The following is a 52,828-nucleotide window of genomic DNA, read 5'->3' as shown; positions in this document are numbered from 1 at the left end:
TTAAAACTGCCACGGTAAGTTATTTTGTTTCCAGCCTTTATTTTGATTGTTTCCTTCAAAACCGTCACTAATATTATAACAATTTTTATAACCTATATTAGCTATAAAATTTGCTGCCGTAAATGACCTATATCCGGAACGACACAGAAAAAATATCATTGCATGAATTTTATCGTTAACGATAGATAAAAAATTATCTTCAAAATCTTTATTCAATTGCCAACTTAGAAAGATCACCTTATTTTTATTATCTAAATGAGGTATTCCTACTTGTTTCCATTCTTCTCTAGTCCTAACATCTATAAGAAAAGCATTATCGTTTGAAACCAGTATATCATAAGCTTTTGTAGAACAGATATTTTGAACCGACATATTTACACTTTTTTGCTGTTATTGATAATAAAAATTAATAGGATTACCCATGTAGAATATGGATTTAGAGTACTTATGGCATGGTCAATCAAGTTATTTTAATTATTAATTAAAATAACTTGATTGACCATGTTTAAAGCATTTTTAAAATGACCTTGGTATCTGATAGTTTTAATAATATTATTATAAAAATTTTTTGCAAGGCTTTATATCATGAATAAATTAAATAAAAACTCTTTACACAAAAAACTTCTTTATCGTAGTAAAAATCGCGGCTGTAAAGAAATGGATTATATACTTGGTAGCTTTGCCGAAAAGTACCTATCTTTGATGGATAAAAAAAAACTTGAAAGTTATGCTTTAATACTTGATCAAAATGATAATGATCTTTATAATTGGCTTAATAATAAATCTTCTGCTCCTTCTTATCTAGATATTGAAATAATTGATAAATTACGCAAAATAGCTAAAATATAAATTCCTACCATAATGTTACAACAAAAATTTCCGGCGACTGCCAAATCTTTTTTTGCAATTGATAATTTTACTAAGAATCTTAAGCAAGATTTTATCTTGAGTGTAAGCAATGAAGAAGATGCGTTGCAATTATACAAGCAAGCTTTATTTTTTTCTTCTAATGAAAATATTTATTATTTTCCGAGTTATGATACTATACCATACGATCATGCATCTCCAAGTCCTAGTATTTTATCTAAACGTGCAGAAACATTAACTAAGCTAACAACAAATAATAGTAACAGCAAACTACTTATCACTCATGCGGCGAACTTATTAAACACATTACCCCCGAAAGATTTTTTTTCTAAGTACTTTTTGAAATTATCCCCTAAAATGAAATTTACTACGGATGAACTTGCTATGTTGCTAGTAGAAAATAGTTTTACGAGAAATACGAGTAGTATTGATGTCGGGGAATTTGCGGTTAGAGGCGAAATCATTGATATAATATTGCCCGGTCCTAAAGCTTATAGAATTAATTTTAGCTGGGATTATATTGAATCGATTAAAGAATTTGATATTAATACGCAAATTTCGACTAAATCCTGCACGGAGTTAGTTATTAGTCCTGCAAATGAGATAGTTTTAAACAGCGAAACTATAGGTAATTTTAAGAATAATTACTTACGAAATTTTGGAGTTAACCATACTGATAATCCTTTATATGAGGCGGTAATATCGGGAAGAAAATTTTCGGGATATGAACAATTACTCCCGTTATTTTATAATTCCTGCTCTAACTTAGTAGATTACCTAAACGATCCTATTATCATATTCGATAATTTATCAAAACAAGCTATTTTAGAGTTTGAACATAGTTATAACGATTTCTATTCGGCAAGATCAGAGGCGAATAAATTTAAATTTAATAGTTTCTATCCTACTCTTTCACCGACTAGGTTATATTTTACCGTCTCCGAAATCACGGAATTACTTGAACAAAAACATAATATATTAATTAGTTATGAAAATTCCGAGCAAGCAACTCTAATTGAAAATATTAGCTCTACAAGTTTTATAGAAAAGAAAACGGTTTTCGATAAATTATTTGAGATTATTAAAGCTCATTCTTCTACAAAAATCGTGATAGGTGCAGCTTCTTTAAGCGGTCTTGAGAGAGTGAAAAGCATTATCCAAAATTATGAATATACATATAATGAAATAAATAAATTAGATGAGGCTAAAATAGACATAATAAATATTACCCTACTACCTTTAAATCAAAGTTTTTATACTAAAGAATATTTATTTATTACGGTAAGCGAACTATTAGAAGAAAAACCTAGCTCTACAAACACTAACAAAAAACTTAAAAATATTTTGCTAGAGCTTGATAATTTAGCTGAAGGGGAGTTTGTTGTTCACAAAGATCATGGGATAGGGCAGTTTTTAAAGCTGGAAGCTTTAGAAATCAAAGGCAAACTGCATGATTTCTTAAAGATTTTATATGCCGGCAATGATAAATTATATATACCCGTTGAAAATATAGAGGTAATAAAGAAATACGGCAATGATAATGCAGAGCTTGATAAGCTTGGCAGCGTCTCATGGCAAAGAAGTAAGGCAAAACTTAAAAACCGTATAAAAGAGATAGCACTGCATTTAATACAAATAACAGCTAAAAGAAAACTTAATGCTAATGCTTCCGTTGAATTTGATCTTGAAGAATATGATAAATTTTGTGCTAATTTTCCTTTCAGCGAAACAGAAGACCAATTAACCGCTATAAACGATATTAGAGAAGATCTAAGAAGCGGTATGTTAATGGATAGGTTAATATGCGGTGATGTAGGTTTTGGTAAAACAGAGGTAGCAATGCGTGCCGTCTTTATGGTAGCAAAATCTCTAAATGAACATTTACCTCAAGTAGCCGTAGTTGTACCGACAACTATTTTATGTAGTCAACATTTTTCAAGGTTTATAGAAAGGTTCAAGGGTTTTGGTTTAAATATCAAACAATTATCCAGCGTTATTAGTTCTAAAGAAGCAAAGATTATAAGATCAGAACTTGAAAGCGGTAAAATAAATATAATAATAGGTACTCATTCTTTATTACATAAAAATACAAAATTCTTTAATTTGAAATTGTTAATAATCGATGAAGAACAGCATTTCGGCGTCGGTCAAAAAGAATTCTTAAAACAATTAAAATCTTCCTCTCACGTACTTGCAATGTCGGCAACACCGATTCCTCGAACACTGCAAATGTCAATGACCGGTCTAAAAGAACTAAGCATTATTGCAACGCCGCCTTTAAACAGGTTAGAAGTTCGTACATCCGTTATGCCTTTTGATCCCGTTATTATCAGAGATGCATTATTACGTGAACATTTTAGAGGTGGAAGAAGCTTTTATGTGGTTCCAAGAATTAACGATATCCTTAATATTGAGAAACAGCTTAAACAAATTGTGCCGGAATTAAGCTATAAAGTAGCTCACGGAAAAATGCCGCCTAATAAAATTGATGAGGTTATGAGCGAGTTTTACGCCGGCAAATTTGATATACTAGTCTCAACTACTATTATAGAATCAGGAATTGATATACAAGGTGCAAATACCATGATTATACATAAAGCCGATATGCTTGGTCTTAGTCAGCTATATCAGTTGCGTGGTCGAATAGGTCGAGGTAAAATGCGAGGCTATGCTTATCTAACAGTAGAAAGTCATAAAAAAATGACCTCGCACTCCTTAAGACGCTTAGAGATAATACAAAATAGTTGTGCTTTAGGTTCAGGTTTTACTATTGCAAGCCATGATATGGATTTACGAGGTTTCGGTAATTTGATCGGTGAAGAACAATCAGGACAAATTAGAGAAGTAGGTACGGAACTCTATCAAGAAATGCTGGAAGAACAAATAGCTCTTTTTAAAGATGAACCGGTTGTCTCAGAACAACCGTTTATCCCGACTATTAATTTGGGATTATCCGTCTTTATTCCGGATAACTATGTATCCGATGCAGCTCTCAAAATCGGGCTATATAGAAGAATAGGTAATTTAAGTAATGAGATAGAAGTAGAGAAATTTAAAGATGAGATGATTGATAGATTCGGCTCACTACCGACTGAATTTAATAATTTATTTGATATTGTAAAAATAAAGCTATTATGCTTTAAGTTAAATATTGAAAATCTAGATTCAGGAGATAATGGGTTTGTGATTAAATTTTATAAAAATGCTGATATGGCTGATAAAATTTTAAAATTCGTTAGCACTTATCATTCTCAAGCTAAAATAAAACCTGATAATAGGTTAGTATTTATCAAGAAATTAGTAGATAAAAATATAATCGTTGAGGCAAATCAATTACTTTGGAATTTAGCGGAGATTTGAAGACATTATCATCCCGTGGCTTGCCCCTCTACTGTATGAACATTCAGGATGTCATTCCCGCTTTCGCAAAATGGCATCTATTAAATTGAAACTATATGCTCTGCGATCTAAAACAATTATTCCAACAACATAACGTAAAAGGTTTGTCGACTAACTCCAAAAACATTAAGGAAGGGGAGGTCTTTTTTACTGTTAAAGGACAAAGTGTTGATGGAAATGATTTTATAAATGATGCTTTAAATAAAGGTGCAGTATTAGTAATTACAGATAATGAAAAAAATACTGCTATAAATAAAGTAATTTTTGTAGAAGATTTACAAAAAGCTTTATATGAAGCTATAGAAATCTTTTACCCTAAGAAACCAAAGAATCTGATAGCCGTAACAGGTACTAATGGCAAAAGCTCGGTAGTATCTTATATAGCTCAATTATATTCATTACTTGGAAAGAAAGCTGCATCTATAGGCACGATAGGCGTAGAAATTTTTGGCTGTGATAACTTTATAAATGATGTACCGGAATTAACCACATTCGATTATTTAAGCTTTAGAAAAATTGCACATAATTTAGCTGAAGTAGGTATAGAATATTTAGCTTTTGAAGCTTCTAGTCATGGTCTTGATCAAGCAAGACTTGGGGAAACAAAAGTAAATATCGCATGTTTTACTAGCTTTAGTCAGGATCATCTAGATTATCACCATACAAAAGAAAATTATTTACTTGCTAAACTAAAATTATTTACCGATCATTTATTACCGAACACTATTTCCATATTAAATTCCGATATAGCAGAAATAGAGTTTATTAAAGCTTATTTAAATAAGCTTAATATTAAATTTATAACCGTTGGAATAAAGGGAGATTTACAAATAACTAGAATTAATAGCTCTTTAAAAGGACAAAATATTGATTTTACATTTAATAATAGAAAATATAGTTTTAATACGCCAATAATCGGTAGTTTTCAGGCTAGCAATTTATTAATTGCTGCTCTTAGTGCGCATTATACCGGTGTTGCTTTTGATGAAGTTATAGGGTCTTTAGTAGAGGTTAAACCGGTAAAAGGCAGAATGCAGCGAATAGAAAACACTAATATTTTTGTTGATTATTCCCATACTCCCGATGCTCTTGAAAAAGCTTTACTAGAGCTGAAAAATATTCAAGTACTAGGCAGTAAGTTAAATGTAATTTTTGGCTGTGGCGGCAATCGTGATAAAACAAAGAGAAGTCTTATGGGGCAAATAGCCGCAAAACTTGCCGATAACGTCATAATTACAGATGATAATCCACGTCTTGAAGATCCAAAACTTATTAGAGCTGAAATCATAAGCGGTATAGATAAAGCAAATTATATAGAAATAGAAAATAGAGAAGAAGCTATTAAATATGGTATAAATAATTTAAAACAAGACGGTATCTTATTAATTGCCGGCAAAGGTCATGAAAATTACCAAATTATAGGTGATAAGACAATGCCTTTTGATGATGCTGAAATTGTGAAGAAGTATATAAAGTGTCATGCCGTGGCTATGATCACGGAATGACAGAGTAAAACCAATAATGCCGAAATATAATAATATAAACTAACATATGATTTGGAACTCTGAAACACTAAGTAAAGCACTAGGTATAACAATATCTAATTCTATCAATTGCAATGAAGTACAATTTAACTCCAAAGACGTTAAAAAAGGTGATTTATTCATAGTACTTAAAGGTAATGGCGACGGTCATGATTATGTTCTAGATGCAATAGATAAAGGAGCAAATGCCGTTATCGTTAGCAAGCACATAGATATAGTAGACAAAAACAAAATTATCTTAGTCGATAATTGTTTTGAAGCTCTACAAAAAATGGCTTTGTATAAACGCGGCTCTTCAAAAGCTAAATTCATAGCTATCACCGGTAGCGTCGGCAAAACCTCCACTAAAGAAGCTTTAAAAACCTTACTAACTGAGACTAGCGATAAATCATTAGACCTCTTATATAACGAAGCTAATAAAGAGGAATTTGAAGGCAACACGGAACGCAGCACCGCAGCGTACAAAAAAGTACGTGAGGATGCGAGTACTGGATTGACGTACAAATTACCTTTAGAAGTAAGTTATATAAGAGGTCTAGTTTTTGCTAGCCGAGGTAACTTCAATAACCATTTGGGGGTACTCATTAATCTTGCTTCAATGCCTGATGATACGGAATATGCTATTTTTGAGCTTGGCATGAACCATAAAGGCGAAATAAGGGAGCTGGTTCAAATATTAAAGCCGAATATTGCTATGATTACCAATATTTCGGAAGCTCATTTAGAGTTTTTTAACTCGCTGGAGGATATAGCTGAAGCTAAATGTGAGATTTTTGAAAATTTTAGTAAAAATGATATTGCTGTTATTAATGCCGATACTAATTGCTATAACAAAATATTATCAATATTAAAAAATCTATCTATTGATAAAATATATAATTTCGGTGCATCGCATAATACATCTGCAGAATTAACCTTATATGCAAAAGGAAAGCAAGTTCATTTAAAATATAAGATAAATAATAAGCCCCTAGAGATAACCATACCGTTCATTCCTCGGCATTTTGCCGAAAATTATATAGGTGTACTTTTAATTATCGATATACTAGGTAAAAATTTAGATATAGCTGCAAATCACTTAGCAAATATTTCTCCTACTAAAGGAAGAGGGGAAATTATCAATATACAAAATTGTCGTGTAATTTGTGATTACTATAACGCAAGTCCGCAGTCAATGAAAGCTGCATTAGAATATTTAAAACAAGTACCCGCCGAAAATAAAACCGCTATAATAGGTGATATGCTAGAGCTTGGACAAAATTCAGAAGCATTACATAAAGAGCTAGTACCTTATATACTAGATGCAGATTGCTCTAAAGTTTTTTTAGTAGGAGAAAATACTAAATATATTTATGATTTACTACCTTTCAAAATAGCTAAAAAATATTTTAAAAATGTTGATGAATTAATTATACATATCACGGATTTATTTAAGAATAACGAACTTATCTTAATAAAAGGTTCAAGAGGTATAAAACTTGATAAGATTGTTGATTATTATAAATAAATACACTAGGATATTTCTAATATTGCAGGGCTTGGTGAAATGGTTGTCACCCCGTGACTTGATCACGGGGTCCAGAAAAAAATAGACATAATTACTATTAAAGTTGTATTCATGGATACCGTGGTCAAGCCACGGTATGACACCGAGTGCGTTTTTCGAGCCACGCAACAATACCTTTGCGAGAATGACATCAAAATATACTTTTAAATTTAAATCTACAAATGTTATACAATCTTTTACTTCCTCATATTCATAATTCACATATAGCTAATTTATTTCACTATATTACTTTTCGTAGCGGTCTTGCTATTATTATAACTCTAAGCCTTAGCTTTATCACAGGTCCGATATTGATAAAATTTTTACGGACTCTTCAAAAAAACGGTCAGCCTATACGTTCAGACGGACCTGAATCACATCAAACAAAAGCAGGTACTCCGACTATGGGGGGCATTATGATTATTTTGTCTAGTTGTCTTTCTACTTTATTACTTGCTGATTTAACTAATAAATATATTTGGATTACGTTATTTGGTTTTATTAGTTTCGGTATTATAGGATTTATGGATGATTATGCTAAGGTAACTAAAAACAACCATTATGGGGTAAGAGGAAAAAGTAAACTTTTACTGCAAGGAATTATGAGTTTAATCATATGTATTTTACTAGAATATACCGATAAAAATCCAAGTCATTTGCTTAATATACCGTTTTTTAAAAATTTAAGCTTGGATCTTGGTTATTTTTATATAGTTTTTGCTATATTTGTTATAGTCGGCTCTTCTAATGCCGTGAATCTAACGGATGGGCTTGACGGGCTCGCTACCGTTCCTATTGCCTTTACTGCCGGTTCTTTTGCTTTAATAAGTTATTTAGTAGGAAATCTAATTTACTCGAACTACTTGCAGCTAACTTATATACCGAATACCGGAGAATTAACGGTGTTATGTGCGGGTTTAGTCGGTAGCTGCCTTGGATTTTTATGGTTTAATGCACAGCCCGCAGAAGTTTTTATGGGCGATACCGGTAGTTTAAGTCTTGGCGGTATACTTGGCATTATTAGTGTTATTACTAAGCATGAAGTAGTTTTAAGCATAGTCGGTGGCTTATTCGTTGTGGAAACGGTATCCGTAATTTTACAGGTATATTATTTTAAAGCTACTAAAGGAACAAGAATATTTAAAATGGCTCCGTTGCATCATCATTTTGAAAAGCACGGTTGGACAGAATCAAAAGTCGTAATAAGATTTTGGATTATTTCAGTTATATTTGCTCTTATCGGCTTATCATCTCTAAAATTACGTTAACGATACTCGTTTAATTTGAAACGTCTTGCTCTGTTCTAAATTAAACTTCGTCTATCTACTTTTCATTTATCAAGAATACATTAACATACATTAACTTTCTCGTTGCTTTTGTACAAGAAATGTACTATAATGCCAGAATTAATTTATAGTAGGTGTAGATAATGGCTAAAGAAATAGATATAAATAAATTATTAACTCAAGAAAATAATGCTTTAAATACGATACTAAGACAAGTAAACGAATTATGCGAACAAAATAAGAAGTTGCAAGGTTTAATCGAAATACAAAATGAAACTAAAGAGCTAGAAAAAGAACATAACAGATCGCTGCCTTGGTTTAAAAGATTGGTAAAAACAGTTTCTAATGTAAAGTATATTTTTATAAAAAGTGAAGAGCAATTAACAAACGAAGCAATAAAGCATAATGACAAGATATTAAAAGATATTGATAATAAGATATATAATATAGCAGAAAAATCTACACCTTTAAAGCAAGCATTACAAGAAGAAATCAAAAAAAATTTTGAGGATTTAACAAAGAAAGATTTATCTAAAGATCAAAGAGAAAGATTAGCGGAAGTATTCTTTAGTTATAAGAGTAAACCTGAAAGATTCTCAGCTCTACATATGACAAATCCCTTACAATTTATTAATGCTGAAGAACTAGAGAAGCAATATAATTCTTTAAATGCTACAAAACAAAACATCCGAAATTTAATATCCGAAAATTCCAATATTAAAGAACTTAAAGAAATACAAAAACAAGTTGCTGAAATTAGGGAAGAAATACCTTATACATTTTTTGAAAAATTAAATAATATTTGGCAAAATGTTAAAAATGTTTTTGTAAATAATAGTGAACAGGTTTTGGCAAAAAACAAAGAAAGTAATACTAGAACAATTAGAAAGATTAATGAACAATTATATAAAACGAAGCATAAATTTGAGGAATTAATTGAAAATAAAGAAAGAAATATTAATGATATAATTGCGAAGTTACCTGACAACGAGGAGTTACAAAAGATAGTAAGTAACCTTGCAAATTATATGACTTCAAAAAAGGAACCAATATTAACAACCTCGTCCCTAGCTAAACCTTTGGAGAATAATATACCACCACCGCCTCCTTCTTTACTGGAAAATAACATTCCACCACCACCACCGCCTCCTTCTTTACTGGAAAATAACATTCCGCCACCACCACCGCCTCCTTCTTTACTGGAAAATAACATTCCGCCACCACCACCGCCTCCTATGGCTCCAGCTCAGACTGAGACATTATCTAAGCCTATAGAAGCTACTACGGTTAAAAAACCGGAAAATCAACCACGTCCTTCTATAGATACTTCTGATTTAATGAAAGAAATAGTAGGACCAAAAAACCTAAGAAAAGTTGAAAAAACGGATGCTAAGGCACAAGACTCTAGAGATTTACTACTGCAGTCCATAAGAGGTGAACAAAAACTAAAAAAAGTTGAATTGGACCCTAATACAGGGAAACCGGTTGCACATTCTCGTAGTAAGCCTGCTCAGAATGTTAACAAACCTAATGACGTTGCATCAATTTTAGCACGAAGAGTCGCTATGGAGATGAGTGATAGCAGTAGTGGCAGTGAAAGCGATAGCGATAGCGGTAACTGGAGTGATGTTAGTACTAAATCAAAGGTTCTAAAAACTAAAGGAGAACGAGATGCTAGAAAGCATGCTCAAACAGTTGTAAGCGGTAGAAGTTCACAAAAACCATCATTTGTTAGAAGTTAATTAAGATACTTCTTAAGTGTGCTTTGTTGCATGACTTCTATGTCATTCCTGCGAAAGCAGGAATGACATAGAATACCATACTGACTTACCCTTTAAACTTCTTAGTAACTTCAACTATTCTTTTACCACATAAATTAGCAGTTTTTAGATCACCTTGGGTAGGAGTAATATCAGGGGAGGATTTGTGGTTAGATTGAGTCATAAGTCCTGACCAGCTACCTAAACGGTTAATTTTATCGGGATCAGGCATCTCATGATCGGCAAAATTGGGAGCAGCTTCAGCTTGTCCGACCCAAATCATACAATGATACAATGCTGCATTGCAAAATGAAATAATTGTTGAATGCTGCATAACTTATCGCCTGAATAAGAAGCAGAATTAGTAAAAGCTGCAGCTATTTTGTTTTTCCATTTCTGCTCAGCCCATTTTGTTGAAGTAAAATCCATAAATGTTTTAAATGGTCCTGCTAAACTCCCCATATAAGTTGGGACTCCAAAAATGATAGCATCTGCATTGTCCAATAAATCCCAATCGATATTGTCAGGTTTACCTTTATTTATTTGTATAATAGAAACATTTGCTCCTGTTTCTTTTACGCTCTTATTTATTTCTTCAGCTACTTTTGCAGTATGACCGTATCCACTATAATATATGATAGCTACTGTAACCATTTTATTCTCCATATTATAAATTAACTATAAACTCGGCTTCGGTTTTAGATCTTATTTCTTCAACGGTAACATCGTCGGCTTTTCTAACTAATACCATTTCATCTTTATCAATATCAAAAATTCCAAGATCGGTAATTATTCTATTAACTACTTTTTTGCCTGTTAACGGAAAGCTGCACTCTTTTAATAATTTAGCTCCGCCGTCCTTTGCGTTATGTTCCATTATTACTACTACTCTTTTGGTGTTAGCGACCAAATCCATAGCTCCTCCCATACCCTTAACCATTTTGCCTGGGATAGTCCAGTTGGCAAGATCGCCTTTTTGTGAGACTTGCATAGCCCCTAAAATGGTTAAATCAATATGCGAACCTCTGATCATGCCGAATGAAAAGCTACTGTCGAAATAGCTACTTTCAGGTAATGCAGTGATAGTTTGCTTACCGGCGTTAATTAAATCAGGATCTTCTTCGCCTTTATACGGAAACGGTCCCATACCAAGCATACCGTTCTCGCTTTGAAATATTACATTCATTCCTTTAGGAATATAGTTTGCAACATGAGTAGGCATACCTATACCAAGATTGACATATAACCCGTCTTTAAGTTCCTCTGCGGTTATTCGGTAAATTTCTTCTTTGCTCCAAGCCATAGTTTATTGTTCTCTTATGGTTAACTGCTCAATACGTTTCTCATATTTTTCACCTACTATTAATCGCTGTATGAAAATATTAGGTGTGTGAATATTATTAGGGTCAAGCTCTCCTACCTCAACTATTTCCTCTACTTCGCAAACCGTGACTTTAGCGGCACCTGCCATTACTGCATTAAAATTTCTTGCTGTTTTATTATAAATTACATTGCCGCTTTTATCGGCTTTAAAGCCTTTAATAATAGCAAGGTCAGCTTGAAGTGCCGTTTCCATTATATATTTCTCGCCGTTAAATTCCTTTGTTTCTTTACCTTCCTCTACAATTGTACCTATACCGGTTTTAGTATAAAAAGCCGGAATTCCCATGCAAGCTGCTCTAATTCGCTCAGCTAAAGTTCCTTGCGGGTTTAGCTCAAGTTCTAAGATTTTATCAAGATATTGTTGTTCAAAAATCTTATTTTCTCCGACATACGAAGAAATCATTTTTTTTATTTGTTTAGTTTGAAGAAGTAGTCCGAGTCCGAAATTGTCAACACCGCAATTATTGCTAATAATTGTTAAATTTTGAACATTGCTTTTAAGAAGTGCATTTATTAAATTGTCAGGAGTACCGCATAAACCAAAACCACCGGACATTATAGTCATGCCGTCATAGAGCAGTCCTTCAAGAGCAGCTTCAGCCGAAGGATAGATTTTATTCATAAATTTTAAATTATCTAATATCTATTATTTAAGAAATTAGGGGGATTTTCAAAAGAAGTCAAGGACATACACAAGTTTAGTATATTAAAAAAATACTTTACAAATTTTAAGTACTATATATTATGGCTACTTGTGATTAACAAAAATTAATGATTCTATGAAATTAAATCAATTAAATTTAACCATTGCTGCTTGTCTTTTATATTCATCATCAGTATTAGCAACTGCATCAAATATTGATGATGATATAACAATGCACGAAAATTCTAAAAAAGGTTATAGCTATGTAGTTACTTATGATACAGATATGTCCTCAAGAGCAAGTAGTGATGTTGCTATGTCATTGATTGAAGGTTACCGTCAATTGGATGATGCTATATTTGCCGATTCAGATAATATAGCTATGAATATCTTAAGTTATATTACAAGATTTACTGCTACATCTTGGATTATGGTAGGTAATCATGAAATAGGAGGTCATGGCGGGCGAGCAAGAGAATTTGACTTAAAAGTAATAAAATATAAGGTAGATCCTTTTGAGGGTACAACACATTTTAAAGATAAAGATTTTAATTCTTTGCAAGTTCATAAACAAATTGCTATAGATACAGGGGGGATTCAAGCAAGCTATTTGCTATCTGAAAATATTAAAAATAGATATATGGTAAGTAACAAAATTAATCCTACTTATGGCATAGGTTATTTATGGACAAGACTAGATCAAGCGGGATATATTTTTAGTACTAAATTTAATGATAAAGATAAAAGCGGCAATGATATAAATGCATATGTAAAAGTGATTAACTCCATATACGGTAAAAATTATATTACTAAAAATAAAATTCGTTCATATGCTTATTTAGATTTATTTGATCCGTTTTTATTCTATTCAGGATATTCATTTATAATGAATACTAACCTTAATAATATTCCAATGTTTGAGTTGGGAGAAGTAAAATATTTACCGGCTACTAGAGCGATACTTGCTCCATATGGTTTAGAGCGTGGTTTAGTTAACCATTTTGTTGTTGATAACAAATATATTCAAGTTAATATTAATTACGGCAAAAATCAGAAATTTAAGTCTTACGGTGTTGGAATTAAAGCAAATAAATTAATCGAATTCGATTTTATCGGTTTAGGTTTAGAAGCGGCATTTTGGAATCAGCCTAAAATGTTAACCGCTACTCCTTTAAAGGAGAGTTGTAAACAAGGTGGACGTGGGGCAGTTAATTTTGAGCTTAGCTTAAATGAAACATTTAAAATAGTTGGCTCAGGCGGTTATAAAACAGCCGGATTTATAGAAGGTATGCCTTTAAAATCTTCAGCTATTCTTAGAGCAGGGTTAAAATTAGATTTATAATTTTAGTCTATTGCTTTTAATAATATATAGTCATATATATAAGATAATGATATATGACTATATATGTTAACTATTCTAGAAAAATTCCTATTCTCTTCTGTAAAAACGTTCATCAATATACGTGAAGATACCGTATCTGCTCTTAAAAGGCTTGGTATTAATAATATTCGTGATTTATTATTTTATCTACCTGTTTCATATCAAAATAAAACATTATCGCCTAATTTAACCGAAGTTAGAGACGGTGAAATAATCCAAACGGAAATTGTAATTGAGAGCATTAGTTTACCAACAAAAAGTAATCAGCCTTTTAAAATTACGGCTAGCAATAATACCGGTTCTTTGTTATTAGTATTTTTTCATAGACCACCTCCATTTATTTTTAATAAGTTAAAGGTTGGTACTTCTCATATTATCAGCGGTAAAGTACAATTTTTTGATCATCATTTACAGATTTCGCATCCTGAATTTATTGTGAATCCTAAACTCGCAAAAGAAATAGAGCCTATTTATTCTTTAACATATCTACTTAGTAATAAACAGCTATATTCATATATCATAAAAGCAATAGATATATTTGAAGGGCAATGCAAGGGGCTAGAAGATAAAGAGGTAAAGGATTATTTAGATGTTATATTGCAGAATTTGAAGGTGTTGCATTCTTTATGTCATTCCCGCGAAAGCGGGAATCCAGAAAAAATGGATCCCGCGGTCAAGCCGCGGGATGACACGAGAGTGTGTTTAAATAATGCCAAAAAACACCTAGCAGCTAAAGAACTAATCGCCAATCAAATATCTCTTTTTAATGTACGTACGCAAATAAGTAGAAGACAAGGTAATATTTTCCCTAAAGCTGCAGGTACTCAAGTAAATATATTAAATGAGCTAGGATTTGAATTAACACCGTACCAAAAGCAAGTTATAGAAGAAATAGAACTTGATCAAAGCGATAAAGTAGAAATGATGAGATTGTTGCAAGGCGATGTCGGTTCAGGTAAAACTTTAGTAGCTCTGCTTACTATGGTAAATGTGGCAGCCGCTGGATTTCAAGCAACACTTATGGCTCCAACCGATTTGCTTGCCAATCAGCATTACGAGTTTTTTGTTAAAGCTTTAAAAAATACTAATATAAGAGTCGGATTACTTACAGGTAAGATACTAGGGCTAGCACGTAAAAATATTATGATTCAGCTTGAAAACGGTGAAATTGAAATATTGGTTGGTACTCATGCTTTATTTCAAGAAAAAGTAAGTTTTAAAAAACTAGGTTATATAGTTATCGATGAGCAGCATAGATTTGGAGTGCAGCAGCGTTTGAATCTAATAAATAAAGGGGTAAATCCCGATGTTTTAGTTATGACCGCAACGCCGATTCCAAGAAGTTTAGCACTTACCATGTTTGGAGATATGACTATTTCTAAACTTCAAGGAAAACCGAAAAATCGCCTGCCTATTGCAACGAATATTATGTCGACTAATAAAATAGAACATATTATAGAAGCGATAAATAAGAAGCTTATTGTAGGCGAGAGGATATATTGGATATGTCCATTGATAGAGAGGGGAGAGAAAGAGGAGCAAGAAGAGGATAGTTTATTAATGGATGTGATGAATCGTTTTAACTCTATCGAAAATATCTATCAAGGTTATACCGGTATTATTCACGGTAAGATGAAGAACGAGCAGAAAGATATAATAATGAAGCAATTTAAGGAAGGTGAAATTAAGATATTGGTTGCAACAACTGTCATTGAAGTCGGAATAGACGTACCGGAAGCAACTTTGATCATTATTGAAAATGCTGAGCAATTTGGCCTTGCTCAACTTCATCAGCTTAGAGGTAGAGTAGGGCGAGGTAATTTACAGTCATATTGTATATTGTTATATAATCCTAAGCGACTCGGAAAAGTTGCACGAGGCAGGTTTGAGATAATGAAACAAACTAATGATGGGTTTTATATCGCTGAACAGGATTTAAAACTGCGAGGTAGCGGTGAGATTTTAGGAGTAAAACAAAGCGGCGAAATCGAATTTTTCTTCGCCGATTTAGCAGAGCATTATGACTTGCTTCTTAAAGCTAATAAATTTGCGGAAATAGGCTCAAAAGATAATGCGGATTTTGTTGACTTTCAGATAGAACTCTTTGCTAAATCGCAAGTAAGCGAGTTGGTTTAGTTTAAATATGTCATTCCCGTTTGTTATTGGTGTTGTTGCATGGATACCAAATCGTCATTGCGAGCGACTAAAAGGAGCGTGGCAATCCATAAAAAATAATAAAAAAATTCTGATTTACAAAATTTTTTACTGGATTGCTTCGTCAATTGCCATGCAATTTCCTTGCAATGACGGAAAAACTGATCCATGCAACAATGCCTCCGCGGGAATGACATAAAATGAAAATCTAGAATACTATAAGATAAAGCTAATCCTGTGTGATTTCAGCAAGTCTAGTAAACAGAGCTTCAATCATATCCCAGCTTTTTTTTGAATAGCGAGTAAAGAAGAATCATTAATATTTATTTGTTTTAATAAATCTATACCGATTTGTTCATGTTCCGGATCAAGATGCATATGTGTTTTGAAATGTTTTTCTGCTTTATGATTAAAAAATATTGAGCCTAGTTTTTCATAAAATATAGTAGCACAAGACTCTATTACTAAATGGACAAGGACGGTCCGCTCACTATCTCCAAGAGTCATCATTTTTAGCGTAAACCAAGAACCTAAGGCCTCACAAATAGAGCCTGGGGCTTTTCTTCATCATTTTCTAGATTTTGTGATAATGCTACATTATGTCCAAATTCATCGGTGAGATGCTCCCATGCAAGTTGTTTAAATTCTTTTGTTTCCGAAAATACTACTCTTGCTAATACCATTTTCTGAAATGCGTCTGACCAAATCCGAAAATGTTTAAGAAATTTATTTTTTTGCAGGGTACTATCTAACTTAATTTCAAAGAGTTTGTTTTGTCTAAATTGCTCTTTATATTGTTCATTATCTGAAATTAGACGATCTATCAAATCCATATAAGTAATATCAATATTATCTAAATATATTAATCTAGAACCACTGTCACTAATTATTAACGGTTACTTACCAATTTTTAAAACTATATGTGTATTTATATATGAATATAAATTGTAAGATCATAATTTGTATGCAGTAAATATATAAAACATTTCGACTTATCCATTTTAAATTTATAGCTATTTTTTGTGAATAATCGCTTATGATCATTAATATATAGGTAACTGTTAAGAAAGTGAGGTTTAAAATTAAATCAGTATTTGAAAAATTAAAATTACTAAAGGGAATTGCAAGAGTAAAAAGAGTCGAATGCACGAAAGAAGTAAAAATTGCTATAAAACAACAAAGTTTTAAATTTGCCTGTTCATGTTTTGCAATAAATCCAAGGATCATTATAGCAATTACAAGAGTACCGTAGTCAACCAAAGGCCAACTAATATAAAATAATATCGCCATTATAATTACATGACAATAACCGCTATAGAAAAAGCGAATTAAAGACTTACGAAAATAGTAAATATAACATTGTCCTAAATAGATCGGTATTAGAATATTTGTAGTAATAAACTGTTTAAACAACACAGTAGTATATATTTGTAGCAAAACGCCGGCTATTATTATTTTAGTTTTTGGTTTATCATGAAAATTATAACCGGCAAAAAAGCAAAACACCGGCATTACAGTACGACCGATAACCCGCATAATCGTTAATTCAGGATATAGATATAAACCCATATGATCAATGATCATGGCTATAATAGCTAAGGTTTTTAGCAAATCCTGATAATTTGATTGGTGCTTATTTCTTGTTATTATCATAATTAACCACTTTTAATAAATATGCCGTGCCGAAAAATGCTCCCATTCCAACTGCAATTGTACTGCCTAGCATGCAGACTTTAATCAGTAAATATTCCGAATAAAAATATTCTAAACAATAATGTTTTATTAAAGCAATTATAACGGACATTATTATGCAGCATAATAAAATTTTACCGCAAAAAAGTTTTATATCGGCTTCTATATGTAGCTTATTTTGTTTTGTAGTATAGCTATATAATAAACCTAGATTATACCAAGCTGCGATAGATGTGCCGACGGCAATACCGATATGTTTCAAAGAATCCATTAGTAGCAAATTCATACCGGTATTAATTATTATTGAAAATAAGGTTATTTTGAGCGGTGTTTTAGTATCTCCGTTAGCATAAAAAATAGGGGTTAAAATTTTTGCCAAAATAAAAGCAGGAAGTCCAAGGGCAAATGCAGAAATAGCCTCGGCGGTATTTGTAGTATCTTGGTTCGTGAAAACTCCTCTTTCATATATTATGTTAATGATAGGATGAGATAGAATTATAATACCGAATGTAGCAGGCAATGATAATAATAATCCCATTCTAATAGCATTATTCTGTATTTTTTTTGCAGATACTAGATCATCATTTGATTTATAGATTTTTGACAGCTCAGGTAGCAATATAGTAGAGAAGCTAGTACCTATTATTGATAAAGGAAATTGATAAATCCGGTCGGCATAAGATAATATTGAAATAGTACCTTCAATAAAGCTAGCAATAGATTGCGATATAAAAAGGTTCAATTGTTGAACGCCGGAGCTAATGGTCGCCGGTCCCATATTAATTAGAAGCTTTTTTACATCGGGGTCGCTTGGGTTAAAAATTATCGGAAAGTTTAAATCCGCTCTTTTCACACAGATAAACATAAAAGAAACTTGTAATATTCCGGCAATTATTAAAGATAGACTGATTGAAATGGTAGATTCCATGTAATCATCTAACATTAAAGTACAGATTATTACGCATACGCTTAAAATAACCGGTGAGAAAGCAAACGCGGCAAATTTCTTTACGGAATTTAATATTCCGCCCAGTAAAGCCGTTAATGAAACAAATATTAAATAAGGTATAGTAATTCGGCATAAAAATACCGTAAGCTCAAACTTTTCCTTTTTACCGTGAAAACCAGGGGCAATAAACAGCATTAATTGCGGCATGAAAATTTGCATTAATGCTATTATGATTATTAATGTCAGAAGTAGAAGAGTAAAGACCTCGCCTGAAAAATTATTAGCAGCTCTTTTAGAGATCAGCATTTTTTCATTGTAAATAGGAATGAATACGCTTGATAATGCTCCTTCTGCAAAAATTCTTCTAAATAGATTCGGTAGTTTAAAAGCAACATTAATGCTATCGCCCATAGGCGTAGAGCCAAATAATGATGCGATAAATTGCTCACGCACGAGGCCAAATATGCGCGAAATTAATGTGAAAAAAGCTACTACGACCCCTGAACGAAATAATGTCACTGTTTATTTTTTTGTCCTATCTTTTAAAGCGATTGATGTCATTCCCCGGGTGGGGCGTTGTTGCATGGATACCAAATCGTCATTGCGAGCGACTGTAAGGAGCGTGGCAATCCAGAGAAAGTAATAGAAAAATGCTATAAATTAGCATTTTTTACTGGATTGCTTCGTCAATTACTTCGTAATTGTCCTCGCAATGACGAAAAAATCGATCCACGCAACAATGCCACGCGAGCAACGCCATAAATTCTTACTCCTGACTGGCCCTATCTATACCTTCATTGATTAAAGCGTCTGCTTTTGCTTTATTTTCCCATCCGGTAACTTTAACCCATTTACCTTTTTCTAAATCTTTATAATGCTCAAAGAAATGAACGATACGTTTTCTAAGCATTTCACATAGATTATCTAGCTCTTTAACATGATCGAAAGTAATATCAAGCTTTGAGGTTGGTACTGCGATTATTTTCTCATCAAGTCCTGATTCGTCTTCCATCATTAATACGCCGACGGCTCTACACTTAATAACAGAACCGGGTACTACGGCATGATGAGATACGACTAGTACGTCTACCGGATCACCGTCATTTGCAAGAGTATGAGGAATAAAACCGTAATTACACGGATAACTCATAGTGGTTTGCATAAAGCGATCAACAAAAACCGCTCCTGATTCTTTGTCAAATTCGTATTTGATTGGACCGCTATTCATCGGAATTTCGATAATTACGTTTATTTCGTCATTATTTGCTTTTGCTTTTATTTTATCTATAAACATGTTTTTTATTTGGTTGGTTGGAATTTTTTATATAGCTTTGATGTCATTTCTACATCTGTTTTATATCATTCCCGTGAGGCATTGTTACATAGATCAGTTTTTCCAGTGTCATCCCGCGACTTGATCGCGGGATCCAAAAAAACAACTTAAAGTACTATCATAATTTTAGTATTTTAAACTGGACCCCGTGGCTTGACCACGGGGTGACGGCCTGATTCATCGGCCAGGCCACGGGTATGACAATATAATCACCTCGGAGGTCTGTAATTCTCGTCATGCTTTGCAAGCAATTGTCTTGCCATAAATTTCCCGTCCGATAATTGCCCGATAGCGATAATTCCTTGTCCTTCACGAAATAGGGCAGGGAGTACACCTTGGTATAATATCTCTAAATCCTTAATATTATCGGTAATAATAAAACTTATCTTATCAGCGGCAATTTTATTTATTGAGCTTGTTTTAACAAGTCCGCCGACTCTTAACTCTTTGCCTTGTCCTATTTCATTAATTTTTGACGGCGGCAAAAAAAATACTATATTATTCTCTAAATTATAAAGTATTATACCAATTCCTAAAAATGCTGAGCAGAAACAAATAATTATTGTTATTAATCTATTTCTTACTCTCTTTTGCATCAAATTTTTCTTGTTTTTTCAGTGACTTGTAATTTAAAAAACTTGCGATTAGCAATATTGCTAAGACCAAAAAGGTAAATAAATATGCTACCGATATATAATTATTCATTTCTTAAAAATTCCATAATTTCCTTAGGTGAAGAATCTAAATAGAAATGTTTCAGATATTTTCCGTTCGCATCCATTAAATAGGTAAAAGATGAATGATCAAGCATATAGTTCGGGTCATCATCGTCATTATTTACACGAGCATAGAAAACCTTGAATTTATCAGTTACATCTTTTATCTGCTGCTCGTTACCGGTAAGACCTATAAATTTCGGATGAAAATGTTTTAGATATTTTTTAAGTACTATAGGAGTATCACGTTTTGGATCAATAGTGATAAAAACAGGTAGAATATCTATTTTATGTTTATTTAAAATTTCTACAATCTCCGTCATTTTATTTAGAGAGGTCGGACATATATCGGGACAACTAGTAAATCCAAAGTAAATGAGACTTAAGTTGCCTTTTAACTCATCACTATTAAATATCTCCCCATTTTGGTCTATTAGCTCAAAATCACCGCCGATTTTTACGTTATCTTCATAGATATTAACTTGACCGGCAAGCGGTTTTTCAGGCGTTCTTAAAGATAGCAATAAATATAATGCTCCCACTCCTATTAATAAGCTGATTATTATAATTATTTTTATAACATTTGACTGCATTTTCATAATTTTTTACACCAGACCTAACTTTTTAGGTTTAAAATATTTTACCCAAATATCTATTAATAATTTAGTAATGATAATCGCTGAAAACATTGAGGATATGATCCCGATCGTTAATGCAACGGCAAAACCTTTTATTGCCCCTACTCCAAATATATAAAGTAAAAAAGCAACGATTAAAGTAGTGAGGTTAGAATCAAGAATAGTAGCAAACGCAGATTCAAAACCGGTTCTAATAGCATAAAGATTAGAAACTCCTTTATGTAGTTCCTCCTTAATTCTTTCGTAAATCAATACATTAGCATCAACAGCCATACCCATAGTTAGTATTATTCCTGCAATTCCGGGCAGAGTTAAAGTAGCTTGGAAAAGTGAAAGTAAAGCTAGAATATATAATAGTGCAAGGCTTAAGGCTATATTGGCAAATAAACCAAGTACACCGTAAGACCAAATCATAAATATACACACTGCTATAAACCCTATAAGTCCTGCTTTTTTGCCCGACTCTATAGAATCAGTTCCCAAATTTGGACCTATACTTCTTTCTTCAATAATGTTAAGCGGGGCAGGGAGAGAACCGGCTCGCAATAATAGTGCAAGCTCATTTGCCGACTCAACGGTAAAATTTCCTGTTATTATACCGCTTCCGCCCATAATTGCTCCATTTATCGTTGGGGCACTTAGTAATTTATTGTCTAAAACTATAGCAAGGCGTTTACCGGTATTATTTTTAGTTATTTCACCGAATATTTTACTACCTAAATTGTTAAAAGAAAAAGCAACTACTGCTTGCGAATTTTGATCAAAAGAAGCGGAAGCCGTGGTCAGTTGATCCCCGCCTAAAACAACTTTTTTCTTTATAACTACATAATACTCCCCATGACTTTCGCTATCTCCCTTAACTAGCATTGAACCTACCGGCACGTGTCCTTTTACTGCTTCTTCTATATTGGCATTTTCATCAACTAAATGAAAAGTTAGCTTAGCGGTTTTGCCTAATATGTTTTTTAGGTAAGAAGGATTTTCTTCACCGGGAACTTGCAGTAATATATGCTTATCGCCTTGTTTTTGTAGTGTCGGCTCTTTAGTACCGGTACTATCAACTCTCATGCGAACGATCTCAATAGATTGGTCTACTACCTTGTTAAGTAAGTCATTTAATCTAGATTCGCTGTAGCTAAGCTTTATTTTATTTTCATTAACTGCGACTATAATTTCAGAATCGATTTTGTTAATTCTTTTCTTTAACTGCTTTAATTCTTCCGATGTTCTTAATTCTAATTGAATGCTATTTTGTTTAACTAACAGATTTTTATAGCCGATTTTATCCTCACGAAAATTTTTGCGTAAAGTGTCGGCAAGATTTTCCATTGAATCATTTAAGTAGGTGTCAAAATCAACATCGAGTAATAAATGGGCCCCCCCTCTAAGATCAAGCCCTAGATTTACTGAATCATGAGGCAGAAACTTAGAGTTTATCTGCATGAAATTAGGTAAGGCACAAATAACCGCAAAAACCGTACATATAATTGAAAGAAAAATTTTCCACTTAGGAAGATTTTGCACCACTTACCTTCTTATCTTTTTTATTGTTTTCTTTTTTAACCGGAACTTCCTTAGAGCGGCTGGTTATAGCGATAATAGCACTTTTTAAAACTTTAATATGTACATCCTTAGCAATTTCAATCTCAATATTAGGATCATTTGCACTAACTTTAGACACAATACCGTAAATGCCGCTATTTGTTAGAACTTCTTCACCTTTTTTAACTTCGCTTACTAATTTCTCTCTTTCTTTACGACGTTTTTCTTGTGGGCGTAATAGTAAGAAATAAAAGACGGCAAAAATTAAAACCATCGGTATTAAGCTTGTTAACCCCGATTGTAGAAAATTTGTTTCTACAGGCACTACCTCTGTTTCCTGTATTTCTATAGTGTCGTTATCATTTGCCTGATTATCTTGCGTACTTGCTGACATATGTAATTTCCTAATTGTTGCAATAAAATAAAAATAGCTACCCAAAGCTTTTAATGCAAGGGTAAAATAAAAATATAAAGTTAATCAAAGGTAATACATTGTATTTAAATGTATTTTATGCTAATATAAACTACTGAAAAATGATAAATGACTATTTTTATGACAGTTATAACTACTAGAATTTCTAATGAACTAGATATTATACATTTCTAATGTTGCTAAGGCAATCGATAGACCAGAAGGATATATTATACGTAAAGCAATAGAAAGTTATATAGAAGAAAAAGCAGATTTATTAATTGCTTTGTCTCGTATAGAAAAAGGAGAAGAAGTAATTTCATTAGAAGATATTAAGAAAAAACATGGTTTGGAAGATTGAATTTACCATAAAATCCATAGCTTAATTGATCTTGTCGCATAGCTCCAAAATTATGATAAACTTACCGATGTTATTCCTGCGGAAGCAGGAATCCAGAAAAAATAACCTTAATATTGGTACAAAATACATATTTGGTAAAATAAGCATATAAAAAAACAAGTTTTTTTTATATGCTTTACTGGATTCCCGCTTTCGCGGGAATGACTTTTTTAGTATGAAAGGTAATTGGAGCGGGTGAAGGGATTCGAACCCTCGACTTCGACCTTGGCAAGGTAGCGCTCTACCCCTGAGCTACACCCGCTTAAATAAAATAACGGCGTTTTAATATAAAAAGTTTAAGGGGATCAAAATTAATTACATTAAAACGCCTTAGTGCTTTTTAATCTAAGCGAATCTGAATATAAGTAATTATAAGACAAATTGCAAGTATTAAATTAGCAATTTATTGGCATTGCTAAATAAAGATAGATACCGTCATTGCGAGCATTTGCTCGGAGCGTGGCAATCCAAAAAATGTAATAAAAAATGCTATGAATTAGAATTTTTATTCTTCCTTGCTTTGTCAAAATTTTCAATTTTTCTTCGCAATGACGATATCAACCCTTTCGAGGCAATGACCTAAGATCTAATTTTTTTAAATTGACTTTTACTTTTATATAAAACAGTATAGTTCTTTATTAATTTTAACTAATTTATAAAGAAAATATGTTAAGTTACTCAAAAAAGAGCAAAGAAGTTTAGCCCGTAATCAAAAAGAAGCTATAGGGTTACTATCGATAGGTACATTTCTTGAATATTTTGATCTCATGCTCTATGTACATATGGCGGTACTTCTTAACGAGCTATTTTTTCCTGAAGCCGATGCACGTGCTGCTTCTCTATATTCTGCCATTGCATATTGTTCCACATATGTATTTAGACCTATCGGTGCTTTAATATTCGGTTGGATAGGAGATACTATAGGTCGTAAGGCAACGGTCATTATTACAACTTTTTTAATGTCGCTTTGTTGTCTTATAATGGCTAATTTAAAAACTTATGCCGAAATTGGTATTACGGCAACTTTTGTAGTAACTGCGTGTCGGATCGCTCAGGGGATGTCTTCTATGGGGGAGGTAGTAGGTGCCGAGCTTTATCTAACCGAAATGACAAAAATTCTTCAACGTTATTGGGTGGTGGCTTCGCTTGTTGTTTTTGTAACTTTAGGTGCAACCGTAGCATTGGCAGTAGGAACTGTTACTTCTTTTGGATTTGATTGGCGTATTGCATTTTGGTTTGGAGCAGCTATTGCTATAGTTGGTGCTGTTGCAAGGACAAATCTTAGAGAAACTCCGGATTTCATTGATGCAAAAAGACGAATAAAGAAGACTGTAGCACAAGCGGGGATAGATAGTAATCGGCTAAAATCAAGCCCTATTTGGAGTGAAAGAATTAATAAAACAACAGCAATAGCTTTCTTTTTTATACACTGTGGAGCACCGTTATGGTTTTATATTGTTTATATTTATTGCGGTAATATGCTAAAAAACTCATTTGATTATAGTGCTGCTCAAGTAATTCATCGAAATTTTATTGTTTGTGGTACAGAATTAATAAGTACAATAATTGTTACTTATTTGGTTTGTAAAATACAGTCTTTAAAAGTCCTTAAAGTAAGATTAATAATATTTTCTATTGTAGCTATTACGTTCCCTATCTTACTAAATAATATCTCAACTACTATCGAATTACTTTTATTCCAACTATTTATTGTAGTATTTGCACCTACTACTTTTCCAGCAGGTGCAGTGTTTTATGCAAGATTTCCGGTATTAAAACGTTTTACATGCGGCAGTTTTATATTTGCTTTATCAAGAGCTTTAATGTTTGCAGTTTCTTCTTTTGGAACAATTTACTTGATAGATTATTTTAATCACTGGGGATTATTATTCTTTATTATTCCAATTCTAATTGGTTATACATTTGGAGTAAATCATTTTATAAAGTTAGAGGAGGAAGCAGAAAGTTATTATTAGAAAAAGTTTTTTGTCTTTCAAGTTCAATATTAAAGACTTTTAGGCATAATTCAGCAAACTCTTGTTCTAGTTTACAGTTTATATTAGCAGCAACCAAAAGAAAATTTATTAAAGTCTCTTCAATAATTTTTCTAGCCTTTTCAGGTGATTTAACTCCCAAAGTTTGCACATTATGAATTCTATCAAAGAATTTTATAAGAGCGGTATCATATCTTTTTTGTTTAACTAATAAATTAAGGCTTTCGCTGCTACTTATCTTTCCGTAAGGTTCAATTCTAGTTAGACCTTCTACGTGTTTTGCTCCTTCCGGTCCAAAAATTTCGGTAATTGCCTCTTCGGTTAATTCAGTATCTTCAATAGTATCGTGAAGTAAAGCGGCTTGCAGCATAGTAGCGTTATAAAGCTGAGGGGCTTCTTCAGCTACAAATTCAGCAAGCATAATTGCTACCTCAATCGGGTGCGAATAATAAGGATCGCCTGATTGACGCATTTGAGAACCATGATATTTACGGGCATAGTAGATACCTTTTTTGATTTCAAGGATATCTATAGGATTTTCTACTTTAGTATTTAAATATTCGAGTTTATTCAGTAGTTTTTTACTATAAACACAAATTTCAAACTTTTTTTTCCAAGAGCTTAAATCTTCCATAAAAGTTATTTCTTATCTTATTACAATTTGTGGGCTATAATTAAAATGAAAATTTAAAATTGCAATGATAAATAGTTTTTAAATTTAAATTATATTAATAACCTTTGGTTGTCTTGTATTTAGGCAACTAAGATTAAACGATAAATAAGAAAACATCATATATAAGTACGTAAATTAAAGATTATTGTTGTATAATTTTGTATATTAGACTTCTTGCAAACGACCGCTAATAAAGAGTAATTCTTCCGGAAACACTTCACCTTGAACCGCAGCGTAGTAAACCTACGTGAGGATGAGGTATTAGGATTGACGTACAAATACCTTTAGAAGCAAGTTATCCAAGAAGTCTATTTTATCCTAAAGTCAAAATGTAACTATGTCAAACCGTAATAGTTTAGAAGTACAAGAGTATGCACAAGCTACCTCCTTAAATAATATTAACCTAACTGCGTCACAGGGTGAGTTAATACTTACTGTTGCGAATTTATTGTTCAAAGAGTCGAATATTAATAATAATAATCAGAATATACAGAGAGATAATAACATATCTTATGAGAATAATATTACCGACTTTGCAAATCAGGATACAAGTTGTGGTATATGTAAATGTCTTGGAGTTATAGCTACTGCTTGCTGTAATATGTACGTATTTTTATTTGAATAAACACCAAATTTTACACTAAAAAAATATGAGCAAGGCTTAAGAAAGTTAGGAAACCTAAAGCATCGGTTATGGTTGTTAGAAATACACCGGAGCCTGCAGCGGGGTCTATATCAAAATAATGCAGTATTATAGGAATAGCAGAGCCGAATAATCCGGCTACTAAGAAATTTACAATAACTGCAATAGCAAAAATTACACTAAGATTTAAGTCAAGTAACATTACAAAGCTAAGTCCTGCTCCGATAATTGCAAGTACAAAACCATTAAAAGCTGATACGGCTATTTCTTTTAATATAACTTTATTGACGTTATTATAATGAATATCCTTATTAGCAAGGGCTCTAACCGTAACGGTCATGGCTTGTGTTCCGGCATTACCGCCCATCGAGGCTACGATAGGCATAGTGGCTGCAAGCGTTACAAGTTTTGCAATAGTGTCGTTAAAATGGTTAATGATAAGTGAGGTCATGCAGGCAGTGATTAGATTAACAAAGAGCCAAGGAAAACGATGTTTAACGGTATAAAATACATTGAAGAAAGTATCTTGAGTATGCACCCCGCTTAATGATAATATATCTTTTCCGGCTTGTTCTTCGATAATATAAATTATATTATCGATTGATACGCTACCTACTAACTTACCGCTTTTATTTACTACCGGTACAATAGTTAAAGCATATTGTCTAAAAATAAAGCTTAATTCATTTAAGTCGGTAAAAGCATCTGCAAGCTTAAAATCTTTGCTCATCAAATCTTTTATTAATTCATTTTTTTTGCCTTTAATTAGCGTGCTGAGAGAAATAATACCGATAGGACGTAATTTATTATCAGTGACGATAGCAGCATAAAAGTCGTTTTTTACGTTCTTGATAAAATGTAATGATTCCTCTACCGTCCAGTTTTCTTGAAGATTAATAAAATCTCGCTCAATTACTCTACCTACCGTATTTTCGGGGTATGTACAACCTACGGTAATTTGGTGTTTTTTTTCTTTAGTAAGGTTACTTAGGATAAGATCTTTTATATCATCGTCTAGATCAATTACTACTTCAATAGCGTCTTCTATAACTAGCTTATTGATTAATTCTGCAGATTTTTTTATGCCTAAAGTTTCTATTATTAGAGGCTTACTATAAGCGTTTAACGATACTAACGTTTCAGGCTTAATTTTATCCTGTAATAAAGGAATAATTATTTTATATGTTTTATTGTTAAGATTATCTAAGAAACCCGCTAAATCGGCATAATGAAGCTCGGCCAGCCTGCTTGCCGCAGCATCATAATTATGATCTTCGAGCAAATCATTAATTTGATCGAAAATCTCGGCAAATTGATCGTGATGATCAGGTAAGATGCTTTTAAATATATTGAAATTAGGCATAACCTATTTACCTAATAGTTTATTATAGACTTAGTTAATTATAATTATTTAAAACTGATTTAGCTAGGTTTGACGCAAGGTGGTGTACAATTTGCTAATCAATATAAATCACAGAGTACAAATAAGCAATAGTTTTTTATTCAGCAAAAGATCCATATCGGAAATATTGACAAGTCTAATATATTAATCATATCTTTATTAGTATACTTTTATTAATATATTAGGGGGCAATTTATGAATAATAAGGAAGAATTATTGATTGCTACAATTGAGGATGAGAATCTAGAAGAGGTTCAAAAGTTATTGCAAGCAGGGGTTGATCCTAATATATTAGATGAAGATGGTAATCCTTGTATTTACTCTGCTATAAGAAATAAAAATTTAGATATAGTTACAGCATTATTAGACTATGGGGCTGAGCCGAATGCATTGGACGCAGAGGGATATCCTATAGTTGTATGGGCTTGTAGGACAGACATTTGGTAATAAAAGAAAGTTAGAAGTAAAAATAAAATCTGAAGTGCCAAAACAGAAAAATTTTAGAGCAATGATCTCAGAACAAAGAAAAGAGACAACTACAGAAAGAAGTCGCTAATTTGACCTTGTAAAAAACCGGCGAATGGTGCGGTCGAGAAGACTTGAACTTCCAATCTTTTTACAGAACAGCACCCTCAATGCTGCGCGTCTACCAATTTCGCCACGACCGCTTAAGTTTTACTCTATAGCAGATTATGAGTATAATATCAATAGAGTTGTTGTACTGTCATCCCGCGACTTGATCGCGGGATCCAGAAAAAAATAAAATAAAGACTGGACTCCGTCGTGGTCAAGCCACGGGGCGACATTAAGGATTACTGGATTCCCGCCTCCGCGGGAATGACATTAGTATTATGACGTAATCACGATAAACTCAACACAAAACTAGGCATAATCGATTGTTTGATAGCAGCTTTCGTTAAACTATCCAGTTTTTCATCAATATTATCAAAATTAATATGATATTCCCTAGAATTTCCTGTTAACACTAGGGCAGAGTCTATACCGAGGCGATTTGCTGCAAGCATATCAGTGTAAAAAGTGTCCCCAATCATTAAAATACGATTCTTAGGGGTATTATGACATTCTTTAAAAATTTTGCTATATATTTCTTCGTACGGCTTACCGCTATAAATTACTTTTCCACCAAGTTGTTTTATTTTTTCAGCATAATAGCCGCTACAATATCTATAAACACCGTGTTGATTTATTCCAAGATCGGGATTAGCACAGATATTGACCATTTTACGTTCTACAACAATTTTAAATAATTCATCGAACTCGTTTAAGTCTAAATTTTCGTTTTCGTCCCTGTAAATAGTCATTAAGAAAATATTAGCTTTTTGAATATCATCGGTGATAGGACATTGAATTACGTTTATTATATCATTTTCTAAATGTCCTAAATGATATATTACAGGTTTTTTTATACCGAACCGCTCTTTACTTTCTAGGATCATTTGCACTGCTATTTCACCTGAGCTAATGATCATTTCCGGTTCTGCATTTAATCCCCAAGATTTAATTGTTTGATGCATTGAAAAAATATTGCGTGGAGCATTAGTGACAAAATATACTTTTTTTCGTTCAATAATTTTATTAATATGTTGTACAACATTTGGGTAGGTATGTCCCCCTTCGATTATTACACCCCAAAGATCAAATAAAAACACGTCATAATCATCAATTACGTCGAAAATATTTTTTAACTTTAATATATTCATTTTATCTCGCTAATTTTAAATCAAGAAACTTTACTATTTTAATAAGTTACGTTATAGTAATTTTTATTGTTTCTAGCAACAAATAATAGAGCCAAATATAAAAAGATTATGTCGGAAATTGAAGAAAAATTTAACGAATCATCATACGGTGCTGATTCTATAAAGGTTTTAAAAGGTCTTGAAGCCGTAAGAAAAAGGCCCGGAATGTATATCGGGGACGTTGGCGATGGATCGGGTCTACATCATATGATTTATGAAGTAGTCGACAACGCTATCGACGAGTCGCTCGCCGGTTATTGTGATTTAGTCCGGGTAATATTAAATAAAAACGGTTCAGTAACCGTGTCCGATAACGGGCGAGGTATACCAGTCGAAATTCATGAAGAGGAAGGAATATCGGCAGCTGAAGTTATTATGACACAGCTTCATGCCGGCGGTAAGTTTGATCAGAACTCCTATAAAGTTTCAGGCGGTCTACACGGTGTCGGTGTATCGGTGGTAAATGCTCTTTCTGAGTGGCTTGAGCTGCGTATATGGCGTAATAATAAGGAGTATTTAATTAGATTTAATAACGGTATAACGGAAGCTCCGCTTGCGGTTGTCAAAGAAAATATTGATAAAAAAGGTACTGAAGTTACTTTTTTCCCGTCTGCAGAAACATTTACTAATATAGAATTTGATTTCGGCACTATAGAGCATCGTCTTCGTGAGCTTGCTTTTTTAAATTCAGGAGTAAAAATTTTATTAGTAGATAATCGCTTTGAAGAAGCTAAGGAAGCAGAGTTTTATTATACAGGCGGTATAGAAGCTTATGTGAAATATATAGATAGAGCGAAGCACGCTATCCACCCATGTATAATAGTCAATGTAGATAATGCTGAGTCCGGTATAAGCCTTGAGCTTGCAATGCACTGGAATGATTCTTATCACGAAAATATTTTATGCTTTACTAATAATATTAGGCAGTGTGACGGCGGAACCCACCTTAGTGCTTTTAAATCAGCGATAACACGTGTTATTACTTCTTATCTTGATACTACGGGTCTTAATAAAAAAGCTAAAAATGACTTTAGTGGTGAAGATACTAGGGAAGGGTTATGTTGTGTGCTTTCTGTTAAAGTTCCCGATCCTAAATTTTCCTCTCAGACAAAAGACAAACTAGTTAGTTCTGAGGTAAGACCTGTTGTTGAGAATGCCGTTTATACAAAGGTTCTTGAGTGGTTTGAAGAGCATCCGGCGGAAACAAAGGCAATTATAGCTAAGATTATGGAAGCGGCGAATGCTCGTGAAGCTGCTAGAAAAGCAAGGGAGTTAACTAGAAGAAAATCAGCTTTAGAAGTCTCGAACTTACCCGGTAAACTTGCAGATTGCCATGCCAAAGATCCTGCAATTTCAGAATTGTTTATAGTAGAGGGTGATTCGGCGGGTGGTACTGCAAAGCAGGGTAGGGACAGTAAGATTCAGGCTATATTACCTCTGCGTGGTAAAATTTTAAATGTTGAGCGAGCAAGGTTTGACAAAATGCTTGGTTCTGATCAAATCGGTACGTTAATTACGGCTCTTGGAACCAGTGTTGATAACCGAGAATTTTCTCTTGAAAAGCTTAGATACCATAAAGTTATTATTATGACCGATGCCGATGTTGACGGCTCACATATTAGAACTTTATTGCTCACGTTTTTCTATCGTCATATGCTGGAGCTAATAAATAAAGGTTATCTATATATAGCCCAGCCCCCGCTTTATAAGGTAAAAAAAGGAGCAGCCGAGCTTTATTTAAAGAATGAGCAAGCTTTGCAAGATTATTTGATAAAATCAACTATCAATGATGCAACCTTAATTCTAGACGGTAAAGAGCAGTTAGTAGGTGATAATTTAGAAGAGCTAATTAGTAAAGTAGTTAAGTTTAACGGGTTGCTTGATCATGCTAGCAAAAAATTTAATCGCTCAATTACCGAAATTCTTGCGATTAATGACTTACTTAATAACCAAATATTTGAGGCTGAAAGTGATTTAAGGCTTAAAAAAGCTTTAGATGTTTTAAATAGCCTAGAAGAGTCGCCTGATAAAACTAATTGGGAAGTTTTAAAACATGAAAATAAAATAGCGTTTTTCCGTTGTAGCAGAGGTTTAAAAGAAAGTAAAATATTGTTGAAAGAGCAGTTGGAATCATTTGAGTTTGTACAAATATCAAAGCTTGCTTTAACGATTTTTGATATATTTAGTAAGCAATTAAAGCTTATAGTAAAAAGTCAGGAATTCGATATTTTAACGCCGCGTCAGTTGTTAAATACCATTATAGAATGCGGGAAAAAAGGTATAAATATTCAGCGTTTTAAAGGTCTCGGTGAGATGAATTCCGATCAGCTATGGGAAACTACTCTTGACCCCGCAAAAAGAACTTTGCTTCAGGTAAGAGTCGCAGAAGTCGATGAAGCAGAGGGCATTTTCTCTACTTTAATGGGTGATGTTGTTGAACCTCGCAGATTATTTATCCAAGCGAATGCTTTGAATGTCGTGAATTTAGATGTGTAGCCTTCGATGTTATGCTTGCGATAAGCTTGCTCGTGTGGATCAGTTATTCCATTGTCATCCCGCGACTTGATCGCGGGATCCAGTCTTTTTAATTTTTTTCTGGATACCGTGGTCAAGCCACGGTATGACACTGAGCGTGTTTTCCGATCCACGCAACAATACTTCTAGTTAAGAATGACCTAAACATTTTTATAAAAATTTATGCAGAAATTAATTATTCACGGCGGTAAACCTCTCAGAGGTAGTATTAATATTAGCGGTGCTAAAAATGCCGTGCTACCTATTATGGCGGCGTCTATTCTTACCGATAAACTGCACATTACTAATGTCCCAAAATTAACGGATGTTAGTACTATGAAAGATTTGCTAAGAAGTCACGGAGCAGATATTGAAATAATAGAACACCAAGATGAATTTGAGCTTATAATTAATACCGGAAATATAAATAACTTTACCGCAGATTATGAAATAGTTCGTAAAATGAGAGCATCGATTTGGGTGCTTGGTCCTTTGCTTACCAAATACGGTAAAGCAAAAGTATCGCTTCCGGGCGGGTGTGCTATCGGGGCAAGGCAAGTAGATCTGCATATTGCAGTATTAAAAGCTATGGGGGCTACGATTGAAATAGAAGGCGGTTATATTAACGCTTCAAGTAAAGGACGTTTAAAAGGTACACATTTTGTTTTTGATAAAGTTTCCGTCGGTGCTACGATTAATGCAATACTTGCAGCTGTGTTAGCAGAAGGTGAAACACTGCTTTTTAATTGCGGCCGAGAGCCGGAAATAGTTGATTTATGTAATTGCCTTATTAAAATGGGAGCTGATATTACAGGTGTCGGCACTAGCGAAATAACAATTAAAGGTAAAGATTCTTTAAATAAAGCGAGCTATAAAGTACTTTCTGATCGTATTGAAGCCGGTACTTATATGTTTGCGGCAGCTATTACTAAAGGTGATGTGAAAATTTGTGGAATTGATTATCATATTATAGAAAATATAGCTTTAAAACTCATTGAAACAGGTATAAAAGTTGTGCCTATCAATAATGGTGTGCAGGTAATTTATGAAGGAAAGTTAAATTCAGTTGATTTAGAAACCAATCCATATCCTGGGTTTGCTACAGATTTACAAGCACAATTTATGAGTCTTATGACGCTTAGCAGCGGTGTTTCAATGATCACCGAGAATATTTTTGAAAACCGTTTTATGCATGTTCCTGAATTATGTAGAATGGGATCAGATATAGTAGTACGAGGTAATAAGGCTATCGTGCGAGGTGTAGAAATGTTAAAAGGAGCGGAAGTTATGGCAAGTGACCTTAGAGCTTCGGTATCACTAATTTTAGCAGGTCTTAGTACTAATAGCAAAACCGTATTACACCGAATATACCACTTAGATCGTGGATTCCAAGATTTAGAAAAAAAATTAAGTAATTGCGGTGCGGATATAAAAAGGGTATAATATACTCGATGAACTTCAAAAATTGGCGTTGTCATTCTACAAGAGCTACGGGTACTCACGTATTAAGTATACGCTCCGTTCCTCGCCTTGTGAACTTCTAGCTCTTTTTGAAGTTGATCTTCGTATACTCATTCCCTATTTATTCGTAGTATACTATTTTTAACGGAGAAGAATTATGGCAAGAATTACGGCAGAAGATTGTAATAAAATTATACCCGATAGGTTTCGGCTTGTTGTCCTAGCAACAAGATATGCTAAATTATTAAATTATAAAGTAGAAACTAGTCAAAGCAAAAAAGAAAAGTGTGATAAGCCTCCTGTTATCGCATTACGTAGAATTGCTGCCGGAAAAGTATCGGTAGCTCAGTTAGAACAAGACTTAATAAACAGTCTGCGTACAAGAACTATGATAGAGCCGCTTGTTAATCAAGATGAATCGGAAGATGTAGAAGAAAAATTTGAGTATTTACCTGAAGTTTATATCGGGGAAGATTATTCTGATTTAGATGCTCAAATCTTTATTGATGAGAATGGCGAAGATTATGAAACAGATAAGTAAATGCTTGTCGGTATCGGTACTGATATAGTACAAATTCCTAGAATCGAAAAAATATTACATTTATATCCGGAACTTTTTGTTAAAAAAATTCTAACTTCAAAGGAATTAAAACAGTTTGCTTTATTGGATAAAACAAACCGTGCTGCGTTTTTAGCAAAGCGTTTTGCTGCTAAAGAAGCTGTTAGTAAAGCCTTTGGAGTCGGTATAGGTCAAGGTATAAATTTTAAAGATATTACTATACTAAATGATGATTTAGGTAAGCCTATAGCAGAAGTTAGTTCAAACTATACAAAAAAATACTCTTCTTTTAATATTCACCTTTCTCTTTCTGATGATTATCCTGTATGTGTAGCATTTGCCGTGGTTGAGGGTGGTTATAATGTCATTCCAGCGTAGGCGGGTATTGTTGTGTGAATCAGAAAACGCGTTTGGTGTCATACCTTGGCTTGACCACGGTATCCAAAAAACAATTTAAGGTACTAATGATTTTAGTATTTTTAACTGGATCCCGCGATCAAGTTAGCTAGGATTTACTATATTCCCGCTGTTGCTGGAATGACATTAAAGGTGTTTTTCGATCCATGCCAAAGCCAGCCTTCGCAGGAATGATATTAAATATAATTACTCTCCAGCTTTGCTATCTGCTTTAGGTAACATGATTTTTAAATCGGCTTTAGCTTCTAAATCGGAAATATATTTCTTTAGTATTTCTGCGGCTAATATATTATCAATAGTTACTTTTGCTTCTTCTTTTGTTGGGATAGGAACAGGTTTTTTCTCAAGTACTTTGATAATATGCCAACCGAAATCGGTTTTTACAGGAGTTGAAACTTCATTTACTTTTAAAGCAAAAGCTTTCTTTTCAAATTCCGGCACTAACTGTCCAGGTTGATTTAGTAGAATGTAACCAATAACGCCGCCATTTGAAGCTGAAGCTTTATCAAGAGATGACTCTTCTGCAAGCTTAGTAAAATTTCCGCCTTTGCTTAATTTGGTTTTGATTTCATTAGCTTCTTTTTGGGATTTAACTAAAATATGAGCAACTTTTATTTGTTCTTTACCTTTAAGATTACCAACATATTTATTATACTCGTCATCGAACATCTTATCCGTAATGTTAGATTTTATGTAATTTGCTAGTAATTCTTGTTGAGCTAATTGATTTTTTGCATTTTCAAGTTTTTCTTGGAATTCTTTAGATGAAGTAATGTTTGACTTAGCAACTTCTTCTTTTAACAAAAGATTATTAACATGAATTTTTATTAATTTTTCCTGATCTTGCGGTGGAAAATCATCAAAATTTTTGATTGTTTCACCTGATTGAAGATTAAGCTGTGGCTTAAATTCTTTCATAATTTGCGATTCTTTTACTTCACCGCCTTTATAGGTAGCAACTACTTTGTCTTTATCGGCAAAAGCAATACCGGAAAGCATGCTAACTGATAAAAATATAACAGATAATTTTTTCATTTATGACTCATAATTGTGTTAAACATAAGCTTAAATTCTATAAAAATAATATATAACCGTCAATAGCTATTTGAGAATATTTTATTTATTAATAATAATTTACAAATATTTTGTAGTAAAAAAATACTTTTCAATAAAAAATTATTCATTTAAATAAAATTATAACATTTGATTATTTTATAAAATATACCTATATTTAAGTACTAAAATACTAAAAATATCATAAGGACTTTAATGCTTTCTATATTAAAAAAACTTTTCGGTACGGCAAATGATCGTACTGTAAAAAAACTATTTTCCGAGATTACAAAGATTAACTCGCTTGAACCTGTTATACAAAAATTATCAGATGAGGAGTTGAAGAATAAAACTGTAGAGTTTAAAGAAAAGCTTAAAAACGGAGCAACTTTAGACGATATAGTATATGAGGCGTTTGCAGTAGTTAGGGAAGCAGCTAGAAGAGTTTGCGGTATGCGTCATTTTGACGTTCAGCTTATAGGGGGGCTTATATTACATCGAGGCATGATTACCGAAATGCGTACCGGTGAGGGTAAAACATTAGTTGCAACGCTTCCTGCATATTTAAACGCTTTGACCGGAAAAGGAGTGCATGTTGTAACGGTTAATGATTATCTAGCAAGTCGTGATTCTGCCTCTATGGGTAAAATTTATAACTTTTTAGGTTTATCGGTTGGATGTATTGTTGCCGGTATGCCTGATGAGGCAAAACGAGCTGCCTATAATGCCGATATTACCCATGCAACAAATAATGAACTTGGCTTTGATTATTTAAGAGATAATATGAGGTATAGCATACAAGAGCGAGTACTGCGTCCTTTTAATTTTGCTATTATTGATGAAGTTGATTCGATCTTGATAGATGAAGCTAGAACGCCGCTCGTTATATCAGGTCCGGTTAATGATAATTCAGAATTATACGGTAAAATTGATAAAATTGTACGGCAGCTTAAAGCAAGTGATTTTGAAAAAGATGAAAAATTAAAAACTATCAACTTAACGGAACCGGGTATTACACATATAGAATCGCTTTTAAGTAAAGAAAATATTATAAAGCCTGATTCCGGTTTATATGATTTTGAGAATTTAACTTTAGTGCATTATGTTAACCAAGCCTTAAGAGCTCATAATATGTTTGACGTGGATGTAGATTATTTAGTAAGAGACGGTAAAGTAATGATTATAGACGAGTTTACCGGTCGTGTAATGGAGGGACGTAGATATTCGGAAGGGTTACATCAAGCATTAGAAGCAAAAGAAAATGTGAAAATTCAAAATGAAAACCAAACTCTTGCATCCATTACTTTTCAAAACTATTTTCGTAATTATCCTAAATTATCAGGTATGACCGGTACGGCTATGACCGAAGCACCGGAACTAAAAGACATATATAATCTCGATGTAGTCGCAGTTCCAACCCATAACAAAGTAACAAGGCTTGATCTTGATGATGAGATTTACGGTAGTAAAAAAGAAAAATATGATGCTATCTTAAAACTGATTAAAGATTGTTACGATCGTGGTCAGCCTATACTTGTCGGTACGATAAGCATAGAAAAATCAGAAGAACTTTCAAGCGTTTTAAATAAAGAAAAAATCCCTCATAAAGTATTAAATGCTAAATTTCATGAACAAGAAGCTTTTATTATTACTCAAGCAGGTAGGTTTAGGGCAGTAACGATTGCAACTAATATGGCAGGACGCGGTACTGATATTATGCTTGGCGGTAACCCTGAAATGTTAATAGAGCAGCTGGATAAAGATCATAGTTATGAAGCTAAAATAGCTGAAATAAAAGCTCAAATTGCTGAAGAAAAGAAGCAGGTTATTGAAGCAGGCGGGTTATTTGTGATAGGTACGGAAAGGCATGAAAGCCGTAGGATAGATAATCAGCTAAGAGGAAGATCAGGGAGACAGGGCGATCCAGGCAAAACTAAGTTTTTCTTATCGCTTGATGATGATTTAATGCGTATTTTTGCTTCAGAACGTATATCAGGGGTTCTTAGAACACTCGGATTAAAAGACGGGGAGGCTATCCACCATCCGATGATTAGTCGTTCACTTGAGAAAGCTCAGCAAAAGGTCGAAGGGCATAATTACGAGATACGTAAAAATTTATTACGTTTCGATGATGTAATGAATGACCAACGTAAAATAATATATGAGCAACGTACCGAAATTATCAAATCTAAAGATAGTTATGGTTTCTTAAATAGTACTACTGAAGAACTCGCCAAAAAGATAGTGCTAACTTTTATGCCAGCAGGATCTTACAGAGAAGATTGGGATATAGAAAATTTAAGCGTAGAATTACATCGTGTCTTTTCTATAAAATTTGATCATAATTTAGTAAGTAAAAATGACGTAACGGAAGAAGAAATTACCAAATCCGTTATAAAAATGGCTCATGATATATATAAGTCAAAAGAAGAAGCTTACAGTAGCGAGTTAATGCATAATGCCGTAAAATATATTTTGCTAACTACTCTTGATCAAGTTTGGAAAGATCATTTATATAGCTTAGATCATTTAAGACAAGGTATATCTCTTAGAGCTTATGCACAAAAAGATCCTCTTAGCGAGTATAAAAGAGAAGCATTTAATTTATTTGAGCAGATGCTTAATAATTTAAAAGAATTATTTATTCAAACAGTATATCACTTCCATATCGACTTAAAACATGTTCAAAAAGAAGATGTTTCGCTTGAGCATAAAAAACTCCAAAAAAATATGCAGGAAAGTCGAGAAGATCCGGCATTTAGTAAATATAATGCAGGAAGTAGCCTTGAGACAGACCTTAAACCTGTTGTATCACGCATTGACCCAAAAGATAGAAATCCTGAAGCTCCTACCAGTTGGGGTAGGGTATCCCGTAATGAGCTATGCCCATGCGGTTCAGGTAAGAAATATAAATATTGTCATGGTGCAAATGAATAGATGAAAACCGCTTTACCCGAACGTTCTCTTAAAATTAGTGCTAGACTTAATTTTATAGTGCAGCAAATTCTAGATATTGCACAAGATAAAATCGCTATGATTATCTTGTATGGCTCTTTTGCTAGAGGTGATTGGGTACGTGATTTAGTTAACGGTTATCATAGCGATACTGATATTTTGATAATTCTGAAAAAAGTAAATATAAAGGTCATGCTACTTTAAGGTTAGAAGATAAAATATATAAAAGATTAGAGAAGACGGGAGTAATAAAAAAGATCAGATTATCCCATATTATGCACGAATATCAATAATGCTTGAATCAATAGACGAGGTAAATAGGCAGTTAGAAAAAGGACGTTATTTTTACACTGATATAAAAAAAGAAGGTATTCTTTTGTATGATAGCGGTGAATTTATTTTAAGCGAAGCTAAGGAGTTACCTTGGAGCGAGATGAAAGAAATTGCTAAAGATTACTATGAAGAATGGTTTAATTTTGGGGCAGGATTTCTTATAGATTCTAAAAATAATTTAGAAAGAAACAGTCTTAGACATAATGCTTTTTATCTTCATCAAGCTACCGAAAGTTTTTACAGTACTATTTTATTAGTTTTCTCACATTACAAACCTAAATTGCATGATATAAAAAAGTTAGGTAGTAGAGCAAAAAATTATAATAGTGAACTATTGCAAGTATTTCCTGTAGCAACGTCGGAGCAAGAAGAATGTTTTAGATTACTTCAAAAAGCTTATGTTGATGCAAGATATGATAAAAACTATTAAATTATTAAAGAACAGCTTTTATATTTAATCGCTAGAGTAGAAAAATTGAAAGAAATCACCGAAAGAATCTGCTTGAAGCGAATTGGTCAATAATAAAGAACATTGTCATCTAGCTCATTTGTAGGCTTTGTTGCTAGGCTGTCGCTGTCATTCCCGCCTACGCGGGAATGACAATAAGATCTTTATCACCTTTAAGAAACACAAATTATAAATAAGTAGAATATGATAAAGGAACTATTAAACCGTAATTTAACTCTGTTGCTAAAGTCAAATAGCATAGTGAAAGATGTAAAGTCTTATGTAAATCAATTTGGTTTTGAAAAGGTTTTAAAAGAAGCTATCTCTCTTGATAGAGTGGATGTAGTAAATGGTTTAAATAAATTACGGGCAGTATCTACTACTGAATTATTTTCGGCATCTGCAAATAATGCCCTAAAAGTTGCTAAATGGTTAGTTGAAGAAAAAAAAGCAGATGTTAATATGTGTAGTGATATTTTTAAGGACACTCCTTTAAATTCAGCTGCACGTAGTGGACATTATGAAGTAGCGAAATATCTAATATCAAAAGGAGCTACAGTAAACGGTAACGAGGGAGCGTTGCTAGGATCACCTTTATATGAAGCTGTAAGCGGTAAATACTTGAATGTAGCAAAACTATTACTTGAGAAAGGAGCTGCAATTGATCAAAGAAAATCCGGAGAAACACCTTTGCATGTGGTTGCTAAAAACGTTCGGTGTACTTCTAAAGATATTCAAGATGATGAAATATATAAGCTGTTATTATCATATGGTGCTGATATCAGTGCAAAAGTAGAATTTAGAGGAGTGGGGTTTAGTATATATGATGGAAAAACGGTATCAGAAATAGCAGAATTTAAAATAGCATTAGTCGGTGAAAGTAAAATAATAACAGAGCAATAATAATTTTTTGATGTCTTAATATATTTATAAACACGGTAGTTATTGACAAGTTTAGGAAAAAGTTTTATATTCTTCACAAGTTTAAGAAAAAGTTAATAGTGTATGTCTAAAGCTAAAGCAAAAACTGCTTCCAAAAATAACCCGACTTCTAGGGAACAAGCTAAAGAATATTTTCATAACGGTCAGAAAATCAAGCCGGTAAAGCTTATTGCTGCTCAAAATTCTTTTCTAGCTGCCGAATATGAATCTTCCGGAGATTTAGTTGTAGGAAGTAACGGTCAACCATTACCTTGGGGACTAGTTAAAAGTTTATCTTAATATTTTCACTTCCCAAATCTCACTAACAAATAATCGGGGATGTAGCTCAGGGGTAGAGCATCTGCTTTGCACGCAGAGGGTCAAGGGTTCGATTCCCTTCATCTCCACCAAATATCTTTAGGCTTCTCAGCGTTCCTTAAATTTCTTTAAAAAATCCATATGCTGCAAATAAACTAATTTTTCAAATTAAGTAAGTTTTTATTTATAGCTAAATATTTTACCATTAATTTTGAGTTATAAACAAACATAATAGTTGAAAAAGTAATTTTTATTATCTATTTTTATGAAAACTAGATTGTTTGCTTTTCAATTTTTAACCTATATAATCTATCACTAGATAAAATAAATCAAATAAAGATATGACTGATCAAGTAAAACAAAATCAAATAAATAGTGCTGCTTGGGCTGCTTGTGATACTTTTCGTGGTGTGATGGATGCAGCAAATTATAAAGATTACATATTAGTAATGCTATTCTTTAAATATATTGCAGATGTTTGGATAGCACATTCAAAAAAATATGAAGAAAAATATAAAGATGAACCTTTGAGAGCTCAACAATAATTAAAACGAGAACAATTTGTAATACCGGAAGGTGCAAATTTTTATGATATCTTTATAACACGAAATAAAAATAATATCGGTGAACTTATAAATAAAGCTTTAGAACAAATAGAAAAGAAGAATTCTACCAAGTTAAAAGGAGTATTTCGTGTTGATTTTAACTCAGAATATAATTTAGGTAAGATTAAAGAACAAAATCGTCGTTTAAAAATGCTGTTAGAAGATTTTAACAAACCGGAATTAGATTTAAGTCCCGATAGAGTCAGTGCAGACATTATAGGCGAATGTTATATTTATCTAATATCACGCTTTGCTTTAGATGCAGGCAAAAAAGTCGGTGAATTTTATACTCCTACTGCCGTATCAACTTTGCTTGCAAAGCTTGCTGCTCCGGAGTCCGGCAATACAATTTGTGATCCGGCTTGTGGTTCCGGTTCGCTTTTAATTAGAGCAGCTAAAGAAGTAGAGGATCATAATTATGCACTTTACGGTCAAGAAATGACTAATACAACATGGGCATTAGCACAGATGCATATGTTTTTGCATGCGGAAGGCGGGGCACATATTCATTGGGGTGATACACTAAATCATCCGGCGTTACTTGAAAATGATAAGCTTATGGCGTTTGATATAGTTGTTGCGAATCCGCCTTTTAGTTTAGAAAAATGGGGGCATGAAAATGCAGCTAACGATGAGTATAATCGTTTTAAGCGTGGTATTCCTCCTAAAACTAAAGGAGACTATGCTTTTATTTCTCATATGATTGAGACTACTAAGCTGCGTAGTGGACGTGCTGCTATAGTAGTACCGCACGGTGTATTATTTCGTGGAGGAGCAGAAGGTTTAATTCGCCAAAGTTTAATCGAAGAAAACTTATTAGATGCAGTAATGGCTTACCTGCTAATCTTTTTACCTCAACTCGTATTCCGGTTGCTATTTTAGTATTTGATCGCTCAAGAGAAGCAAAAGGGAAAAATGAACAACGAAAGGAGGTATTATTTATCGATGCTAGTGGATTTTTTAAAGCAGGTAAAGGGCAGAATTTTTTAGAAGACGAGCATATTAATAAAATTGTTGATACTTATAAAAATAGAAAAACCATTGAAAAATATTCTCATCTAGCAAGTATCGAAGAAATTCGTAGCAATAAATATAATTTAAATATTCCCCGTTATATTGATACATACGAGGAGGAAGAAGAAATTGACGTTGCAGAACTGCAAAAAGAAATTCAACAACTTGAAAAAGAGTTAGTAAATATACGATCCCAGATGGATGCTCATCTAAAAGAGTTTGGGGTTGATGTATGAGTTTAGAAGTGGAAACAATGCATAAAGATTGGAAAAATTTGTTATTAAAAGATTGTATTATAGGGAAAGGTTCTTATGGTGCAAATGTAGCGGCTCTAAATTATGATCCTTTACTACCGAGATATTTACGTATTACCGATATCGATGAACAAGGTAATTTAATCGTTCATAATGCTAAAAGTATAAATCTTGCAGATGTAAAAAATTGTTATTTAGAAAAAGGGGATATTGTTTTTGCACGTACAGGCAATACTGTAGGAAAAACATATTTACATAGATCTAATGAAGTTATAGCATATGCAAGTTACTTAATTCGTTTTCGTTCAAATCAAAAAATTATTCTACCGGAATATCTTTTTTTGTTCACTCAATCTAATAAATATAAAGCTTGGGTTAAAAAAATTTTACGAGAAGGAGCATTACCTAATATAAATGCTGCAGAATATTCAAATTTATCTATTTTAGTTCCTCCTTTACTAGAACAACAAAAAATAGCTAACATTTTACGTGTTTGGGATGAAAGTATAAAGATATTAACCAAATTATGTGATATCAAACAACAAAATTATAACATAATTGCTCGAGATATCTTTAATAATCAGACAAAGGAAGAGAAATGGCAAGCTGTTAAACTTTCTAGCGTCGCTACTGTTCGCAAAGGAAAGCAATTAAATCGCCTTGATATGAAAGGCGGTATTTACCCTGGTTGGAACGGTGGTGTAACTCCTTCAGGCTTTACGGATCAATGGAACATGGAAGCAAATACTATTACTATTAGCGAAGGGGGTTCGTGTGGTTTTGTAAATTTATGTAAAGAAAATTTTTGGTTAGGCGGACATTGTTATTCAATTACTAATTTAGCTGCCAATTTAAATAAATATTTCTTATTTTTTCAACTCAAACAAAATGAACCTAAAATTATGCGGCTAAAAACAGGATCAGGTTTGCCGAATATCCAAAAATCTTCTATGGAGAACTATGTAGTATATATACCCTTGCTTGAACAGTAAAGCCGGGTTGCAAATTATCTTAATAGCTTGCGTAATGAGTTAGAAACATGCAAAAAAGAGCTTGAGCTTTTAAAAAAACAAAAACAAGGATTAATACAGGAGTTACTTACCGGCGAGTGGCGTGTGCAAGTAGATACGTAAAAATTATAATTTGCTTTAAAAATAAAACAAAGTAATATTCTAAATTTCATATTTGATAGCAAATTTACCGGGTAAATTATCTTTACGGTTACCTTACTTAGAAATCATAAAGAAATTTAGAAATGATTAAAATTATGTTCTCAAATAATAACAAATCGAATATCGACGAAAAACACCTTTCTCATTTACCTGCCGTGAAAGCACTAATAGCATTCGGCTATGAACTGCTTAATCAAGAAGAGCTAAAGAACAAACGGAGCAATCCTCACGACATATTGCTAGAGAATATATTAATCGAAAAAATTTAAAAATTTAATAATAAATTTAATTCTCGTGATGCAAAAGAAGTTGTGCGTCAACTTAGTGATATTAAAAATTGCGGTTTAATAAAAACTAACCAAGAGATATATGATTTACTAACTTTAGGGGCCACTATTAAGAAAGGTAAAAGCTATACCTTACAATATATCGATTGGCAAGAGCCTAGAAATAATATTTACCACGTTGCTTTTGAAATGCCGGTAGAGTCAAAAATACGTAGAGGTAGTATACGTATATGTGATATTGTATTATTCGTTAACGGCATATCTTTTGTAGTAATTGAATGTAAATCGCCTACCGAGTCATTAGATCAAGCCATATCTCAGCATATACGTAATCAAAAATCAGATGAAATACCGCATCTTTTTCATTATGCTCAATTATTAATCGCTATAAATAAAAATGAAGCGAAATATGCTACCGTACCGTAGGCAGCTCGGACAAATATTGGAGTATTTGGTGAGAAGAGGAAGAAAAAAAACAAAATATCAATATTATACGTAATCTAATTAACAAGTCGTTAACTGAAAAGGTCAAAAATATTCTTTATTCCGGTGCTTTTGCTACTTGTAGAAATTATTTTGATAAACAACAATTAGCAAGTAGCGTAGAACCTACCGAGCAAGATAAAGTACTTTATGTTCTATGCCGTCCTGAAAGATTACTTGATTTAGTTAAAAATTTTTGTGTTTGTGATAATGACGTAAGAAAGATAGCCCGTCATCATCAATTTTTTGCCACGCATGCAACTATAAAAAGGATAGGACAACGTGAGGAGCATAACATTAGAAAAGGGGGGTAATATGGCACACGCAAGGTACAGGCAAATCTTTAACAATGGTAATGATTGTAAATTTCTCCTAAAATCTGCTAATCTTGCTAATCCGCGTATCATAATTATAACCGATAGAATTGACCTTGACGGACAAATTGAAAATACTTTTAAAGCTTGCGGACTTGAACCTAAACTTGCAACTACTACATCGGCAGAGCTAATTAAATTAATTAGAGGCGATGTATCTATTATAACTACGGTAATTAATAAATTTCAAATAGTTTTTGAAGATAATTGTCAAGATTCCAACGATAATATCTTTGCTCTTATTGACGAAGGTCATCGTACTCAATACGGTGATTTAGCAGATAAAATGCGAACTATTTTGCCTAACGCTTGTTATATAGCATTTACCAGTACACCGCTTTTAAAAGACCAAAACAATACCTTTAGAAAGTTTGGTAAATCAATTCATAAATATACTATAAAAGATGCATTAAAAGATAATATGATCGTACCGTTATTTTATGAGGGACGTATTATTCAGCAATATCTTGAAGATGAATCATTGCTTGATAAATATTTTGACATGATTACTAACGGATTAGATAAAGAAGAAAAAGCACCTTTGAAAACAAGATTCAGTCGCTCAAAGATGCTTTCTCACACAAAGGAAGCTATTTATGCCAAAGCATTTGATATTTCAACGCACTATTTAAAAACGTTTAAAGGCACGGGTTTAAAAGGCATGTTAATAGCTCCTTCTAGATTAATTGCCGTTCGCTTTAAAAAAATTTTAGATGATATAGGACAGGTAAGTTCTGAAGTTGTTATATCTTCTACCGATGATCGGGAAGGTTATGAAAATATTGAAAGCGAAAATGAAGTAGATAAATTTTTAAAAAACATGAGGGAACAATATGGACCAAAATTTAATAATAGAATTATTAAAAAATTTAAAAGTTCCGGTGATCCTGAAATTTTAATTGTAGTTTCAAAATTACTAACCGGTTTTGATGCACCGCGTAATGTTGTTATTTACATATGCAAAGAATTAAAAGAGCATAGTCTTTTACAGGCAATTGCTCATGCAAATCGTCTATTTGAGGAAAAAGGGAAAGTTAAAGAATACGGTTATATAATTGACTATGTAGGGTTATCGAATAAATTAAAACAAGCACATCAAATTTATGAAAATTACGGTTTAAACAATTTCGATAAAGAAGATTTAGAAGACGCTATATTTTTTGTAGATGATAAGTTAAAAGAACTTTTTCCGTTACTGCAAGAAATTAAAAATATTTTTATAAATGTGCCTAACGATTTGGATTTTGAACAGCTTGAACAGCATTTAGCCGATGAAGCTATACGCAATAAGTTTTATTTCTTGTTGAATAAATTTAAAAATCTGATGTCTATAGCCTCTAACTCTAATAAATTATCTGAAGTTTCTTCAAAAGAACTACAGAATGAATTAAAAAGATTTAATAAGCTCAAAGAGATAGTGGAAAAGCGTTATAAAGAAAAACCGGATAAAAAAATATATACCAGTCAAATAACAAAGTTGCTTGATGAGCGTGTTATTGCCGGTCATATTACTAAGACTGAAGCGGTGAACATTTTTGACGATGAAATGTTTGAAAAATTTATTAAAAGCACAGACATCACGGTCGTGGATATGGCTAATCAAATACAAGTATTAAGGATTATATCAATATCGATCCTGCCTTTTATCAAAAATTTTCTACCCTTATAAATAACACAATAATACAGCATCATAATAAACGTTTATCGGATAGTGATCTTTTAAATAGAGTTAAAAAAATAAGATCTGAATTTAAAAATGATGTGCCGAGTGAATTAGGCAACAACAAAACAATAATAGCTTTTTATAGAAAATCATTTCACTTCTTACAGGATCAAATAGATCAAAATAAGCATGAAACAACCGTTAAAATTGCTCTTGATACTTATGAGATCATTAAGAAAAAAATAATTGTTCATTGGACAAAAAACACTAAAATTTTAAATGAAATGAAAAATTCACTTGATGATTATTTTTTTGATGTTGTTAAAAAAGAAATGGGGATTAATTTTAATACCGAAAATTTAAGTGATGTTGTGGAAAGCTTAATTGATCTGGCCAAAAAGCATGAAGCTAAATGATTTGGTTTAAATAACGCAAATAGCGAATTACTTTTGTAATTTGCTATTGATTATTAAGTAATGAAAATAATATACCGGCAATGCCTAATTTTCTTTGCAATAATGTAGAATTTTTAAGCTATCAACATTTATATAATATCTATAGCCGGATTATTGTAATAATTTCCTAATATTTCTAAAGCGTTTTTATGGTAATTATCAGTGTGCCATACTGGCTCATAATTCTGTTCTTGTAGATAAGCTGTTGCATTTTGTTTTAATAAATTATTATCTAGAGTATCTAGTTCATAAGAAAGCGTATAAGAAATGATAGGTTGATTCGGGGCTTTTTGTATTTCTTGTTGAATATAACTATAATGTAATTCGTGTGTACCGTCTACAATATGGATATGAAAATAATAATGTTTTAAAATCAGCTTGGCTTGATACTCCGATTGGTGCCATGCTGGCAATTAGCGATGAAGAGAGGCTTTATTTGCTTGATTTTGCTGAAAGTAAAGGATTAGAGCATAAAATTAAAAGACTTAAGATTAAAACAAAATCAGCTATTACTGAAGATCGCACTAAACCGATTTCATCAATCGAAGAGGAGCTTAAATCTTATTTTACCGGTACTTTGAAAAAATTTGATACGCCTATATATCTTTTAGGAAGCGAATTTCAAAAATTAGTATGGCAAGAGCTAATGAATGTACCTTACGGTGAAACAAGAAGTTACTTTGCTCAAGCTAAAGTAATAGGTAGGGAAAGATCTTATAGAGCCGTTGCAAATGCTAATGGGGCAAATAAATTCGCTATAATTATTCCGTGTCACCGCATCATCAACAATAACGGCGAGCTTGGTGGTTACGGTTCAGGGCTAGATCGTAAAAAATGGATTATTGAACATGAGAGAAAATTTACAACAAATTAGAAATATTTTGCTTAGCTCAGCTACTATTCCTGTAGAACGTAGAACGCTGTTCTTTAAAACTAGGGAAGGAGAGTATGGAGAGCATGATCGGTTTATTGGGGTTACCGTGCCGACTTTACGTAAGGTAGCTAAAAGTTATTATTATTTAGCGTTAGATGATTTAAGTCGGCTTATTACTTCAGAATTTAATGAAGAAAGATTTTTAGCATTAGTTATTTTGATTATGCAGTATCAGAAAGCACAAGATAAAGAATTTTTTTATAATTTCTACTTAAACAATATAAAACACGTAAATAATTGGAATTTAGTAGATGCTTCAGCCCATCATATAATCGGAGCTTATTTATGGGATAAAGAAAAGGATTATCTTTTTACATTAACAAAATCGAAAATTCTTTGGGAAAGACGAATAGCTATAGTTGCTACTTGGTATTTTATCAAAAATAATGAATTAGATACGACTTTTGAAATAGCAAAATTACTCTTAAACGATAAACATGATTTAATGCATAAAGCAGTAGGTTGGATGCTACGTGAAGCAGGCAAAAAAGACGAAAAACAATTAATAGATTTTTTAGATCGTTATGCTCTACAAATGCCAAGCACCGCAGTTCGTTATGCTATAGAGAGGTTACCGCAAGAAGTGTACAAAAAATATCTTTTAAAAAACTAGATTTATATTTTATCTATGCTAATATTTTATTTTAATTTATCAAAGGTATTATTATGCTAAAAACATTATTAATTAGTTTTATAACTTTAATTTGTGCGGTAAGCTATGCTGATAACCAAACAGCTCAAAATCCTAATTCTACAAATTCTTCTTCTGATGAGTCCGGTGATCTATTACCTGCAGCAATAGCCGTTAACTTTGCACAGCCTTGGGCAAGACCTACAGTGGATGTGCAAGGTAAAGTTAGCAATTCTGCTATGTATTTTACATTAGTAAATAGTAGAAGTAGTAGTTATAATTTAGTGAATATATCTTCAGATATCGCAAATAAAATAGAACTTCATCAAACAATTACTGATGAGAGTGGTGTTAGTAAGATGGTAAAAGTAGATTACCCGTTTTTAATTGCCGGTAATATTAACGTTGATTTTAAGCCCGGTGGTATGCATATTATGCTTTATGATTTAAAAGGACCTTTAAATGTAGGAGGTAGTTTTAAAATAACTTTTTTCTTTGATGACAATACACGAAAAACAGTGGATGTTAAAGTAGCAAATGACAATCCGTATAATACAGCGGGGAATTAGAAGAAACATTATTACATGGCTCGACAAATAATTTTAATGTCATTCCCGCCTACGCGGGAATGACATAGGAAACCATATATATGACCTCAGAAGCTACCGGAAGTGAGTTAATTCAATCTAAACTTGTAGATGCTCCTGAATGTTCAGGGGTTTATCGGATGTTTGACGTTAACAAGCAAGTTATCTATGTCGGTAAAGCTAAAAATTTAAAAAAGCGTCTTACTAATTATATTAAACTAGATTTAGATAATAAGACGCTTCGGATGATTGCAAATACTCGCTTTTTAGAATATAGTATCACTAATTCCGAAGTTGAGGCACTGCTTTTAGAAGCACAGCTAATCAAAAAATTTCAGCCAAAATTTAATATTCTTCTTAAGGACGACAAGTCTTTTCCTTTTATCAAGTTACGTTTAGATCATGATTTCCCACAATTGCTAAAATATCGGGGTAGAACTCTAAGTGACGGCAAGTTTTTTGGTCCTTTTGCCTCGCCTACGGAAGTTAATACTACTTTGACCGAACTACAAAAAATTTTTAAATTACGTTCCTGCACGGATAATTACTTTAATTCACGTACTCGCCCTTGCTTACAATATGAAATAAAACGTTGTTATGCTCCTTGCGTCGGTAAGATAAATAAAAAAGATTATGCAGAGCTAGTAATACAGGTTAAAGCTTTCTTACAAGGTCGCACTAAAGAACTCCAAGAGAACCTATCTAAAAAGATGGAAAAGCTAAGTAGTCAGATGCGTTTTGAAGAAGCGGCAGAAATTAGAGATCGCATTAAAGCACTTAGTTATGTGCAGCTTAAAGCAGGTATCTCGGATATTGTTAAAGACGCAGATATAATCGCTATTGTAGAAAAGAACGGACATTATTGCGTAGAAGTGTTTTTATATAGGGCAGGGCAAGCATGCGGTAATATTCTTTATTTTCCTACTTCCACGGAAAATAGCACTAAAGAGGAAGTGCTAAAATATTTTTTATTGCAATTTTATCAAAAACAACAACTACCATCGGAAATTATTATTAATAATGAGGTTGATGATAAAGAGGATGTTATAGAAGCAATTAAGCAAAGCAATAATATTACTAAACTCAACATTATAATACCTATTAGTGGAGGTAAAGCCAAGCTAGTTCAGAACGCCGCAACAAATGCTTTGTTTTCTCTTGAGCAATATTTGAAGAAATTTGCAAAAAATCAAGAGATTATGCTTGAAATTAAAGAGTTATTTGATCTTTCTGAGATTCCTGAAAGAATAGAAATTTACGATAATAGTCATATTCAAGGTAAGTTTGCGGTTGGAGTTATGGTAGTTGCCGGTAAGTCAGGTTTTGATAAAAAAGAATATCGGGTTTTCTCATTGTCATCCCGCGACTCGATCGCGGGATCTAGTACATTAACAAACAATCTAGATCCCGTGGTCAAGCCACGGGATGACACCAACGGTATGTATAATGCTGCGGTGGGTGATGATTATGAGATGTTAAGACAAGTCCTAACAAGGAGGCTTACAAGATTAAAGCAAGAGCCGTATAAATTGCCAAGCTTAATGATTATAGACGGTGGTAGGGGACATTTAGGCATTGTTAAAGAGGTAATGGATAAATTTAAAATGAATATTCCTTTTGTTTGTATGTCAAAAGGTCCTGATAGAAATGCCGGTCTTGAGCAATTCCATATGATAGGTAAGGAAGTATTTACTCTGGATAAGAATTTGTCGGTTATGAAATATTTGCAAATCTTACGAGATGAAGCTCATAGTTTTGCCATAAAGAATCATAGACTAGGTAGATCGCGTGCCATCAAATTATCAAGTCTTGATGACATAGAGGGTATAGGTGAGACTCGTAAAAAATCATTACTGCATTATTTCGGTTCATACAAAGCAGTATGCGATGCAACTATAGATGAGCTTGCTAAAGTAAATGGAATTAGTAAATCACTTGCCGAGATGATTTTTAGAACGTGGCATAAGTCTTAATAAATACTTACTCATAATGTCCCCACATGCTAAGTATTTTTATAATTTTTTTATCCTCTAATATTTCATAAACTAATCGATGTTGTAAATTAATTCTTATAGAACGCTTACCACCTAAATCACGATAAAGTCTTTTACTATTTGGAGGAGTGGGATGAATAGCTAATCATTACATAATTGTTGTACTTTATCTATTAATTTAGCTGCAGTTAATTGATCTTTGTCAGCTAATGCTCTTTTATTATATATCAGAGTATATTTCATGATTTCCAAAATTCTTCATGACTAATACATTCTTCTAATGGTTCTTTACTAGCTTTAAGTATTGATTCCACTAATCCAGGTACAGAATAAATAGCCAAAGTTTCTTGTAATCCTTCGTAGTCCTTTTCTGATATGATTACTGCATTATTACGCTTCCCCTTTATATAAATAAGGTTCATGAGTTTCATTTGTCTCGTCAATAAGAGTAAATAATTTAGCTCGTGCTTGCGAACTCGTGTAAATAGCCACAATATTATCCCTAAAAAAGTTGTAGCTTTAAGTGTACCACATTATGTACGTAATAGCAATAATTTGTTTTAGATATCAGTTTCATATAGAAAAAAGTATATATAACTCACAATTATGGTATAATATGAGTTATAAAATAAATATTTATAGCTCATGATATTAGAAATGTTTATAGTTGTATGGTTCTTGAAAAACGGTTAATGTCATTCCCGCGAAAGCGGGAATCCAGTAATCAAAATGCATAAGTGCTATTAGTTTCTAAAACTAAAAAGTTTAAATTGCTTTACTTTTTTGGATTCCTGCGAAAGCGGGAATGACATATCACGCAATAGTCTTTTCGCTGTGACACTAATTAAGAAGAAGCATTTTCGTTTATTTCGCCACCTAACGGTAATTTATCATGATCGATATTATCTGTTGTTGGGGAAAGGGTTTTATGCAAAGGTCTGTCTAGAGTATAAGGGGTTGTCCAAGGTAAATATCCAGTTTGCTTATAATAACATTGATAAATTGTACGGTATCCAAATCTTATAAAACCATCCTCTCTTTCAATGGGAATAGCTATTAACTTATCTTCTCCTTCTTCTTCAATGATACTATTTTGTCTAAACATAAAATCCTCATAATTTAATTATTAATCCTTTCTCACAACGACATTAGAATAATACCGCCCTAAAATAAATATTATCAGACTAGTCATTGTTCCTACAAATACTCCTTTGAGGTTAAAATATTTTAGATATAAAGAATAATATTCCCATATTAAGAAAGTAGCTGCTCCGCCAAG

Annotated in this window: 49 protein-coding genes, 3 tRNA genes and 6 pseudogenes (1 of these 58 running past the window's edge); 34 read left to right on the top strand and 24 right to left on the bottom strand. The window is 32.8% G+C overall.

The genetic code is table 11. The features are described from left to right. On the bottom strand, positions 1–372 hold the full coding sequence (locus ACIAS7_RS07155; protein WP_473198801.1) for a rhodanese-like domain-containing protein: 372 nt from the start codon (positions 370–372) through the stop codon (positions 1–3). A gap of 213 nt (positions 373–585) precedes the next feature. Between ACIAS7_RS07155 and ACIAS7_RS07150 the strand changes: the two genes are divergently transcribed. From ACIAS7_RS07150 to rickA, 6 genes are all read left to right on the top strand, one after another. Then, positions 586–849, top strand: coding sequence for a succinate dehydrogenase assembly factor 2 (locus tag ACIAS7_RS07150; RefSeq protein ID WP_473198800.1), 264 nt, complete (start codon positions 586–588; stop codon positions 847–849). Positions 850–861: 12 nt separating this feature from the next. Beyond that, the gene (gene mfd / locus ACIAS7_RS07145) at positions 862–4,227 is read left to right on the top strand and encodes a transcription-repair coupling factor (protein WP_473198799.1); all 3,366 of its coding nucleotides are present in this window, start codon (positions 862–864) and stop codon (positions 4,225–4,227) included. 95 nt (positions 4,228–4,322) lie between these two features. Next, positions 4,323–5,771 (top strand): UDP-N-acetylmuramoyl-L-alanyl-D-glutamate--2,6-diaminopimelate ligase, encoded by a 1,449-nt coding sequence (locus ACIAS7_RS07140; RefSeq protein WP_473198798.1) that lies wholly within the window; start codon positions 4,323–4,325, stop codon positions 5,769–5,771. 46 nt (positions 5,772–5,817) lie between these two features. After that, positions 5,818–7,317, top strand: a complete 1,500-nt coding sequence (gene murF / locus ACIAS7_RS07135) for a UDP-N-acetylmuramoyl-tripeptide--D-alanyl-D-alanine ligase (RefSeq protein ID WP_473198797.1) — start codon at positions 5,818–5,820, stop codon at positions 7,315–7,317. A gap of 221 nt (positions 7,318–7,538) precedes the next feature. Continuing rightward, positions 7,539–8,624, top strand: coding sequence for a phospho-N-acetylmuramoyl-pentapeptide-transferase (gene mraY, locus ACIAS7_RS07130; RefSeq protein ID WP_473198796.1), 1,086 nt, complete (start codon positions 7,539–7,541; stop codon positions 8,622–8,624). A 161-nt stretch (positions 8,625–8,785) separates the two neighbouring features. Next, positions 8,786–10,384 carry an Arp2/3 complex-activating protein RickA gene (rickA, locus tag ACIAS7_RS07125; RefSeq protein ID WP_473198795.1) on the top strand — a complete coding sequence of 533 codons (1,599 nt, stop codon included), beginning with the start codon at positions 8,786–8,788 and terminating at the stop codon, positions 10,382–10,384. An 85-nt stretch (positions 10,385–10,469) separates the two neighbouring features. Here the strand turns inward: rickA and ACIAS7_RS07120 are convergent, their stop codons facing one another. The 4 genes from ACIAS7_RS07120 to ACIAS7_RS07105 are packed head-to-tail and all read right to left on the bottom strand — an operon-like array spanning position 10,470 to position 12,407. After that, the gene (locus tag ACIAS7_RS07120) at positions 10,470–10,685 is read right to left on the bottom strand and encodes a transcriptional regulator (protein WP_473198794.1); all 216 of its coding nucleotides are present in this window, start codon (positions 10,683–10,685) and stop codon (positions 10,470–10,472) included. Further along, entirely contained in the window at positions 10,682–11,068 is a 387-nt protein-coding gene (locus tag ACIAS7_RS07115) for a flavodoxin family protein (RefSeq protein WP_473198793.1), read from the bottom strand. Before ACIAS7_RS07115 ends, ACIAS7_RS07120 begins: the two co-directional genes overlap by 4 nt. A 1-nt stretch (position 11,069) precedes the next feature. Continuing rightward, positions 11,070–11,705 carry a 3-oxoacid CoA-transferase subunit B gene (locus tag ACIAS7_RS07110; RefSeq protein ID WP_473198792.1) on the bottom strand — a complete coding sequence of 212 codons (636 nt, stop codon included), beginning with the start codon at positions 11,703–11,705 and terminating at the stop codon, positions 11,070–11,072. Positions 11,706–11,708: 3 nt separating this feature from the next. Further along, positions 11,709–12,407 (bottom strand): CoA transferase subunit A, encoded by a 699-nt coding sequence (locus ACIAS7_RS07105; RefSeq protein ID WP_473198791.1) that lies wholly within the window; start codon positions 12,405–12,407, stop codon positions 11,709–11,711. 157 nt (positions 12,408–12,564) lie between these two features. Between ACIAS7_RS07105 and ACIAS7_RS07100 the strand changes: the two genes are divergently transcribed. Together ACIAS7_RS07100 and ACIAS7_RS07095 are read left to right on the top strand one after the other, a co-directional pair. Then, positions 12,565–13,770, top strand: coding sequence for a hypothetical protein (locus tag ACIAS7_RS07100; RefSeq protein ID WP_473198790.1), 1,206 nt, complete (start codon positions 12,565–12,567; stop codon positions 13,768–13,770). A gap of 63 nt (positions 13,771–13,833) precedes the next feature. Then, a complete protein-coding gene (locus ACIAS7_RS07095; protein WP_473198789.1) occupies positions 13,834–15,945 on the top strand; it encodes an ATP-dependent DNA helicase RecG in 2,112 nt (703 codons plus the stop codon). A 247-nt stretch (positions 15,946–16,192) separates the two neighbouring features. Here ACIAS7_RS07095 and ACIAS7_RS07090 read toward each other — a convergent pair. From ACIAS7_RS07090 to yajC, 9 genes and pseudogenes are all read right to left on the bottom strand, one after another. Then, positions 16,193–16,796 (bottom strand): annotated as a pseudogene (locus ACIAS7_RS07090) (hypothetical protein). A gap of 67 nt (positions 16,797–16,863) precedes the next feature. Beyond that, a complete protein-coding gene (locus ACIAS7_RS07085; protein WP_473198788.1) occupies positions 16,864–17,616 on the bottom strand; it encodes a TraX family protein in 753 nt (250 codons plus the stop codon). Then, complete coding sequence (gene murJ / locus ACIAS7_RS07080) at positions 17,597–19,123, bottom strand: murein biosynthesis integral membrane protein MurJ (RefSeq protein ID WP_473198787.1); 1,527 nt, start codon at positions 19,121–19,123, stop codon at positions 17,597–17,599. The genes ACIAS7_RS07085 and murJ overlap by 20 nt, the downstream gene beginning before the upstream one ends. 247 nt (positions 19,124–19,370) lie before the next feature. After that, positions 19,371–19,898, bottom strand: a complete 528-nt coding sequence (ppa, locus tag ACIAS7_RS07075; RefSeq protein ID WP_473198786.1) for an inorganic diphosphatase — start codon at positions 19,896–19,898, stop codon at positions 19,371–19,373. A gap of 248 nt (positions 19,899–20,146) precedes the next feature. Then, positions 20,147–20,533 (bottom strand): cytochrome c maturation protein CcmE, encoded by a 387-nt coding sequence (gene ccmE, locus ACIAS7_RS07070; protein WP_473198785.1) that lies wholly within the window; start codon positions 20,531–20,533, stop codon positions 20,147–20,149. Then, a complete protein-coding gene (gene ccmD / locus ACIAS7_RS07065) occupies positions 20,511–20,642 on the bottom strand; it encodes a heme exporter protein CcmD (RefSeq protein WP_473198784.1) in 132 nt (43 codons plus the stop codon). The genes ccmE and ccmD overlap by 23 nt, the downstream gene beginning before the upstream one ends. Continuing rightward, entirely contained in the window at positions 20,635–21,252 is a 618-nt protein-coding gene (locus ACIAS7_RS07060) for an SCO family protein (RefSeq protein ID WP_473198783.1), read from the bottom strand. Before ACIAS7_RS07060 ends, ccmD begins: the two co-directional genes overlap by 8 nt. Positions 21,253–21,258: 6 nt before the next feature. Further along, positions 21,259–22,815 (bottom strand): protein translocase subunit SecD, encoded by a 1,557-nt coding sequence (gene secD, locus ACIAS7_RS07055; RefSeq protein WP_473198782.1) that lies wholly within the window; start codon positions 22,813–22,815, stop codon positions 21,259–21,261. Beyond that, positions 22,799–23,227, bottom strand: coding sequence for a preprotein translocase subunit YajC (gene yajC, locus ACIAS7_RS07050; RefSeq protein WP_473198781.1), 429 nt, complete (start codon positions 23,225–23,227; stop codon positions 22,799–22,801). The genes secD and yajC overlap by 17 nt, the downstream gene beginning before the upstream one ends. Before the next feature lie 147 nt (positions 23,228–23,374). Between yajC and ACIAS7_RS07045 the strand changes: the two are divergent. Further along, a pseudogene (locus ACIAS7_RS07045) lies at positions 23,375–23,606 on the top strand (DUF6290 family protein). 226 nt (positions 23,607–23,832) lie between these two features. Here the strand turns inward: ACIAS7_RS07045 and ACIAS7_RS07040 are convergent. After that, positions 23,833–23,907: transfer RNA gene (locus ACIAS7_RS07040), tRNA-Gly, on the bottom strand. Between the two features lie 520 nt (positions 23,908–24,427). Here ACIAS7_RS07040 and ACIAS7_RS07035 point away from each other — a divergent pair. Further along, positions 24,428–25,621 carry an MFS transporter gene (locus ACIAS7_RS07035; RefSeq protein WP_473198780.1) on the top strand — a complete coding sequence of 398 codons (1,194 nt, stop codon included), beginning with the start codon at positions 24,428–24,430 and terminating at the stop codon, positions 25,619–25,621. Here ACIAS7_RS07035 and ACIAS7_RS07030 read toward each other — a convergent pair. Then, entirely contained in the window at positions 25,584–26,273 is a 690-nt protein-coding gene (locus ACIAS7_RS07030) for an HD domain-containing protein (RefSeq protein ID WP_473198779.1), read from the bottom strand. The two genes, ACIAS7_RS07035 and ACIAS7_RS07030, sit on opposite strands and share 38 nt — an antisense overlap. Positions 26,274–26,649: 376 nt before the next feature. On the opposite strand from ACIAS7_RS07030, the gene ACIAS7_RS07025 reads away from it, so the two are divergent. Then, positions 26,650–26,937, top strand: coding sequence for a hypothetical protein (locus ACIAS7_RS07025; protein WP_473198778.1), 288 nt, complete (start codon positions 26,650–26,652; stop codon positions 26,935–26,937). A gap of 10 nt (positions 26,938–26,947) precedes the next feature. Here the strand turns inward: ACIAS7_RS07025 and mgtE are convergent, their stop codons facing one another. Next, the gene (gene mgtE, locus ACIAS7_RS07020; protein WP_473198777.1) at positions 26,948–28,318 is read right to left on the bottom strand and encodes a magnesium transporter; all 1,371 of its coding nucleotides are present in this window, start codon (positions 28,316–28,318) and stop codon (positions 26,948–26,950) included. A gap of 234 nt (positions 28,319–28,552) precedes the next feature. Between mgtE and ACIAS7_RS07015 the strand changes: the two are divergent. Next, positions 28,553–28,792: pseudogene (locus ACIAS7_RS07015) on the top strand (ankyrin repeat domain-containing protein); the annotation flags it as partial. A gap of 146 nt (positions 28,793–28,938) precedes the next feature. Here the strand turns inward: ACIAS7_RS07015 and ACIAS7_RS07010 are convergent. Beyond that, positions 28,939–29,025, bottom strand: a tRNA-Leu gene (locus ACIAS7_RS07010). A 192-nt stretch (positions 29,026–29,217) separates the two neighbouring features. Next, entirely contained in the window at positions 29,218–30,078 is an 861-nt protein-coding gene (locus tag ACIAS7_RS07005) for a TIGR01459 family HAD-type hydrolase (protein ID WP_473198776.1), read from the bottom strand. Positions 30,079–30,186: 108 nt separating this feature from the next. Between ACIAS7_RS07005 and gyrB the strand changes: the two genes are divergently transcribed. The 4 genes from gyrB to acpS all read left to right on the top strand — a co-directional run bounded on the left by gyrB (position 30,187) and on the right by acpS (position 35,029). Continuing rightward, on the top strand, positions 30,187–32,613 hold the full coding sequence (gene gyrB / locus ACIAS7_RS07000; RefSeq protein ID WP_473198775.1) for a DNA topoisomerase (ATP-hydrolyzing) subunit B: 2,427 nt from the start codon (positions 30,187–30,189) through the stop codon (positions 32,611–32,613). A gap of 201 nt (positions 32,614–32,814) precedes the next feature. Beyond that, positions 32,815–34,074, top strand: a complete 1,260-nt coding sequence (murA, locus tag ACIAS7_RS06995) for a UDP-N-acetylglucosamine 1-carboxyvinyltransferase (RefSeq protein ID WP_473198774.1) — start codon at positions 32,815–32,817, stop codon at positions 34,072–34,074. Between the two features lie 175 nt (positions 34,075–34,249). Further along, a complete protein-coding gene (rpoZ, locus tag ACIAS7_RS06990; RefSeq protein WP_473198773.1) occupies positions 34,250–34,633 on the top strand; it encodes a DNA-directed RNA polymerase subunit omega in 384 nt (127 codons plus the stop codon). Further along, positions 34,634–35,029: a holo-ACP synthase gene (gene acpS / locus ACIAS7_RS06985; RefSeq protein ID WP_473198772.1), complete on the top strand. Its 396-nt coding sequence runs from the start codon at positions 34,634–34,636 to the stop codon at positions 35,027–35,029. It begins immediately after the preceding gene. 225 nt (positions 35,030–35,254) lie between these two features. Here the strand turns inward: acpS and ACIAS7_RS06980 are convergent, their stop codons facing one another. Beyond that, positions 35,255–36,103, bottom strand: coding sequence for a foldase protein PrsA (locus tag ACIAS7_RS06980; RefSeq protein ID WP_473198771.1), 849 nt, complete (start codon positions 36,101–36,103; stop codon positions 35,255–35,257). A 234-nt stretch (positions 36,104–36,337) separates the two neighbouring features. On the opposite strand from ACIAS7_RS06980, the gene secA reads away from it, so the two are divergent. The 14 genes and pseudogenes from secA to ACIAS7_RS06910 all read left to right on the top strand — a co-directional run bounded on the left by secA (position 36,338) and on the right by ACIAS7_RS06910 (position 47,364). Beyond that, the gene (gene secA, locus ACIAS7_RS06975) at positions 36,338–39,058 is read left to right on the top strand and encodes a preprotein translocase subunit SecA (RefSeq protein ID WP_473198770.1); all 2,721 of its coding nucleotides are present in this window, start codon (positions 36,338–36,340) and stop codon (positions 39,056–39,058) included. After that, positions 39,059–39,280: a nucleotidyltransferase domain-containing protein gene (locus ACIAS7_RS06970; RefSeq protein WP_473198769.1), complete on the top strand. Its 222-nt coding sequence runs from the start codon at positions 39,059–39,061 to the stop codon at positions 39,278–39,280. It begins immediately after the preceding gene. 88 nt (positions 39,281–39,368) lie between these two features. Continuing rightward, positions 39,369–39,839 carry a HEPN domain-containing protein gene (locus ACIAS7_RS06965; RefSeq protein ID WP_473198768.1) on the top strand — a complete coding sequence of 157 codons (471 nt, stop codon included), beginning with the start codon at positions 39,369–39,371 and terminating at the stop codon, positions 39,837–39,839. Between the two features lie 222 nt (positions 39,840–40,061). Further along, positions 40,062–40,409 (top strand): annotated as a pseudogene (locus ACIAS7_RS06960) (ankyrin repeat domain-containing protein); the annotation flags it as partial. Positions 40,410–40,436: 27 nt separating this feature from the next. Further along, positions 40,437–40,760: an ankyrin repeat domain-containing protein gene (locus ACIAS7_RS06955; protein ID WP_473199452.1), complete on the top strand. Its 324-nt coding sequence runs from the start codon at positions 40,437–40,439 to the stop codon at positions 40,758–40,760. 102 nt (positions 40,761–40,862) lie between these two features. Then, entirely contained in the window at positions 40,863–41,078 is a 216-nt protein-coding gene (locus ACIAS7_RS06950) for a hypothetical protein (protein ID WP_014412567.1), read from the top strand. Between the two features lie 35 nt (positions 41,079–41,113). Beyond that, positions 41,114–41,188, top strand: a tRNA-Ala gene (locus tag ACIAS7_RS06945). A gap of 249 nt (positions 41,189–41,437) precedes the next feature. Then, positions 41,438–42,951 (top strand): annotated as a pseudogene (locus ACIAS7_RS06940) (type I restriction-modification system subunit M). After that, positions 42,948–43,961: a restriction endonuclease subunit S gene (locus ACIAS7_RS06935; protein ID WP_473198767.1), complete on the top strand. Its 1,014-nt coding sequence runs from the start codon at positions 42,948–42,950 to the stop codon at positions 43,959–43,961. The pseudogene ACIAS7_RS06940 and the gene ACIAS7_RS06935 overlap by 4 nt, the downstream one beginning before the upstream one ends. Positions 43,962–43,988: 27 nt before the next feature. Beyond that, on the top strand, positions 43,989–44,102 hold the full coding sequence (locus ACIAS7_RS06930) for a restriction endonuclease subunit S (RefSeq protein ID WP_473198766.1): 114 nt from the start codon (positions 43,989–43,991) through the stop codon (positions 44,100–44,102). 122 nt (positions 44,103–44,224) lie between these two features. Further along, positions 44,225–44,410 (top strand): hypothetical protein, encoded by a 186-nt coding sequence (locus tag ACIAS7_RS06925; RefSeq protein ID WP_473198765.1) that lies wholly within the window; start codon positions 44,225–44,227, stop codon positions 44,408–44,410. An 18-nt stretch (positions 44,411–44,428) separates the two neighbouring features. Beyond that, a pseudogene (locus tag ACIAS7_RS06920) lies at positions 44,429–44,854 on the top strand (type I restriction endonuclease); the annotation flags it as partial. Positions 44,855–45,250: 396 nt separating this feature from the next. Next, positions 45,251–46,954 (top strand): type I restriction enzyme subunit R domain-containing protein, encoded by a 1,704-nt coding sequence (locus ACIAS7_RS06915; RefSeq protein ID WP_473199451.1) that lies wholly within the window; start codon positions 45,251–45,253, stop codon positions 46,952–46,954. Positions 46,955–47,046: 92 nt separating this feature from the next. After that, positions 47,047–47,364, top strand: a complete 318-nt coding sequence (locus tag ACIAS7_RS06910; RefSeq protein WP_473199456.1) for a hypothetical protein — start codon at positions 47,047–47,049, stop codon at positions 47,362–47,364. A gap of 128 nt (positions 47,365–47,492) precedes the next feature. Here ACIAS7_RS06910 and ACIAS7_RS06905 read toward each other — a convergent pair whose 3' ends face one another. Then, complete coding sequence (locus ACIAS7_RS06905; protein WP_473198764.1) at positions 47,493–47,816, bottom strand: hypothetical protein; 324 nt, start codon at positions 47,814–47,816, stop codon at positions 47,493–47,495. Here ACIAS7_RS06905 and ACIAS7_RS06900 point away from each other — a divergent pair. The 4 genes from ACIAS7_RS06900 to uvrC all read left to right on the top strand — a co-directional run bounded on the left by ACIAS7_RS06900 (position 47,807) and on the right by uvrC (position 51,528). Further along, positions 47,807–48,277 (top strand): methylated-DNA--[protein]-cysteine S-methyltransferase, encoded by a 471-nt coding sequence (locus tag ACIAS7_RS06900; RefSeq protein WP_473198763.1) that lies wholly within the window; start codon positions 47,807–47,809, stop codon positions 48,275–48,277. The genes ACIAS7_RS06905 and ACIAS7_RS06900 overlap by 10 nt on opposite strands. Continuing rightward, positions 48,252–48,950, top strand: a complete 699-nt coding sequence (locus tag ACIAS7_RS06895) for a DNA alkylation repair protein (RefSeq protein WP_473198762.1) — start codon at positions 48,252–48,254, stop codon at positions 48,948–48,950. Before ACIAS7_RS06900 ends, ACIAS7_RS06895 begins: the two co-directional genes overlap by 26 nt. A 53-nt stretch (positions 48,951–49,003) precedes the next feature. Beyond that, positions 49,004–49,537 carry a copper chaperone PCu(A)C gene (locus ACIAS7_RS06890; protein WP_473198761.1) on the top strand — a complete coding sequence of 178 codons (534 nt, stop codon included), beginning with the start codon at positions 49,004–49,006 and terminating at the stop codon, positions 49,535–49,537. An 80-nt stretch (positions 49,538–49,617) separates the two neighbouring features. After that, positions 49,618–51,528, top strand: a complete 1,911-nt coding sequence (uvrC, locus tag ACIAS7_RS06885) for an excinuclease ABC subunit UvrC (RefSeq protein WP_473198760.1) — start codon at positions 49,618–49,620, stop codon at positions 51,526–51,528. 260 nt (positions 51,529–51,788) lie between these two features. On the opposite strand, the gene ACIAS7_RS06880 is transcribed toward uvrC, so the two are convergent. From ACIAS7_RS06880 to ACIAS7_RS06870, 3 genes are all read right to left on the bottom strand, one after another. Continuing rightward, the gene (locus ACIAS7_RS06880; RefSeq protein ID WP_473198759.1) at positions 51,789–51,971 is read right to left on the bottom strand and encodes a type II toxin-antitoxin system Phd/YefM family antitoxin; all 183 of its coding nucleotides are present in this window, start codon (positions 51,969–51,971) and stop codon (positions 51,789–51,791) included. A 422-nt stretch (positions 51,972–52,393) separates the two neighbouring features. Next, positions 52,394–52,654 (bottom strand): hypothetical protein, encoded by a 261-nt coding sequence (locus ACIAS7_RS06875; RefSeq protein WP_473198758.1) that lies wholly within the window; start codon positions 52,652–52,654, stop codon positions 52,394–52,396. Positions 52,655–52,675: 21 nt separating this feature from the next. Continuing rightward, positions 52,676–52,828 carry the 3' end of a sodium:solute symporter family protein gene (locus ACIAS7_RS06870; RefSeq protein ID WP_473198757.1) on the bottom strand. Its footprint extends 1,242 nt past the window's final position, so only the last 153 of its 1,395 coding nucleotides appear in the window; its start codon lies beyond the right edge, outside the window; the stop codon is at positions 52,676–52,678.

The sequence above is a fragment of the Rickettsia sp. 109562A South Dakota genome (genome assembly GCF_055791265.1).
The sequence above is the reverse complement of the archived record's forward strand: the minus strand, read 5'-3'. Positions and strand labels throughout refer to the sequence as shown.

What these genes read in the sequence shown, in the direction of transcription:
- ACIAS7_RS07095 (WP_473198789.1), top strand. Translation starts at nt 13,834, where the DNA reads ATGTTAACTATTCTAGAAAAATTCCTATTCTCTTCTGTAAAAACGTTC.
- ACIAS7_RS06925 (WP_473198765.1), top strand. Translation starts at nt 44,225, where the DNA reads ATGATTAAAATTATGTTCTCAAATAATAACAAATCGAATATCGACGAA.
- ACIAS7_RS07150 (WP_473198800.1), top strand. Translation starts at nt 586, where the DNA reads ATGAATAAATTAAATAAAAACTCTTTACACAAAAAACTTCTTTATCGT.
- ACIAS7_RS06880 (WP_473198759.1), bottom strand. Translation starts at nt 51,971, where the DNA reads ATGAACCTTATTTATATAAAGGGGAAGCGTAATAATGCAGTAATCATA.
- ccmD (WP_473198784.1), bottom strand. Translation starts at nt 20,642, where the DNA reads ATGAATAATTATATATCGGTAGCATATTTATTTACCTTTTTGGTCTTA.
- ACIAS7_RS07140 (WP_473198798.1), top strand. Translation starts at nt 4,323, where the DNA reads ATGCTCTGCGATCTAAAACAATTATTCCAACAACATAACGTAAAAGGT.
- ACIAS7_RS07085 (WP_473198788.1), bottom strand. Translation starts at nt 17,616, where the DNA reads ATGATAATAACAAGAAATAAGCACCAATCAAATTATCAGGATTTGCTA.
- ccmE (WP_473198785.1), bottom strand. Translation starts at nt 20,533, where the DNA reads ATGCAAAAGAGAGTAAGAAATAGATTAATAACAATAATTATTTGTTTC.
- ACIAS7_RS06935 (WP_473198767.1), top strand. Translation starts at nt 42,948, where the DNA reads ATGAGTTTAGAAGTGGAAACAATGCATAAAGATTGGAAAAATTTGTTA.
- ACIAS7_RS06965 (WP_473198768.1), top strand. Translation starts at nt 39,369, where the DNA reads ATGCTTGAATCAATAGACGAGGTAAATAGGCAGTTAGAAAAAGGACGT.
- ACIAS7_RS07100 (WP_473198790.1), top strand. Translation starts at nt 12,565, where the DNA reads ATGAAATTAAATCAATTAAATTTAACCATTGCTGCTTGTCTTTTATAT.
- ACIAS7_RS06980 (WP_473198771.1), bottom strand. Translation starts at nt 36,103, where the DNA reads ATGAAAAAATTATCTGTTATATTTTTATCAGTTAGCATGCTTTCCGGT.
- mfd (WP_473198799.1), top strand. Translation starts at nt 862, where the DNA reads ATGTTACAACAAAAATTTCCGGCGACTGCCAAATCTTTTTTTGCAATT.
- rickA (WP_473198795.1), top strand. Translation starts at nt 8,786, where the DNA reads ATGGCTAAAGAAATAGATATAAATAAATTATTAACTCAAGAAAATAAT.
- ACIAS7_RS07105 (WP_473198791.1), bottom strand. Translation starts at nt 12,407, where the DNA reads ATGAATAAAATCTATCCTTCGGCTGAAGCTGCTCTTGAAGGACTGCTC.
- ACIAS7_RS07120 (WP_473198794.1), bottom strand. Translation starts at nt 10,685, where the DNA reads ATGATTTGGGTCGGACAAGCTGAAGCTGCTCCCAATTTTGCCGATCAT.
- mraY (WP_473198796.1), top strand. Translation starts at nt 7,539, where the DNA reads ATGTTATACAATCTTTTACTTCCTCATATTCATAATTCACATATAGCT.
- ppa (WP_473198786.1), bottom strand. Translation starts at nt 19,898, where the DNA reads ATGTTTATAGATAAAATAAAAGCAAAAGCAAATAATGACGAAATAAAC.
- rpoZ (WP_473198773.1), top strand. Translation starts at nt 34,250, where the DNA reads ATGGCAAGAATTACGGCAGAAGATTGTAATAAAATTATACCCGATAGG.
- ACIAS7_RS07035 (WP_473198780.1), top strand. Translation starts at nt 24,428, where the DNA reads ATGGCGGTACTTCTTAACGAGCTATTTTTTCCTGAAGCCGATGCACGT.
- ACIAS7_RS07155 (WP_473198801.1), bottom strand. Translation starts at nt 372, where the DNA reads ATGTCGGTTCAAAATATCTGTTCTACAAAAGCTTATGATATACTGGTT.
- ACIAS7_RS06900 (WP_473198763.1), top strand. Translation starts at nt 47,807, where the DNA reads ATGCTGGCAATTAGCGATGAAGAGAGGCTTTATTTGCTTGATTTTGCT.
- ACIAS7_RS06895 (WP_473198762.1), top strand. Translation starts at nt 48,252, where the DNA reads ATGAGAGAAAATTTACAACAAATTAGAAATATTTTGCTTAGCTCAGCT.
- ACIAS7_RS06950 (WP_014412567.1), top strand. Translation starts at nt 40,863, where the DNA reads ATGTCTAAAGCTAAAGCAAAAACTGCTTCCAAAAATAACCCGACTTCT.
- ACIAS7_RS06875 (WP_473198758.1), bottom strand. Translation starts at nt 52,654, where the DNA reads ATGTTTAGACAAAATAGTATCATTGAAGAAGAAGGAGAAGATAAGTTA.
- ACIAS7_RS06890 (WP_473198761.1), top strand. Translation starts at nt 49,004, where the DNA reads ATGCTAAAAACATTATTAATTAGTTTTATAACTTTAATTTGTGCGGTA.
- ACIAS7_RS07025 (WP_473198778.1), top strand. Translation starts at nt 26,650, where the DNA reads ATGTCAAACCGTAATAGTTTAGAAGTACAAGAGTATGCACAAGCTACC.
- ACIAS7_RS07115 (WP_473198793.1), bottom strand. Translation starts at nt 11,068, where the DNA reads ATGGAGAATAAAATGGTTACAGTAGCTATCATATATTATAGTGGATAC.
- secA (WP_473198770.1), top strand. Translation starts at nt 36,338, where the DNA reads ATGCTTTCTATATTAAAAAAACTTTTCGGTACGGCAAATGATCGTACT.
- ACIAS7_RS07110 (WP_473198792.1), bottom strand. Translation starts at nt 11,705, where the DNA reads ATGGCTTGGAGCAAAGAAGAAATTTACCGAATAACCGCAGAGGAACTT.
- murA (WP_473198774.1), top strand. Translation starts at nt 32,815, where the DNA reads ATGCAGAAATTAATTATTCACGGCGGTAAACCTCTCAGAGGTAGTATT.
- mgtE (WP_473198777.1), bottom strand. Translation starts at nt 28,318, where the DNA reads ATGCCTAATTTCAATATATTTAAAAGCATCTTACCTGATCATCACGAT.
- ACIAS7_RS07030 (WP_473198779.1), bottom strand. Translation starts at nt 26,273, where the DNA reads ATGGAAGATTTAAGCTCTTGGAAAAAAAAGTTTGAAATTTGTGTTTAT.
- gyrB (WP_473198775.1), top strand. Translation starts at nt 30,187, where the DNA reads ATGTCGGAAATTGAAGAAAAATTTAACGAATCATCATACGGTGCTGAT.
- ACIAS7_RS07060 (WP_473198783.1), bottom strand. Translation starts at nt 21,252, where the DNA reads ATGAAAATGCAGTCAAATGTTATAAAAATAATTATAATAATCAGCTTA.
- uvrC (WP_473198760.1), top strand. Translation starts at nt 49,618, where the DNA reads ATGACCTCAGAAGCTACCGGAAGTGAGTTAATTCAATCTAAACTTGTA.
- murF (WP_473198797.1), top strand. Translation starts at nt 5,818, where the DNA reads ATGATTTGGAACTCTGAAACACTAAGTAAAGCACTAGGTATAACAATA.
- yajC (WP_473198781.1), bottom strand. Translation starts at nt 23,227, where the DNA reads ATGTCAGCAAGTACGCAAGATAATCAGGCAAATGATAACGACACTATA.
- acpS (WP_473198772.1), top strand. Translation starts at nt 34,634, where the DNA reads ATGCTTGTCGGTATCGGTACTGATATAGTACAAATTCCTAGAATCGAA.
- ACIAS7_RS07005 (WP_473198776.1), bottom strand. Translation starts at nt 30,078, where the DNA reads ATGAATATATTAAAGTTAAAAAATATTTTCGACGTAATTGATGATTAT.
- ACIAS7_RS06970 (WP_473198769.1), top strand. Translation starts at nt 39,059, where the DNA reads ATGAAAACCGCTTTACCCGAACGTTCTCTTAAAATTAGTGCTAGACTT.